This is a genomic window from Gloeocapsopsis sp. IPPAS B-1203, assembly GCF_002749975.1.
In the GTDB taxonomy this organism is placed as follows: Bacteria; Cyanobacteriota; Cyanobacteriia; order Cyanobacteriales; family Chroococcidiopsidaceae; genus Gloeocapsopsis.
In genome coordinates this window covers 1-57,671 of sequence record NZ_PEIG01000016.1, presented here as the reverse complement: position 1 = coordinate 57,671, position 57,671 = coordinate 1, and the positions used below count along the sequence as shown (strand labels likewise).

The following is a 57,671-nucleotide window of genomic DNA, read 5'->3' as shown; positions in this document are numbered from 1 at the left end:
CTGGCTTTATCCTATCAATTGCCTTGCGAAAATTCCTCTCTCGTTGAACAACTTATGGATTGGGTAGGGGGACATCCCTTTCTTATCCAACTTGCTTTTTATCACCTTGCGACTTCTGTTCCTTCAGCGTCAACAGATGAGATTTTCACTTACCAAGTACAGCAATTACTACGAGAAGCAACAACACTAGCAGGAATTTATCAGAATCATTTACGATATATTTGGCTAACTCTTCAAGCAGACAGTTCATTACTATTAACTATCGAGCGATTGATAAACTCTCAAGAGGCAATTGTTGTTGACTCTAGCATTGCCTACAAGCTAGAAAGTTTAGGAATTGTAAGATTGGAAGGCGATTGTGCAACACTGCGTTGTCGTTTATACTACAACTTCTTTAAAAAGAAGAATTTAAGTCTTAAAAGCGTTGATTACTGTAACATACTGACTAAAAGCTGAGCATATTTTTCTTTTAGAATATTAAATTCTTTCTTATAAATACCTTATAACTTTCTTATCTTTCCGATTTAATCTGAAGCAAACTAAAGATATGTCGAACTTGAGTTAAGTAAGTTACTTGAATGAAATGTGAAGTTAGTTTTAGTTAAGCATCTTGCCTAATCCATACTATATCTCATGTTTTTTTTGATTAATTTACATAACTAAAAGAAGATTAAACCTATACGAATGGTGCAATTTTTAACACTGCATTAGACAGACTTCTTAACTTTCCTATAGTAAATGCTGCCATTCTTATATTGCCTTCTTTGGTTGATTAAAGGAGTTCTACTAAATGAATCTGACAAAACGTTGTATAGCTGAATTTATAGGCACTTTTTGGCTTGTACTAGGCGGTTGTGGTAGTGCAGTACTTTCTGCAGCTTACACGGCTGATAGTTCTACAATTGGTGTCAACACAGCTTTTCCACTAGGAATTGGCTTTGTGGGAGTATCGCTTGCATTTGGTTTGACTGTATTGACGATGGCATATGCGATCGGTCATATTTCAGGTTGTCATCTTAATCCAGCGGTTTCGTTTGGATTGTGGGCAAGTAAACGTTTTCCTGGCTCTGAGTTACTTCCATATATTATTGCACAGGTAATTGGAGCTATTGTCGGCGCAGGAGTTGTTTATTTAATTGCTATTGGTAACTCAAACTTTACACTCACAGGTTCTAATCCATTGGCGACAAATGGATTCGGCGTGCATTCGCCAGGTGGCTATAATCTATTTGCAGCTTTCATCACTGAAGTTGTGATGACTTTCATGTTTTTAATGATTATCTTGGGTGCAACTGATAGTCGCGCGCCTAAAGCACTCGCACCTGTAGCAATTGGTTTTGGCTTGACACTCATTCACCTGATTAGCATTCCAGTGACTAATACCTCAGTGAATCCCGCCCGCAGTTTTGGTCCAGCGATCTTTGCTGGTAGAGCACTTTTTGGTCAAGTTTGGTTATTCTGGGTTGCTCCTATTTTAGGTGCATTACTTGCAGGTTGGCTATACCTGAGTATTTTTAGTGAAACAGTTGTCGAAGAACCTCCACGGGTTAGAGAACCAGTTTAGTTATTGATTAGGTGACATCTATACTATAAGCGGCGGAGTGTTTTATCTCTGCCGTTGTTACTTCTAATTAATTCAGTATCGCGATAGATTTGGCTCTACTACTTGAGGAAAACTCTCAAAATTTCTGCGTACCCAGTCCATTCCGACTTCATTGTTTAGCTTGATATACTGTGGGGTGTTGGCATACAGCTTTTCTAAAATGTCAGCATCCTGCTTGACAACAACTTCAGCTAATGGTAAGAAATTCTTCTTGATAAGATGCGCCAAAGGATGATGAATTTTTGCAAACATAAGAACGTAAGTGCGGGTTACGCTTGAAGCTGCGGGAACAAATACGTGACATTCTCTGATACTTGCAATTGGACTTTCTGCGTGAACAATGACTAAACAAGGGAAACAGTTTTCCAAGTGAACTTGAAGGATTTTTGGTAACACCAGAAGTGTGGGCTTTTTGAGAAGATCGCGCGGTTTGGGTTGAGTCCGAGGCATATCAAAGTAAGCGTGAGAGTGATGTCCGTTGTCAAGAAATTGCTTAAACTGTACTTCTTCGATCTCAAATAATGGGCGATGCGTACCGTTTTGATGATTGTAATCGTGCATATTGAGCAGCATACTGAGGAGGTTTGTTTTAACACTAAACTCTCCTGTGTAGCCAATTAATTCAAATTCACCTGCTATCTGATTCAGGACAACTGGAATAGGAATTTTTGGCTCTTGTCCACCGTATGTCCAAATAAAGTTTTCTTGAATAATTAACTCTAGTGGCTGCAGCAAAGGTTTTGTTGGCTTGTTAGCACCTGGTATCACTGTACAGCCTAAGCCATCAAACTCTAAGGCATGAAACGGACAAGCTACTGTACTACTACCATCAGATTTAGCAACACACCATCCTTCTGACAGCATTGCTCCCATATGCGGGCAGGCATTTGGTAAACAACTTACTGCACCTACACTATCTTGCCAGAGAACATAATCGTTGCCATAGAGCGAAACCTTCATTGGCTGATTTGGCTTAAGCATGGAGCGATGTGCTAAAAGCCAGGGTGCGCCTTGCAGCATGGTCATATAGAGCTTGCACTTACTAATTAATTTTTTAATTAGTTTATGACAAAGATATCACTGAGTCAATTGGGATATTCTCAACAGCAACTTACTCTCTTGCTATCATAAACAAGCAAATTACGGATGTGATGCTGTGGCGCAGTCACCTAGAACTAAGCGTGTTACTAAATCTGTTCGTCAGATACGGGATGCTGAAGTAACACAGCAGCAGATTCTTGATGCAGCAGAAGTTGAGTTTGCTAAGCATGGTTTACACGGTGCGCGGTTAAGTGCGATCGCAACTCGTGCCAAGATTACAACGGCAATGATTCACTACTACTTCGATAACAAAGAAGGATTATATAAAGCAGTTTTGCAGCGTCCGATTGATGAAGTTCACTTGATGGTGAATCAACTGGAACTTGATGATTTGTCACCAGAAGATGCTCTCAAAGAGGTAATTCGTACTGCGATCGCCTACGAGGCTAAGAATCTGCACCGCCAAATGCTGTGGTTTCAAGAAGCAAGTCAAAATCAGGGTTTGTATTTCAAGCAAGCTAACGTGTCGAGCTTGCACAAGTATTTACTTAATATTCTCAAACGTGGCATGGTAGAAGGGTGTTTTCGGACACTCGATCCCTTTTTAGCACTGACTCATATCTTAAGTGTTTGTATTTTCTACTTCACAGTGCAAGAAAACTGGAAGCACTTAACGCCGGACATTGATCGCCTCAGTTCAGAAATGGTAGAAAAACATACTCAAGCAGCAATTGAGTTCATTTTAGCAGCAGTGAGAAAAACGCCATAAATTGACAATTGTATAGCTGCAATTTCAATCACCATCATAAGATGAATATATATGCTCCAGCGTTGACATCAATGCCTACTAAAAAAGATAAAGATACTCCACTCACTCAAGAAGCACTGATTAAGGAAGTTTGTCGTCGGATTCGTGTAGCGAGGAGTTATTGGGATGCACACAACAATGCAGCTTGTCGTCACGAACGCGATCGCGCTTTACAACTCTACGACACTCTAACACCAGAGCAAAAAGACCAAATTCCTCAAGTCTTAAGAGTGTGGCTGCGTTACCGTAGTGAAAAATATTTCGGCGCACATAGAACTCCTCCAAAGCATAAATCAAAGCGGAGTCAGAAAAAGTGAATTTTGAAGGCGATCGCTAGTCAATTACAAAATACAAAAATGCTAGGCGAATGAATTCGCTGCTAAACAAATAAGGTCTACTTCTTTGGATTTACTTTAAAAAATCTTATTTTAGTGTACGAAAGTACACTTAGTCTAAATAGCCCCGACTTCAGTCGCAGGGCATCTACGATTCATACATGAGGACTTTATCAATTATGTAATTGTACAGCTGACGATTGTCAAACTTTAGCATATCTTTGAATAGCTATTATTTATATACTTGCTTTGCGCCTTTATGAACAGCCTAATTAAGCAAATAAGTAGTTATTTTATTTTCTTAACTTTATTATCTCTGACAAATCCAGCAAGTGCTAAAACTGTTATTGAAATAGACTATGATACAGCATCATTTAAAAATGAAAAATTAAGGCTTGGAAAGCTAGAAGTTGATGTTAGCTATGAGAAAAAAGAGACTTTTGATGAAATTGATAATTTACACTATCAAATTTCATATGATGGTGTTTCTCAATTAAGCTCTAGTACTTTAACTCAATTTACTGGTGGTGTTTTCCTGAAAGATTTAGATGGTAACGGAACACCTGAAGTTGTTATTAGGACATTTAGTGGAGGCGCTCATTGTTGTACTAATTATACCATTTACACGCAACGAAATAATCAACTCATGAAGTCAGAAACAGGTTTACTTGATAGTCGTGGAGGAATTTTTCAAGATTTAAATGCAGATGGAAAATTTGAATTTGTGAGTGTAGATAACGCTTTTTTGTATGCCTTTAGCTCTTATGCAGCCTCTTTTCCGCCATCTCAAATTTATTTAATGAGAGATGGTAAATTTGAAAACGTGACTCGTAGCTATACTCAGTATCTCAAATCTCATGCTTGGGAGATGTATCAAGCATTTTTACAAAGTAAAAAAGAACAGTATGAAGTTAATGGGATTTTGGCTGGATATGTAGCACAAAAGATCCTTTTAGGAGAATACGAACAAGGCTGGAAGTTCATGCTTGCTAACTACGATCGCACTTCTGATTGGGGCTTGACGATTTATCAAGAGGATCGCGAGATTGGTAAATATCTTGATTTTCCAACAGCTTTAAAAGCATTTTTGATCCAACAGGGCTATTTAAATAAGAACGGTCAACCCCAATAAATTCAAACATTACCTGAAATTTTTGCGTCAGTACAATAGTATAATTGCCATACAAAGAGTTCGCCTATATAGAGTAAACTCAAATTCTATAGCAATGGTCAACATGGTTAAGACACTATAAATGCTTAGAATCGTTGTCTTGTAAAGTTTGCTCAATATAGGAAACCTCCGCACGCAACGCAAACCGTCGCTCTAACTCACTTTGAAGCCTAACCCCTGACCTCTGCTATAGTTTTTGGCTACGAACTTCTATCTGACAGATAAAATAGTCAATAAATCTTGCGATGAAGCTGACTCATGACGCCGCCCTCAGAATTAGATAGTGCAACTATGCCCGATCCAACGACTGACTTGGAAGAAACCAAGCCTGAGATAAACAAGCAGGATTTGGAAAACCACGATGATGAGTTGCCTGATGAAGTAGAGATGTCGCTGTTCGATCACTTAGAAGAGTTACGACAGCGGATTTTTTACTCGTTAATTGCTGTAGTTTTGGGCGTGATTGGCTGCTTTATTGCCGTTAAACCAATTGTGCAGTTGCTTGAAGTTCCGGCGCAAGGAGTTAAGTTTCTGCAGCTAGCGCCAGGAGAATACTTTTTTGTCTCTATCAAAGTAGCGGGGTATAGTGGGTTACTCTTAGCTAGCCCGTTTGTGCTGTATCAGATTATTCAGTTTGTCTTACCAGGGCTAACACGTCGCGAACGCCGTTTAGTCGCACCAATTGTTTTAGGTTCAACAGTGTTGTTTGCTGCTGGATTGGTATTTGCTTATGTTGCCCTGATTCCTGCTGCATTGAAGTTTTTTATTAACTATGGTGCTGATGTTGTAGAACAACTGTGGTCAATTGACCGCTACTTTGAGTTCGTGCTGCTACTGTTGTTTAGTACTGGTTTAGCTTTTCAAATTCCTGTGATTCAACTGTTGCTTGGGGCATTAGGCATTGTTTCTTCTCAGCAGATGCTGTCAGGTTGGCGCTATGTTATTTTAGGCGGAGTCATTTTAGGCGCAGTCTTAACACCCTCAACTGATCCTCTGACACAAAGCTTATTGGCTGGTGCAGTATTAGGGCTTTACTTTGGTGGCATTGGTGCTGTTAAGTTAATTGGAAAATGACAGAAATTACGTACAGCGATTTTGAGAAAGTAGAAATTCGCGTTGGTGAGGTTTTAGAAGTTGTAAATTTTCCAGAAGCTAGAACACCAGCATATAAGCTGTGGATCGATTTTGGTGCTTTAGGAGTTAAAAAATCTAGCGCTCAAATTACTAAATACCAGCATGAAGAATTAATAGGTAAACAAGTTTTAGCTGTCACCAATTTTCCTGCGCGTCAAGTTGCAAATTTTATGTCAGAAGTGTTAGTTTTGGGTGTTGTTTTAGACGATGGGCAAGTGGTACTCATTCAGCCCGATCGCCATGTTCCCCTTGGCAGTAGAATTTTATAACTCTTCCCCCTGACCTCTGACCTCTGACCCCTCCTAGATCAGCCACTCCGAAGCACGTTCACCCAAATCTAAATCGAGGGGAATACTAACGGCTTTACCTAATCGAGGACGTTCGCGAGTTTGAGCAATAAATTGTTGTACTTGCTGCGTTCCGCCTAAAGCATGAAGATAATTGGCGATCGCATCCAAATGTTCTTGATATTCTGCTTCGGTAAGCGGGAAAGACGCTTGTTCTAGGTACTTCCACATCACCTGCAGAAAAACTTTGCTTTGGACACGTCGTAACTGGACATCGTACGATCGCCCCCACTTATTCAACAATAGCTGGCGTAACTCCTTGCCTGTCATTTCGTTACCGATGACCTTTTACATTTCGTTATAAAGTAAAGCTGCGTAACTCAGGTATGATACCAATATAAAGAAATGTAATGATCCTCTGAAAAAGGCTGGAAACACTCTTAAAAGAGGGACTTGAAAGTTGTTGTAAGTCGTGGTAGACCGACTTCAACAGAGGATAAGTGAGGTTCTGGGAGCAAATCTCAGCGTTGTTAACAAAGACACAAGCAAAGCGCAGAAATTATGGCTCAAATGTCTAAATCCATGGACGTACCCGATATGGGGCGTCGTCAATTCATGAACTTGCTCACCTTTGGTACGATTACCGGAACAGCTTTAGGAGCATTGTATCCGGTAGTGAAGTTCTTTATTCCACCTAACAGTGGTGGTGCTGGCGGTGGTGTCAAAGCAAAAGACGCGCTAGGTAACGATATTAGCGTCAGTAACTTCTTAGAAACGCACAATCCAGGCGATCGCGTACTCGCCCAAGGACTCAAAGGCGATCCGACTTATATTGTCGTTGAAAGTAAAGAAGCAATTGGCGATTACGGAATGAACGCGGTGTGTACCCACCTTGGTTGTGTTGTTCCTTGGAATGCCGCAGAAAACAAGTTTAAGTGCCCTTGTCATGGCTCGCAGTACGATGAAACTGGCAAAGTTGTTCGAGGTCCAGCACCACTATCGTTAGCACTCGTCCATGTTAAGCCAGAAGACGATAAAATTTCCATCACGCCTTGGACTGAAACAGATTTTCGTACTGGTGAATCGCCTTGGTGGACTTAAAAAAGTGCTGCGTTCTAGTGACTAGTCACTAAACACTAGCCAATAACCTATACATTTGCACCTTCGTCACAAATAAGTGTTTGGTTACTGATGAAAAAAGCTTTGTTATCAACAGCGATTGTCAAAACGTTAGTTATCGCGATCGCTACTGTCACCTTCTTGCTAGCAAGCGATCTGGTACTTCCCCAGTCAGCTGCTGCTTATCCTTTTTGGGCACAGCAAACCTATCCCGAAACTCCCCGCGAACCTACAGGAAGAATTGTTTGTGCTAACTGTCACTTAGCTGCTAAACCTACAGAAGTAGAGATACCGCAATCTGTACTTCCCGATACTGTATTTGAAGCAGTTGTAAAAATTCCCTACGACACCAACACTCAGCAAGTTCTTAGTGATGGTTCTTTGGGCGGGCTAAATGTAGGCGCAGTATTAATGTTACCGGAAGGCTTTAAGATTGCCCCTCCTGAACGCATTTCGGAGGAGATGAAAGAAAAAGTTGGCGATCTTTACTTCCAACCCTATAGCGAAGATAAAGACAATATTGTCATCGTTGGACCTCTACCAGGCGAACAGTATCAAGAAATCGTTTTTCCAGTACTATCACCCGATCCAAGATCAGACAAAAATATTCACTTTGGCAAATATCCTGTTCATGTAGGTGGTAATCGCGGACGAGGTCAAGTTTACCCGACAGGTGAGAAAAGTAACAACTCAGTTTACAACGCCTCAGCCGCAGGAACAATTGCTAAAATTGCTCAAACTACTGATGAAAACGGAACAACACAGTACCAAGTCACTATTAATGCTGATTCAGGTGAAACAGTCGTTGAGACAATTCCTCTAGGACCAAAACTGATTGTCTCCGAAGGACAAGCAGTAGCAGCTGGCGATGCTTTGACTGATAACCCGAACGTCGGTGGCTTTGGTCAAGACGACGGTGAAATTGTGCTCCAAAGTACCGCAAGAATTCAATGGTTGATGGCATTTTTAGCCGCAATTATGCTATGTCAAGTACTACTAGTACTGAAGAAAAAGCAAGTTGAGAAAGTCCAAGCAGCAGAAATGAATTTCTAAACTTGAGTTTAATTGAATTCTTCTTTGAGGACGGGTTTTAGCCTGTCCTTTTTGTTTATTTCAGTAGTTTGAACTATAACAGAGTCAGGAGTTAGGGTTAAAAGCTTAGTTGGGATATTGGCTCTAAGCTTCTAGAATGTCCTAAGCTTTACTTCCATTACTATAATTCTTAATTCTTTTGTACCCATAAAACTTGATACGAAAAAACCACACAATGTTCGTCAGTAGAGCACTTACTTAAGAACGTTTAACTTTAATTTGGTTACAAACAAGTAGCTTCAGAAAGAGGGAAAAATTTATTGTTAGCTACCATCTCGTGAAATGACATAACACAATTTTTTAATGTAAAAAGTCAGATGCGATCGCAAGTTTCAATAATTTTTTCTCTATTTTAAGTGTGCTTAATGATAACTGCTCAATGTTTTGGGGAACTATAGTCTTGTGAAGGTATCTAAGTAGTCAACAAATGAAATACAAACTATGGGGCAGGCAAGATACCTACCCTTACTCTACTTATTTGATAGCTAAAATTTACATTGCGATCAAAGCAGTTTATTAAAAATGTTAAAAGTAGCGATTGGTCATAGTAGCGATCCTGATTCGCTAGAAGCTGTCAAGGAAGTTATCCAACAGTGTCGGAGTACTCTAGCACAGACACCACAAGCAGGACTTTTATTTGCTGCAATCGACTTCGATCATCATTTAATTCTGCAACAGATTAATGAAGCCTTTCCTAAGATTGAATTGATTGGAGGAACAACAGATGGTGAAATTTCCTCAATTTTAGAATTTCAGCAAGACTCATTGACACTGATGCTTTTTTGTGCAGACAATATAGAATTTCGAGCATCTATTGGGCGCAATGTGTCTCAAAACCCAGAGGCGATCGCTCAACAAGCAGTTGAAACGGCAAAACACCGCCTCACTTTACCTATTCAATTTTGTATTACTGTGCCAGAGAGTTTAACTACCTCCACAGTTTCGATTTTGCAAGGGCTAAAAGCAGCTTTAGGAACAATCCCAATCTTTGGTGGCGCTGCTGCAGATCAATGGCAATACAAACGTACCTATCAATTCTTCAACACAGAGGTTTTGAGTGACGCAGTTCCTGTGCTTCTTGTGGCTGGAAAACTATTCTTTTCCTATGGTGTGGCGGGTGGGTGGCGTCCTATTGGCAAACGCAGTCTGATTACGAAAGTCAACAAAAATATTATTTATGAAATTGATGGTAAGCCCGCTCTAGATTTCTATCACTATTATTTAAACAATTCAGCACCTGATGCTGTTTACCCACTTGCTGTGTTTCCACCTGGTGAAGAGCAATTTTTTTTAAGAGGATCAGTAGGTCACGATTTAGAACAAGGTAGCATTACTGTTTCAGGAGATATCCCTGAGCATTCCGTTGTCCAGATTACAGATGCTTCTATCGATGATGTTATTACTGCTTCACAAACGGCTTCTATAGAAGCATGGGCAAAATATCCAGGGCAAGCACCAGAAGCAGCACTATTTTTCTCGTGTGCTTGGCGACGGCACATTTTAGGTACACGGGCAAATGAAGAATACCAAGCGATCGCTCACTCCTCAAAACAAGTCATAGCAGGGTGCGGTTTTTACACTTATGGAGAGATTGCACCACTGAGCAATACAGGGCAAACTTTTTTCCACAATACGACATTTGTCACTTTATTGATTGGCAGCCAATGATAGCTTATGTCTCCAAAATTTGAGCTTGAGATTAAACAACTAAATAGAGAAATTCGCATTCTTCAAAAGAAGTTAGAACGTTCGGAAATTGATCGCGCTAGATTAGAAGCAACGAATCGTAGCAAGGAATTTCTGCTCAAGCGTGTCATTGGCGATTTGCAAGAATATCAAAGCATTCTTGAAAAAAAGAGTGCTGATTTAGAACAAGCATTTGATGAACTGACTAGGATGAAAGATAAGCTAGTCGAAACTGAGAAAATGGCGGCTTTGGGTAGTTTGGTTGCAGGTGTTGCCCATGAAATTAGTACTCCAGTCGGAACTAGCGTCACCCTTGCCTCAACTTTAATGGATGAAACGCGATCGCTCATGATGACAGTCAAGACAGGACAACTCAAGCGTTCAACTTTAAATAATTACTTAGATATTGCTCAAGAAAGTACTAACTTAATTTTAAATAACCTCAATCGTGCGGGTGAATTGGTGCAAAGCTTCAAACAAGTTGCTGTCGATCAATCCAGCCTAGAGCAACGCACATTTTCTGTTAAGCATTACCTTGAGGAAGTCGTGATGAGTCTCTCGCCTCAATTTAGAAAAAACTTACACACCGTAACAATTGAAGGCAACGATGCGATCGCGATTCACAGCTATCCTGGTGCATTAGCTCAAGTAGTGACTAATTTAATGACAAATTCACTTATTCATGGCTACTCACAACAAGCAAAAGGTCATTTGCGTTTTGATGTGACAAAACATAACGACCAAGTCGTAATTCAGTACCGTGACGACGGTACTGGTATCCCTACACAAATTTTAGAAAAAATCTTTGAACCCTTTTTTACAACTGCCAGAGAGAAAGGAGGAACAGGATTGGGATTGCATATTACTTACAACCTAGTTACTCAAAAATTACAAGGCAGGATTGCTGTTCAAAGCGAGGTAGGAAAGGGCACGCTATTTATAATTGAACTTCCTACTTCGGTGACTTGAGCCTTCAACTTAACAAAAGTAGCCATTGATGTTTCCTATCAACCCTAAATTGCAGAATCAATTTCAACAAGATGTCATTTTCTTGAAGGATGATGAGATCTGCTTTGGCGATGAAACTGAGACAGCGGCGCAGGAACTGCCGATCCCACCAAATAATTGGAATGTCATCATTGTAGACGACGAACCTGATGTGCATCGAGCAACGCAACTAGCACTCAATAACGTTCAGTTTGAGAACAGAAAACTCGCATTTTTGTCTGCGTACTCAGGTAAAGAGGCGAAAGAATTACTAGCGATCGCTCACTCTGATGCTGCGCTAATCTTGCTAGATGTAGTGATGGAAACGAACGATGCTGGATTGCAAGTTGTTCAGTATATTCGTGAAGAACTCAAAAATCAGCATGTCCGAATCATTTTGCGCACGGGACATCCTGGCGAAGCTCCTGAAGAATCTGTTATTTTAAATTACGATATCAATGACTATAAACTCAAAATAGAACTCACTCGTCAAAAACTGTTAACAACAGTAATTGCAGCACTACGATCTTACCGAGACATCAACACAATTCAACAACAGCAACTTGAACTCGCCCACACTCTGGATCGCTTAGAGCAAGTTAAACTCCAGCTAGAAGAGTATACATACACCCTTGAGATGAAAGTTGCCCAGCGAACAGCCGCCTTAGAAGAAGCCAATCGCGAACTACTCCGACTAGCAATTGTAGATAACTTGACACTCGTTGCCAATCGCCGTCGCTTTGATGAGTATTGGCAGCAACAGTGGCAGTTTTTGGCATGCCAACAGCAATCTTTAGCGCTGATTTTAATTGATGTCGATCACTTCAAGCTTTATAACGATTACTATGGACATCAAGCAGGCGATGAATGTTTGTGGAAAATTGCTCAAGCAATTAGTTCTGTCTTAAACCGCCCCACAGACTTAGTTGCTCGGTATGGAGGTGAAGAGTTTGCCGTCATATTGCCTTACACTTCAGTCAAAGGAGCTAAAAAAGTTGCAGAAGCAATCGTAACTGAAATTTACAGCCTCAATATTCCCCACAACCAATCATTAGTGAGCGATTGCGTCACCTTAAGTCTAGGAATTACCTGCACCGTACCACAACTTGATATTTCATGGAAGAGTGCAATTGCATTTGCAGATAAAGCGCTATATCAGGCGAAGCGGGAAGGACGCAATCGATATAGTGTTTATACGCCTTAGCACCGCTGATAGCGCATTCCAGGTAATTGAGACACTAGCCCGACAAGTTCTAGTTGTAGAAGTGCGCTCGAAACTTGACTCGCTGAGAAACCGGTTTGTTGTACAATCAAGTCGAATGGCATAGATTCAGCAGCAATCGCCCTAAAGATTTTCTCCAACTCTGGTGCTAATTCTGGTAGTTGTGTTGCTGAGGGTAGTGCCTGATCAATTTGTGGCATTGAGCCTAGCATTTCTAGTAAAGAATCTTCGCCTAAAATAGCTCCAGCGCCTTTATGTAATAACTCCAAGCAGCCTAGCGATCGCGGATTGTCTAAAGATCCTGGTAAGGCGTAAACATCGCGACAGAATTCATTTGCATAATGTGCAGTAATTAATGCACCTGAACGTGTCGGTGCTTCTAGAACTAGTACTGCACGAGTTAGACCTGCGATAATCCGATTACGGCGGGGAAAATGGGCGCGATCTGGTGGTGTCTTAGCAGGATACTCACTCACAACTAACCCTTGATGGAGAATTTGTTGATAAAGATCGCGATTTCGGGATGGATACACAATATCAACACCAGTACCCAATACTGCAATTGTTCTGCCTCCAGCTGCTAAGCAGCTGTGATGTGCTTCGGTATCAATTCCATCTGCTAAACCGGAAACAACTGTAAACCCATTTCTTGCTAAAGTAGTACTCAGTTTGCGCGTCCACCGCTTACCATATTCTGAAGGATTGCGCGTACCGACGATGCTAATCAGGGATTTTTGCCCAAAATTTTCCTGAAGATCGACATTACCACGATAGTACAATATTGGTGGTGGACTAGGAATTTCTAACAACAATTGAGGATAATCGGTATCAACAGGTGTCCAGAAATTTATGTTTTGTTGTTGGTGTTCGAGTAAAAGCTGTTCTGGGTGAAGATGCGATCGCCCTGCACTGATTGCTGCAATTGTCTGAACTCCGAAACCTTCAACTTGCTGTAACTCTTGTTCTTGCGCATCCCATGCTGTAGCTAAAGTTCCAAAATGCTGTTGCAATCGTTGCAACAAAACTGGACCAATTCCACTAATTTGTGACCAAGCAAGCCAGTAAGCACGTTCAGCTAACAATCTTTATTCCTCAAGGATAGAAGCTTAAAATGAATTAGGTTCAAATTTCCTACTTTCTATCTTTTCCTAGCCTCTATTTCCTTGTCACTATTCTTTTATTTTCTTCATACTGTTTTTAAAAATTGTGGGTTAATATCTGCGATCGCTTCATAAAGTACGGTATATTTTTAAACCTTATATTCATCTACAGGGCTAACTCAAAACTCAGAACTTTTAAAACGCTGTTGTTTTAAATAAACAAAAACTGATTTATCTCCAATATCTGGAGGGATAGGTTGTATTACCTTACGCAAGGCAAATACAACAAACAATGTTGCCCATCCTGCTAGCATTATTTGTTCCAATTGCACAGGTAAAACTTGTAATATATGACCCAATAATAGAATGGGTACTAATGGCGTCAAAACTTTTGTTTCTAAACGATCAAAACAAAAGGCTTCTTTAAAGTAAATGCCCGTCAAAGCAGCGAAAACGAAACCAACACCAAACAAACTCGTTGGATGATTGTAGATTGTGAGTGCTAAAGGTTCAACACTAGAAACTGCAAAAAAGACAGCAGATAATGTGCCAATTGCCCAAAAAATTTGGAGTAATCGATGAAGTGCTGCTAAATAAATATGAATTGTAAACAGGCTTACGCCTAATGCTATGCAAAAACAAGCAAATAAAGGAGTTAGAATTTGTAAATTCACTGCATTGTGATTCAGTAACACTAAAGCACTACCAAGAGCAAAACTCAATGCAGCTACCATTAACCCTGTGCGATAGACAATAACGCCAGTGCGATCGCCCTCATTAATTGTGAATTCACCAAATTGACCTTGGTAAACGATTGATTCAGATACATGTTGAGTCATACGTCATCGACCGTGATGTGTTCAATTCCACCCTAACTCAAAACAAGACTTGAACAGGATCTAAATAATCCAAGTGTAGCTGCGATCGCGCACTACCACCATTAACTGCAATTTCAATCCAACCATGACTACCAACAAGAGCGATCGCACTTCCCTGCAGTTGTTCGCTATACGTCTTACCTCCTGGTATTTCTACTCCTCCGGCGATAACAGCCCACTGCTTACTAAGCATGTCATTGCCAGGAATATTAGTAATTAAATTACCAAAACCATCGATATATTGAATACAACCCTGAATACTTGTGTCCATAATAGTGGAGTTTGGTATTTCCAGCTTTACCAATGATGCAACGTCAATGACGCCTCCCAAGTCATCAAGAGAAACTCCACTAGTAAGATGCGCTGCAACAGGTGCAAAGATATCTCTACCATGAAATGTGGCACTACTTTGTGCAACTCGCCAGTAATCTGAGTTCGTTAATTCTACCGCTTTTAAAGCAGGAGTTTGACTTAATACACCACTAAATATACCATTATCAGGTCCAACTAAAAACCCTGTGGCAAATTCTACTGCGATCGCTCGTCTCGTACTACCCACACCAGGATCGACAACACCAAGATGAACAGTTCCACTAGGAAAGTAAGTATAAGCATTCATTAAGCAAAATCTTGCTGCTGCGATATTTTGAGGAGGAATTTGATGTGTCAGATCAATGACATTTATATGAGGATTGATTTGAGTGATTATTCCCTTCATTACACCCACATATATATCAGTTAATCCAAAGTCAGTTAGCAATGTCAACATACACAGTATTTCTATTCAAGTTACGAGCATTCACTCCAGATTGCTAATTGTTCGCAAATATTAGCTAACAGCTATTTTTCTATGCTGCTGTTAATTACGAATCACTTAGGAACCATATAGCATTTCCAAACATATTATGAAACTTCTTTTTACCTCTTTCTTGAGTGATATCAGCAGCTCATCTTTCAAAAAAAGTGGCATCTTAAATAAGATTATTTTATTTTTATAAAATTTACGTTGCAATTAAGTCTCAGTTTGCGAAACACGATTTGAATTTTGCTGCCGCGACTTGATAAAACTGCGTTGTCGTAAAATAATTCCCAAGTTCAATTGTTTGGTAATCCAATATAAAACAGTAATTATAATAAAAGTGATTGCAATAATAACAAGTGGACGCTTACCTAATAAATCTTCTATTAAACTAGTAGCCACTACATCTAGTTGTGTAACTAAGTCCCAGCTATTAAATCTCTGAAATCGACCTAAGTAAACTCCTACAGCACACAAAGCATGAGTAATTAATTCAGCGCTAGTAATCCATCGAGTTTTTCCTATGCGATGCAAATAGGAACCTAAATTGATTAAAGAGATAACATATGCTTCAAATCCTAGTGACATAAATAACAAGTACAAGGGGAATAAAATTAAAGTAATTAGCCATATAGAATCAACTCTACGAATATATGTAACTAAATGAATAATATCTGTTAAAACATAAGGTGCGTTTGGTAGAAAAGCAAAAAAGACAAGAAACCCTAACCACCAAGATAGAGAACGATTTAAACTTTTACGTCGAAATAAAAGCACGCTTAATCCTAACGGAATAAAAGCTAAAAACAAATTCCAACTCATCCAACGACTATGAGCCTGTAATATGTATAGAAAGCTATTAAAAAACATTTCTATCATTACCATTTCCTCAAATAAAGTTCCTATGTCTGTTTGTTAAGGAACTAGATTACTAGTAAGCGATATTTCTGTTTTAGCTCAGAAATATAGATATTGCCTAATTTTTGTTCTCTAGTATGAGATCAACTAAAGGATTGGTAACTCTACACACAAGATTGTTTACTTTCAGCAAACTTATGATAGATACTGCTGTTTAAATATCTGTGTTAAGTTTTTGTCTTGCAGTTATAGTCAATTAGTAAATCAAGATAGCAAAAAAATTAAGGGACATCATATATGATGTCCCTCACATTACGTTCTATAAGCTATCTTTTAGTGTTTAGCTAGCAGCTAATTTCTGGTTTAGTTAAAGTAATTGAGTTCTGCTTCTAGTTGTCGGATAAGCTTTTCATCACCTTGAGATTTTGCAACTTCTAATCGGTGCTGCAAGCTTCTTTGGATATTAGTGCGGTGGGCTTCCGCTGCTTGTTTTGCGGCTTGTTGCTTTCTGTTCATAATCATTGTTCTCTGTAATTTGCAATTTATATCCTGATATTCTAACAAAGACAGGATTCAGTAACAGCTGCTACAGAATAAATTTATATTTCTTTTAATTAATCTGTCTTAAGAGGTAAATTTAAACTAATACTGCCATAAAAAATGGGGCTTTCGAGTGAATACCCCACAATACACTAAAGATTATGAAAAATTCTGCACAAACTCAAGACACGTTTAATTCTCAAACTTACTGAAGTTTTGTGTAGCTTAGTTTACATTTTGCCTTTTTGCATAACTTCTTGCAGATGTTGACGAATCTCCTGTGCTTGCTCTACATCTGCTTGACGCAGCTTTTGAAATAGCTCAACACAAGGTTGCGATTGCATTTGTTGGGCATCTTGAATGTAAGTGTCGTAAGCTTTGACAGCTTCTGCTTTATTCTGTAACGCTGTCAGTAGATCGTACTCCAGGTTGCTTAACGCTGTGTTATTTCCGTTGTCTGCCATGATCTATGTACACCCTCCTTAGACATTGCTACCTCAAGTTGTACTGACAACTAAATGGCAGTTCATCTATCCAAAAGAGTATCACCTGTACAAAACTATAAGGTTTCAGAAGGGATGAAAGTACTAGCTAGTCGAGATTCAAGGCGCGATGTTTGAGGTCTTGTAGAGAGACAAAATTCAAAATTGCTTCATGCGTTGCAGATAGAATCACAGGAGGGGCAACCCCAGCATCTAGCGCTTCTTTCCAACGCGAGGCGCAAAGACACCAGCGATCGCCTGATTTGAGTCCAGGAAAATTAGACATTGGTCTGGGCGTACTGAGGTCATTACCTCGAGAACGAGTAAATGCTAAAAACTCTGCAGTGACTTGCGCGCAAACAACGTGCGTTCCACTATCTTGCGGACCTGTTTCACACACTCCATTACGATAAAACCCTGTCATAGGAGAGGTACAACAAGTTTCTAACTCTTCGCCTAGTACGTTTCGACTCATCAATATTATATTCCTCTGACTAAGAATTCAAAAACGGTAAAACGACCTCTGCAACTTCTGCTGCGTACTCTTCGTGCAAACCTAAAGTTCCTGGAAGTGTTTGTGTCTGAATTCCAGGAACTGCCGCAACAGCTTCCATTTCAGCAGTCGATGACGGCGGTGCTTGGCTACCAACAATCACCATAATAGGAAGCGACACTTGAAATAGTTGTAAGAAATCAGTACGACTTGTAACAGGATCGAGTCTCCCAGTCACAAATGCTGCTGGTGCAAATCTTGCTCCTGAGTGCTGAGTAATTTGTCGCTTTTGCTGAATAAACTCTGGTGTTAAGCGGGCTTTATCTACATAGACGTGCCTACCGTACATGAAGCGGAGAAATGCCGGAGTTGTGTTGGCTTGGTACAGTGCTTGACCAAGGAGTGGCGATCGCACTAACTCTCGTACCATTCCTGCTACAGGTTTACTTGCTCCCATGACTGTAAAAGGACCCCGCCAGGTTGGTGCAACTAATACAATGCGCGACCAAACATCAGATTGTTGTGCTAATTGCATCACATAACCTGCAGCATGACCCGCAGCAACGACTGCGATGGGATGGGAAAATGTATCTCGGACAAAATCTTGCAGCAACTGATGATAGATGGTAGGTTCGTAATCTAACGGTGGGCGATCAGATTGCCCAAATCCTAACCAATCGAGGGCGACTACCTGATGCTGAGTCGTCAGTTTTTCTGCTAGACCTCGCATTTCTGCCCGTGTAGAGACGGTGCTAAACGCTGGCAAAAGTAACACTGGAGTTCCTTCACCTTTTGTTTCATAAACCACAGTGAAGGTTTGTTCTTGCCATGTCCATTCATATTTTTGCACATTGCCGCCGATATCTTGCCCCGTAGCGGTGGAGCGAGTAGCTGGGGTTTGAGTAAGTGCTGACATAATTTCGCTAACGCTATTCAAAAGTTTTGAATTTTGAGTTTTGAATTTTGAGTTAACTTCGCAGACAAATCAAGAAAGTTGAAATCAGGGATTACTGCAAAAGTTTTGAATCATGAAGAGTTTTCTTAAATCAACACTTCACGACCCTCTCAGACTCAAAACTGAGAACTCATAAAAGGCGCGGACTTCATACTAAAGATTATATACTCCTCAACACGGTGTATGTTGAAAGCTAGGAGCTAGTCGTCAAAACAGTGGACATTGATTCTCTTTTACAACCTTTTCAACGCTTCGGCGTTCACTTGGGATTAGAACGTATTGAGCAATTATTGGCAAATCTAGGTAATCCACAGCAGCGAGTACCGATAATTCATGTTGCTGGAACAAATGGTAAAGGATCGGTGTGTGCTTACTTATCTTCAGTATTGACTCAAGCTGGTTACTGTGTGGGGCGCTACACTTCCCCTCATCTCATCGATTGGACTGAGCGAATTTGTATTAATGAAAAACCTATTACTCAGGAAAAATTAGCAGAATTGTTGTTGCGGGTGCAACAGGCGATCGCCTTACAGCAGGAGACACCGACGCAGTTTGAAGTTTTCACAGCAGCAGCTTGGCTATACTTTGCACAACAGCAGGTCGATGTTGCAGTGGTAGAAGTGGGTTTGGGGGGGCGTTTGGATGCGACTAATGTTTGCGCGACACCACTTGTTAGTATCATTACTTCGATTAGTCGAGAACATTGGCAACAGTTAGGTCCTACTTTGACAGATATTGCGCGGGAAAAGGCAGGAATTTTGAAGCCTGGATGTGCAGCAGTTGTGGGACCTTTGCCACTAGAAGCAAAAGTAGTGGTGCAAAAGAGAATTCAGGAGTTGGGGTGCGTGGACGTGTGGGTGGAGGCTGCGGAGGTACGAACCACACAGACGCAGAGTCAAGAATGTGTAGAGTATGGGGGTGTTCAGTATCTTTTGCCGTTGCTGGGGGAGTTTCAGTTGGTGAATTCGGCGTTGGCGATCGCTACTCTACAAATCTTACAAAAAAAAGGTTGGCAGATATCATCAGAAGCGATCGTGCAGGGTATAGCGAAAACTCAGTGGTTGGGGCGGTTGCAATGGTACACTTGGCAGGGTCGCGAGTTGTTAATTGATGGAGCGCATAATCCAGCTGCGGCTCAAGTTTTACGGCAATTTGTGGATACTTTTGCTGTTGATTCAGTAACTTGGGTAATGGGAATGCTATCGACAAAAGATCATAGGGAAATATTTGAGGCTTTGTTGCGATCGCACGATCGTTTATTTTTAGTTCCTGTTCCCGATCATAGTTCAGCCGATCCAGAACAATTGGCACGACTTGCCCAAAAAATCTGTCCTAACTTATCAGAGTGTTCTACTCATAAAGATGTAGAATCCGCCCTAACATCTGCAATCGCTGCACCGTCTCGTCTTGTTGTGCTGTGTGGTTCGCTTTATCTCGTCGGTCATTTTCTTAGTTTGTAAAAATGTATAGTTTCTTCGATTCACTCGCTCCTCGCTCCGGACTTCGTCCCGCTAAACGCTAACGCTCCTCACCCCTGTTAAAATCCAGTTAATTTTTAGTTAACCTCCCATAGTAAATCTTATGAGTAATGATGTTTTGGATGTTCGGAATCTGCAAATTGAATTTTTGGGTGATGAAAGGCAAGTGAAGGCTGTTGACGGAATTTCGTTTCAGGTACAACGCGGTCAGACACTAGGAATTGTAGGAGAGTCTGGTTCAGGGAAATCTGTTACATCTTTGGCTGTCATGGGGTTGATTCCGTCTCCAGGCGTGATTACAGGTGGCGAAGTTTGGTTTCGCGATCGCAATCACAGTAGTGAACTAATAAATTTATTGGAACTGCCACCCGAACGCATGCAACAATATCGTGGCGGAAAAATTGCGATGATTTTTCAAGAACCGATGAGTTCGCTTAACCCAGTCTATACAATCGGGTTTCAGTTAATAGAAGCACTGCGACAACATCAAAATATTTCCCAAAAAGAAGCAACAAGACAAGCGATCGCGCTTTTACAGGAAGTCAAATTATTGCCAAGTGATGATGAGTTACGTCAGCAGTACACAGATACAATGCAAGGTCATCGTCTTGATCAGCGTCAGCGCGAGTTATTTGTTCAACAGCAAAAGCAGGCAATTCTCGATCGCTATCCTCACGAACTTTCTGGCGGTCAATTACAGCGCGTCATGATCGCGATGGCAATTTCTTGCGATCCTGCACTATTAATTGCAGACGAACCAACAACTGCACTGGATGTCACAGTGCAAGCGACAATTTTAGACTTGCTTAGGGAATTGCGCGATCGCCGTCAAATGTCGATGATGTTTATTACTCACGACTTGGGAATTATTGCTGAAATTGCCGATTCAGTTGCTGTCATGTACCAAGGCAAAATTGTAGAGTATGGTTTAGCTGAGCAAATTTTTACACATCCTCAACATCCATACACCAAAGGTTTGCTCGCGTGTCGTCCAACTTTAGACAGGCGATCGCAGTATCTTCTCACAGTCTCTGATTTTATGAGTGTGGGATTAACACGCGCAGGTGACGTCGAAATTCAAGCCAAAGAACCAACACTACCACCACAAATCAGTTCAGAAACCTTAGCGCAACGCTTGACAAATTTAAAACAACAATCACCACTCCTTCAAGTTCAGAATTTGCAAGTGGGCTTTCCCATTCGTGGCGTCTTTGGTCGAACTAAACGCTACTTTCTTGCTGTGAATGGCGTTTCTTTTGTCGTGTACCCTGGCGAGACATTAGGATTAGTAGGTGAGTCGGGTTGTGGTAAAACAACGCTTGGTCGTACTTTATTGCGGCTTGTTGAGCCAATGGGGGGACAAGTTTTCTTTGAAGAACGGGATGTCACAAACCTAAAAGGACGTCCTTTGCAACAACTCCGGCGGGAGATGCAAATTATTTTTCAAAATCCCTTTAGTTCGCTTGATCCGCGCATGAAAATTGGTGATGCGGTCATGGAACCACTCGTGATTCATGCTGCAAGTCAATCATCTCGTCAACGCCGCGATCGCGCTGCTTATTTATTAGATCGGGTCGGTATTGATCCCAAACAAATGAATCGTTATCCGCACCAATTTTCTGGAGGTCAACGGCAACGCATTTGTATTGCTAGAGCACTCGCACTCAATCCCAAGTTTATTATTTGTGATGAGTCGGTGTCATCATTGGATGTCTCGGTACAAGCACAAGTCTTGAATTTGTTGAAAGAATTGCAAGCTGAGTTTAATCTGACCTATATTTTTATTTCGCACGACTTGAGTGTCGTTAAGTTTATGAGCGATCGCATCTTAGTCATGAATCGCGGACAAATCGTTGAACAAGGTGCTGCTGAAGAAATTTATAGCGATCCGAAAGAAACATATACGCGATCGCTGATTGCTGCAATTCCTACAGGCAGTCGCGACCGAATTCAAACACGTCCTGCGTTAGATCGGGTAATAGGTAATGGGTAATTTGCTTATAAATAGTTTTATCAATCACCAGTTACCTAGGCTAGCAGTAAGACTTATTTTCGCCTACTACTTACAATTAAAGATAAAAAAGAATTTATTTCGACTCGACTAGACTGAGAACACTAGACATAATAGAATCCTGCACGATTAGACATCGTAAAGTCGGCTATACAAGAATTTATCTCGCGTTGGGGAGTGAAAGGCGTGGCTTTTTTAGGTTTTTTTAATCGGTTGTCATTATCAAAAGACATGGGTATTGACCTTGGTACTGCCAATACCCTGGTATATGTATCTGGTAAAGGCATTGTCTTACAAGAGCCTTCTGTGATTGCAATTGACAAAAATGGCAAAATGCCTCCAGCAGTGGGTGAAGAAGCTAAACGCATGATGGGTCGTACACCTGGAAATGTGACTGTAACGCGCCCTTTACGCGATGGTGTCATTGCTGATTTTGATACGGCTGAACTGATGCTTAAGCATTTTATTCAACGCGTACATGAAGGTCGCATTGTCTCCCCGCGCATGGTTATTGGGATTCCTACAGGTGTCACAGGTGTAGAACGACGCGCGCTGATGGATGCAGCTACTCAAGCAGGTGCTAGAGATGTGTTTTTGATTGAAGAACCTATAGCGGCTGCAATTGGTGCTGGAATTCCTGTCACGGAGGCGGTTGGTAACATGATTATCGATATTGGTGGAGGAACAACTGAAGTCGCGGTGTTAAGTCTTTTTGGCACAGTTGTGAGTGAATCAGTACGAGTTGCTGGAGATGAACTCAATGAAGCGATCGTGCAGTACATGAAGAAAATCTACAACTTGGTCATTGGCGAACGTACTGCCGAAGAAATTAAAATTCGGATTGGTTCGGCATATCCTATGCGGAATGACGAAGAAAATGTCATGGAGGTACGCGGGTTGCACTTGCTATCGGGTTTACCACGCACTGTGACAATTAAAGAACCCGAAATTCGCGAAAGTATGTCAGAACCATTGTCCACGATTATTGAAGCAGTGAAGCGAACGCTCGAACGAACACCTCCAGAACTTGCTGCTGATATTGTTGATCGTGGAATAGTTCTCGCCGGTGGTGGTGCTTTACTCAAAGGGATAGATACATTAATTAGCCATGAAACAGGTATTGCTACTCATATTGCAGCTGATCCCTTAAGCTGTGTTGTCTTAGGCACAGGTCGCGTTTTAGAAAAATTTAAACAAATGGAACCTGTATTTAGTGCGCGATCGCGTACGATCTAAGTTAACAGGGGTCGGAGATCAGAGGTTAGGGAAATTCCCTGATATGAAGCTTTGGGAAAATCTAATGGCAATATTGGAGGTGCGGATTTTTCTGTGACCCTAACCCCTGATTCCTAACTCCCGACCTTTTCTTTAGCAAAGTCTACACAGTAGCCACTCTTAAAGGATATAACAGAAAGCGTTTCTTCCTATAGCAATGGTCAATATGGTAAAGACATTAGCGGTTAGTTGCTAGTCACCCTCACTCACCATGTTAATTCAGTAATCAAGCGGATTGGATATAACTTTTACCCCTGACTTCTGAACCGTAGGTCTGCGTAAAGCGCGTCCTCTGACCACTGCTATACAACTGAATCACAAGCTAGAAGCTGACTGCAAAAACTATGTATATCATTCGTCGCTGGTGGGAGCGCTATGCTCTAACACTAGTGCTGGTAAGTTTGTCTTTCGGTACTGCCTGGGCAATTCGCCATACTCAGGGAGCAGTTGTTGTTGAAGTTTATCAAGTATTGACACGTCCATTTCAGTCTAGTTCCAATCAAGACATATACCTATACGATGCCAGAGTGCAAGAACTGGAAACACGCATAGTAGAACTAGAAAATAAAAACCAACAGCTTGAAGAGTTGTTGGGATATGTCAATCAGATTAATAACAATGAAAAAGATTCAACGCAGCAGGCAATTACAGTGCCAGTTATTGGTCGCAGTGCAGATCAGTGGTGGCAACAAGTCACTTTAGGACGCGGCAGTCAAGCAGGAATTCAAGTTGGTGATATTGTAACTGCTCCTGGTGGACTAGTTGGTAGAGTTACCAGTGTCTCTCCTCACACAAGCCGTGTATTGCTAATTAGCGATCCGACAAGTCAATTTGGTGTCACAATTAGCCGTAGCCGCTTTATGGGGTTCTTGCGCGGGCAATCTGCAAATTATGCTGTCATGCAGTTTTTTGATAAAGTTCCTGATGTACGTCCAGGAGATGCGATCGCAACATCGCCTTATAGCCAAATTTTTCCCGCAGGTATACCTGTAGGAATTGTCGAATCAATCGACCTCAAAAAAAGTCCAGCTCCAGAAGCGGTAATTGCCCTTTCTGCACCAATGCCTCATCTAGAATGGGTCGTTGTTTCAACGAAGAAGAAACCAGGAATCGAAAATCAGAGACCAAAGCTATCTGCTGACCTTTGAACTCTGACCTGTGACCCCTCCTCATCTGCCACAAGGAGATATCAAAATCTTGAACCGTATTTCTCTAAGGCATTTGTACAAACGTCAGGCGATCAATTGGCTTGTAACTGTTGGTTCAGTTTTGTTGTGCTTACTGCTATCACCAATGCGCTTACCTGGAATGGAATTAGCGGGGATTGCTCCTAATTGGCTATTAATCTGGGTTGTTGCTTGGAGCATTAAGCGTACAGCTGTTCAGGGAGCGATCGCCGGAGTTATTGTTGGTTTACTGCAAGATGGTATGACAGCACCTGTTCCCTCACATGCTCTGAGTTTGGCTTTAGTAGGAATTGTGACAGCTCGCTTACATAAGCAGCGCTATCTTCAGGAAGACTTTATTTCGGTTGCTTTGATTGTCTTTGTGATGGCAGCATTCACTGAAATAATGATCGCAGCTCAATTTAGCATCTGGAGTGCGGCGATCGCAGGAAAATACACTGCGACAGTCAGTCATTTTGGCAAAATCTGGACATACTACCAGCGTGTTGCCTTAGCTTCTGCGATTGTGAGTAGCCTATGGGCACCAGTGGTATACTACCCCCTAAATCGTTGGTGGACAAAAATGAAAGATTGATTGAGAGCATTGCTGATTTTTTATAATATAAGCCCAGAATCCTGAATACTTTCTCGCCCGATTTAATGAAATTACTGCAAGCACTATTCAAGAGGAAAATAACTTACAGGTGAAATCATTCTCCCAAGCAGATTTACAACCAGAGGGAACTGCTATCACCGATTTCGATCGAGTGATGATGCAGCGGTGTTTGCAACTAGCGCGTCGTGCTTTAGGACGCACTGCACCAAATCCGTTGGTCGGTTCTGTGATTGTTCAAGCAGGAGAAGTTGTTGGTGAAGGATTTCATCCAGGTGCAGGTCAACCTCATGCTGAAGTTTTTGCTCTACGAGATGCAGGCGATCGCGCTTGTGGTGCTACTGTATATGTCAATCTAGAGCCTTGCAATCACTATGGCCGTACTCCCCCATGTTCTGAGGCTTTAATTGCAGCAGGAGTGGCAAAAGTGGTGGTTGGAATGGTCGATCCAAACCCGCTTGTGGCTGGAGGTGGAGTTATGCGGTTACGCAATGCTGGGATAGAAGTTGTTGTCGGTGTGGAAGAAGAAGATTGCCGTCAACTCAATGAAGGTTTTGTGCATCGCATTCTCTATCAACGACCGTTTGGTATTTTAAAGTATGCTATGACGCTGGATGGCAAAATTGCAACAAGTAGCGGTCATAGTGCTTGGATTAGTAACCAAAGTGCCCGAAACTTAGTTCATCAGCTCCGAGCAGCGTGTGATGCGGTAATTGTAGGCGGGAATACAGTACGAAAAGATAATCCTCGGTTAACTAGTCGTCAGGCAGAAGCACATAACCCTTTACGAGTTGTGATGAGCCGCACTCTTGATTTACCGACTGAAGCTTATTTATGGCAAACTACAGAATTTCCCACGTTGGTGTTGACGCAAAAAGGCGCAAATCCCGATTTTCAACAGCTACTATGGCAAAAAAATGTTGAGGTGATAGAATTGCCATCACTCACACCAACTCAGGCAATGGCACACTTGTACGAGCGAGGTTTTTCATCAGTATTGTGGGAATGTGGCGGAACATTGGCTGCACAAGCGATCGCTGAAGGCATGGTACAAAAAATCCTGGCGTTCATTGCGCCTAAAATTGTCGGTGGTAGCAACGCACCATACCTATTGGTGACTTGGGCTTGACAAATATGGCTCAAGCACTTGCTCTCGAACGAGTGCGCTGGCAAACTATAGATTCAGACTGCTTGGTTGAAGGTTATTTACCTCAAGAAAAGTAACTTTTTGATGCAGAAATCTTCCCCTTAATTGCAATAATAGACATTCAATATGCTCGAAATTGTACTTTACAGTTTGTTTGTCGGTAGTTTGGGTTTGCAGGCTGTGACACTTGGTGGCTGGATGCACTGGCAACAATATTTAAGAGCTAATCAAGAGGAGGAGGAGGAAATCTTGACGCAGTACGAAACTAGAGAAAATACAATAGTAGAGCCACTGCCAAATGGTGCTACTAAACAACTTAAAGATCCTCGTCTAGTCGGCTGGGAATTTAAAATTGTCCGTGCTAACCGCAACGTATTCCGCAATTCACAAGTTCTGCAAAAGTTGTGTCAAGAAGAAGCTGAATCAGGCTGGATTTTGTTAGAAAAACTTGACGATCGCCGTGTTAGATTTAAGCGACCAATTGCTTTACGGGAAATTATTAAATCAGAATATCTCAAGCACGAACCTTATCGCAGCCATTACGGTTCTTCATGGCAACCGTGGAATTGGGTTGCTGCGATCGCTGTCTTAGTGGCGATGACTTTACCTGCTTATCTGGGTTATGCCTTAGTTTCTCGCACCTTTGCATCTTCGAGTCAAACGGAACCCACACCCGCTACGTTTCCTCCGCTTGAACCGTCATCTGAGCCTTAAGCTTTTGTCAAGAAGGTTGTCGATTTTCTGCTAAATCGCGAATTAAGTTGAGTCGCGAACGAATATAGTCGCTGAGAACATCGAGTTCATTTTGATTCAGCGACGTTTTCATCTTTGTTTGCTTGAGTAACCATTGGATTAAGTGTGCATCGTCAAGTCTTAACAAAGTGTGTGACTGAGTTGTTTCAACTACAGACCAAAGCTGACGCAGGACTGTGGGAGTCATAAGACCTCTGCTGAAAAATTAAGATTTCCTTTACTTTTAAGAGAATAGCGAATCGATCCGCTATTGCGGAAAAGAACACACAACACGATACAAGAGTTACAAATTACTTAACAAAGCGATGAATAACTTGACACAGTCTCATGCTTTGGTCTTATGGAGTTGCGCTAAAAGTTCATACTTAGGTACAGAAAGTGAGGAAATGGCAGTTAAAGCTGTTTAAGTTTTCCCTATGGCACTTGAAAGAGAAACTCAAAATAACCTACGTAGAGGTATTTTACCAGTTTATGAGTAAAGTCATCCTATAAGCGTACTAGAAGAAGCTACTCTCTGGGAGGCATAGCGACACAAATACTCGAATATTGCCTGGTAATTCTTGTTCTTCATGTCTAACTAATGTTAAATATGTCCATCAGCCATTTTGGCAAAGGTAATTAACATTTTGTGAGTAAACCTAAGAATTTTTGCGATGTTGGTGTTAAGAGCGTACGACGATAAGCATCTACGGCTTTTTAACTTGCTTCAGCTTGTGTAGGATAAGGATGAATCACACTCGATAAACCATTTAAACCAACCTTATTTACAATTGCAGTCGTCACTTTACTAATCATCTCTCCAGCATAATGAGCTAAAATTGTCGCTCCGAGAATTCCATCAGAACTGTTTTATGATGAATTTTGACAAAACCTGATTTTTTCCCATCAGCGATCGCACGATCGACATTACCAATGACAACGAGATCTTAGCGATCGCGCTTGTTGCAGAATAAACCAATTAGGCGGATGAACGGAAGAAATCAACTTGTTGTCATATTCATCCATCGGTGGAATAGTAACTTTTTGAAAGGCTGATGACATGGCTAACTCCTAATTGCTTAAGTGAATAAGTTTTGACCTAAATAGCTAAGTCATAAACTTGCTCTAACCTTACTAGCTCAATTAAAATAGACTTAGTTTTTAGAAGCATGAAAACTGTAAACATCCATACCAGAAGAAATTTTGGCAGCCTTCGAGGGAACTGAGGCGTGAGATTGCTAGATACACAGTGCTGGTTGTGGTGGTTTGCCCAACCAGAACGTTTGAATGAAACTGCGATCGCTCACATTGCTGATGAAACTAATGAATTGTGGTTCTCTGTTGCCAGTATTTGAGAGATAAGCATCAAAGTTGCACTTGGAAAGTTACCCTTACCGGAACCGATAGATAGCTACATCTCAGATTGTATAGTGCAATTGGGAGTGCGACCGCTAGGAATTACAGCACTGGATGCTTTACGAGCAAGTATGTGTTGCCTCTACATCATCGAGATCCTTTCAATAGAATGCTGATCGCACAAACTCAGATAGAAGATATGATGCTTGTGAGTGCCGACTCAACATTTAACCAGTACGATGTTTCTATCCTTTGGGCAGCTAATCCGTAAAAACTTACCTGTCATGAAGCTCAAGCAACTTTTAGTTCAAGTCATGTGCAACTCAACATTTTGACTCATTTAAATTCACTTCAGTTTCCTGGTGTGTAGGCTCCAAAACTTGCTCTTCTAAAGCCCTACGAGCTAATTTAGTTACATACAGCGTGACGGCTACTGTAGCGATAAATCCTAAGATCCGAATCGTCCATTGCACAGCAAGATTATCAGGTTGAGCTTCAGTGCCAATTGTGGCAATATTCCCAGCTAAAGAACCGATATAAACGTACATAATTGTGCCAGGAATCATTCCTACTGAACCGATAAAGTAGTCCTTTAAAGAAACTCCTGTGACGCCATAAGTGTAATTCAACAAATTAAAGGGAAAGATCGGAGAAAGTCGCGTTAAGAGAACAATTTTGAGTCCTTCTCTGCCAACAGCTTGGTCAATCGCCCGAAATTTTTTGTTACCCTCAATTTTATTAGCAACCCATCCCCGTGCTAAATAACGCCCGACGAGAAAAGCCGCTGTCGCTCCTAACGTTGCACCAATAAAAACGTAGAATGAACCTAAAAAGACACCAAAAACAACACCAGCACCAAGCGTAAGAATCGAACCTGGTAAAAAAGCGACAGTTGCAACGATGTAGAGAAGGATAAATGCGATCGCGCCAACTGTACCAAGACTATCAATCCACTCCAAGGCATTTTGCAACCATCCTTGAGGATTAAACGTAACTCCATTGGCGTTTTGTGCCAAAGCTGAATTGGCAGTAACAAGGGCAATGCCAAAGGTAGCCAGTGTCAAGATAGTTAATCGAAATAGCCTATTTAATCTAAGACGACTATTTTTCATGATTTTAGTGGTGGTTAGTTTCATTGTGGATTATTTGCCTCTGAAATACTTTGGTTGAGAGCTTTTTTAGCAAAGTGCATCATGTAAACTGTTATGGTCACTGTAGCCATTACCTCAATAATTCGCATTACCCACTGCATATGACCGCAATTGACGATGTCTACAAAAGTTCTTGTAGATTAAATTGTTTAACTGCGATCGCGCTCGATGGCAACTAAACTCCTGATGAGGATCAGTATGAGCCTGAAATGGTATCAGCGGTTGAATTGAGTCATGTTTTCCCGATTGTGAAGAAGCGATCGCCTAAGCGCTACTAACTTGCAACTTAATTTGGTTTAGGAAAATTGCTTGTAAGGTGAGTGAAGGTTACTTTGCCCATTTCACCAGGCATTTGACCGTGGGTTTGGTTTTGTGCATGATAAGCTGCTGCTAGTAGTTGAAAATCTACTTGAGTTTTCCTCTTTTAATCGCTCAAAACAATTAACAGCGATTCCTTTTTTAGCAACAAGCATCAATAACTTGTTTGTGTAGTTTCCAAGTCATCTGGCGTCTAAAGATTCATAAATGATACGAAGCCAATGTCAAAATGGATTTACTCAAATGTGACGATTGAAATAAAGAGACTAATTCTTAGAAAAGCAGCATGAATGCACAATAACTATTACTGTTGTGTTGGCAATTATTACAGTGTTTCTCATAATTTACTGTTTGAGAAAATTGATACTTGATATCAGTTTAGGAACTGACTTAAACAACTGACGTAGAGATAATTGCGATTGATGGTAATACCAGAAAACAAGTTTTTGAGGTGAAATCCCAAGTAAATATCCAAGAGTCACAATTTGATTAATCAGTGTTGTTTTCAAAACTCCTTGTTTCAACCACCGACGTGCTGAGGTGACTACAGGTACAGGAATAATTGCAATATATCCTCTGCATTTTAACCGACGTATCAGTTCAAAATCTTCCATAATTGGTAACTTTGGAAAGCCACCAAACTGGTGAAAAATTTCGGCTTTGAGAAAAATGGCTTGATCGCCATAAGGCATTTGTAAAAAGTGCGATCGCAAACTTACACCCCGCTCAATTAACCGCAGACTTCTCAAAGGTGCATCAATTTGTAATGCAAACGCACCTGCAATAGGAATTTTTCTACAACTCTGTAATGGATTTAGTGCAGCACGAATCATCATGTCAAAATGAGGAGGTAAACGGGTATCACTATGCAAAAATAACAGAATGTCACCTGTTGCTGCGGTAGCACCCATATTCATTTGACAAGCACGACCTTTAGGGGCTGATAATACTTGAATACCCAACGACTGAACGAACTCAAGCGTACCGTCGATAGAACCACCATCAACAACAATCACTTCTACATTGGTACTTGATTGGGTACTTGTTAGTATTTTTTGAATCATTCCCACCTCATTAAGAACCGGAATGATAATTGAAATTCTTTGAGGTGTTTTTGTTAAAATCACAAGTCTACGATTACTAACTTTCAACTAAAGTACCACCGCAACTAGAACCACATCCAGATGTACAGCCATAGTAATAAAGTGCAGTTTGGCTCTCGTCAATTAAGTTTAGATTTCTAGCTTAAGGCTTGATTTTGCAGATAGGAATCGAAAATAACAAAATTTTGATTGAATTTAACCATATCCTTTTTCAGGTTGGTTTCGGATCGCTATTGAAGCCAAAATGAAGAATTATAGACGCAAAATCTCTCTGAAACGCCTATTCCTTCGTGTCCTAGCCTAGCGCCTTCGCTACGCTAACGGCAACCCCTGCGGGGAATGTGGTTCGTTTTTTCATAATCTTGCGTAAGTCCTGGAATTAAATATGCCCATCAATGTCAGACTCTTCTGCTGTTGCGATTACTGTCGAACCATCACAAAGACTTTTTTATCCTGCTGGGGAAACTGTGATGACAGGAAGTATATCACTGTAATCAGTTTATTGTGGTGGTTGCGGTAAAGAAGACTGTTGACGCGCAGAGTATTTTGTAACCAATTGAGAGATTTCTGGATTATATAATCGCAGATAATTCCAGTAATTACCAAATACCTGTCTAACGTAGCCTCGAGTTTCTTCAAAAGGAATAGCTTCAACAAATTCATCAGGATCTCTGGTATTTAGAGTTCTTAACCATTTAGAAACATTTCCTGGACCGGCGTTGTAACTGGCGATCGCCAACATTGAATTATTGTCATATTGTTCGTGTGTGTGATCTAAATACCACGTACCCAAGCGCATATTGTCTTGGGGATTTTCTTTGTTGTACTCCTTCAAATCAATCTTCTGCGCAATCCATTCTCCTGTAGTCGGCATCACTTGCATTAAACCTACAGCACCCGCAACAGAACGAATTTTTGGCTCAAAACGCGACTCTTGGCGAATGAGTGCTGTCACCAAGAATGGATTGAGTTGACGCTTTTGCGACCAAGTTGTAATTTCCTCAAAGAAGGGAAATGGATAACGTGCTTGCCAATAAGTTAACTCTTGTCGCAGTACTTGATACTCTGTTTGATCTTGAGGCAATTCGCGATCTTCTAAAGTCGAAACCAAATTGATTCCTTTCAAATGTTGACCAATCGCAGTTCGCAGCAATCCATCAGTAAATTGTTCAGATACAGTGGGTTGGCGATCGTTCTGAAATTCCGTGCGCCACAACGCCCAAGCATCAGTATCTTGCCCTAATTGATAGAGTTCTTTTAAGGTATCCGATCCGGCTGGAAGCACAGCACGTTGTGGTGGTGTAATCTCAAAATTGAGTTGGCGGACAGTGTTAAAGTTACCAACTTCTAACCCCAGCATGGTTGCCGATCGCCAAGCATAATACGATTGGGGAAATTGACTTAATACATATTCAAACGCAGCTTTCGCTTCTTGTTGTCTTTCTAATTGCAGCGCCCATTTACCGATCCAAAATCCAGCACGAGGAGCCAAAATATTTTTTGGGTTACTTGCAGGAATCGGTTGCGCCCATTGCCATGCTCCTTGGTAATCTTTATTTGCAGCTTTTTGCAGTGCAATTTTCCAGCGGTACTCAACAGCAGCATCTGAACTACCATATTTTTCTAACAATAGTTGTCGCGTTTGCGCAGCAGATGTTTTATTGCCTAAGTTGTCGAGAATCGTCGCTTTTTGAGCTAAAGCTGCCCCTGCTTGTTGAGGAAATTGCTTGACAATCTGATCGACATATAGTAAAGCTTCTTTTGTATCTTGGGTAATTTGTACCAAATTTAATAAAGCTGTACTACTTTCTGGCGCAGTCGAAAACTCGCGCAGCAGTTGTTGATAAGCAGCGATCGCCTCAGTACGTTTGTTACTCAGTTGAAGACTTCGACCAATGCGATAGACATTCAACGCTGTACGCGGTGCTTGTCGATAAGCTGTTGCTGCTTTCGAGTAAACTTGGTTTTCCCAATAGGCACTGGCGATCGCTTCCCAATCTTGCGGCTGTAATTGTCCTGAGTATTTATTTATGAGTTGATCTAACACTGAAACAACTCCTGGCTGTTCGTAAGCGTGTTTTGCCAGTAGCAGCATTAACTGCGGTTGATTTGGATTTTGTTGCAGTAATGAACGCGTGATTTCAATCGTGCGGGGATGTGAGGGAAATTGCGCGATCGCCCTTTGCCAATATTGCGGTGTTGTTTTTCCCAAGATATACAATGCTTCGACTGTAACCGGATGCGAGGGAAATCGCTGCAGTAATTCTTGATATGTTGCTTGTGCGTTTGCCGTGTTACCGAGAACTTCGTAAGCTTGTGCGCGTTTGTAAATGATCGGTGCGGCTAATACAGAATAACTTTGTTCCAACCCATCGAGTAGTTGCAAGGCACTTTCAGCTTGCTGATTTTGCAGATAGTCACTTGCTAACACATAGCGGGCGCGATCGCGATCTTGAGATGGCGGTAACTGTGCGATCGCATTTAGTTGTACCATTCGTGCTGCAGGTGACAGTGACACTAATGGAAGAACCGACGATTTTGGATGATCTAAACTCATTTGCAGTGCATTGTCTTGTGGCAACTGCAACCAATCACTATTCGCGGCTAATAGTGCTACCCCAACAAGCATGGTACATAATCCTGCACCAGCAGCCAAAGGGACTCGGTTTTTCCAACGCTGCAACATAATTGTTTTCGGAAGTCACGCCTGATTTCCAGAAACTCTAACACTACTCCTTGTTAACTGGCAGCTGCTTTTGAGTTTAATTTTGATTAGGGCAAAAATCTATCTAAGGCAGCTTTTAACTCTGCCATTTCTACTTCGATGTTTCCTTCTTGAGCAGCTCTTGTAATACACTCACTAAGATGTGCGTCTAAAATCATTCTGGCGACTCGATCTAAGGCACCCCGTACTGCAGCGATTTGTACTAGTACCTCTGGACACGGGCGACTTTCCTGCACCATGGTTTTAACACCACGAATGTGTCCTTCAATACGTGACAAGCGATTCACAATGCTTCTGAGTGATTCCTCGCTGTGGACGTGGGGATGCACTGACGAATCCCCAAGGCGATCGCCTACGCTATGATTGTCGTGGCTATGGGAATGTTCCTCCCTGGTGATAGGCAATTTATCTTCTGCTAATCGATGAGAACGATTCATGAGTGATCAACGCACATGAGGATAGATATAGATCCTAGCTTATCGTTGAGCCAATGATAAAAATACCCATTGGAAATTTTATATTTTGAGAAACATTATTGTCGTCAGGAAATGCAACTGAGTTTGGTAATAGGTATTATTAAAAAATGCTATAAATGTACATAAAATTTTACCTATTTTGTTATAATAATATGAAACTTGTAATTGAAATATCTTCTAATCTACTGCATCAATTCAATTTCTCGATTTGCAGTATCTTGAGCTTGTTGCATAGCAACTGCGAGGGTTTGTTCGCCTAACATTGCACTAATAAATTGATTGTTAAAATTATTCAAAATCGTTGGTAAATTTTTACCAGCTTGCCATACAGTTGCATAGTTTGCACCTGCAATAAACGGTGCATATAATGGCTTGCGATCGTAACCAAGTTCTTGCGTAACAGATTTACGAGTTGGTAATGCAACTCCTGTACTTGTCCAAGCTTTCATTCCCTCTTTTCCTGTTAAATAAGCCAGTAATTGCCATGCTTCTTGTTTATGCTGTGATTTCTTATTCATTACATAAGCAACAGTATAAGCCATCGTGCCTTTTCTTCCAGCAATTGTTGGTACCTCTGCTGTTGCATATTCAAGCTCTGGAAACGTGTCATCTAAATAAGGAATCAACCACGGTCCTTCAATAACCATTGCAGCTTTACCTTGACCAAATATTTCGCCTCCTGACGTTGTACCAGCATCAGAAGGTTGAGCAGATGATTGATCTTGTCGATACTGATCGACGATTAATTGTAAACCTTGTAAACTTTCTGGTGAAGCAAATACAGCCTGTTCTGACGTATTAGTTAACTGACCACCAAAAGCTTTAATGACAAAATACTGTCGTGCTAGTTCTGGCGTAATTCCGAAACCATAGCGGTCAATTCCAGCATTGTTATTGCGATCGACAGTTAGTTTTTTAGCATACTCTCTCAATTCTTTCCAAGTTTGCGGTGGTTGTGATAAACCAGCTTCAGCAAAGGCTTGCTTATTGTAAAACAAAACAAGTGTAGAAAAGTCTTTAGGAAAGCCATAAGTTTTGCCATTTTGTTGAAAAGCAGCAAGAAGTGAAGGTTGAAAGTCGGCAATATCAAATTCCGGTTTCACATAACTATCTAATGGTTCTAATACACCAGGTTCAATAAGTCCAGGTGCTTCTAAAGCATCAAGATAAAAAACATCTGCTGCAGTATCGCCAATCAAACGAGTTTTCAATACATCCATATATTCATCAGCGATCGCATCATATTTAACCTTAATCTGAGGATGCAAAGATTCAAACTCATTTAATACTTGTTGTAAAAGCTGTTTCTCTTGTAAATTACTCCATCCACTAAGAGTTACAGTAACAAACTTATTGTTGCTATCTTGCCTTGCAATACACCCAGTAAATATAATGATTCCGCAGATGAAAAGAAAAACAAATGACCAAAACCTTTTAAACATGAAGCAATATTGACCTTAGGATAAATAGTAACTTTCTTGGTTTTTAAAATTCCTGTTACTCTCTTTTTTCCGTGTTTTCTATACTACGGAAACTCTAACGTAGGATTCTACAACGGAGAAAATTTCCGCACGAAAGTGTCCTTTTCTGTAGTTCGTTTTAAAAAAGTCTTAAACTTCCAATACAATGACTATACTAACGTTTTGTCCTCAAAAAATGATGATACAAAAAAATCAAAATGTATTTAAACACTTTTCTCAAATAGCGTTCATCCTAACTCTAATCATTGTATTGACGTTATCATTACTGGGATGTCAACCGATATCAAATACACAAGCAACCAGTATCACTAGAATAACATTTTGGCATGGTGTTAATCCGCCATCCAATCGAGACGTGCTACAAAAATTAGTCGATCAATTTAATCAAGAACATCCAAATATTCAAGTAGAATCACTTTACATTGGACAAGCCGAACAGCAATTACCCAAAATTTTGGCAGCAGTAGTCGGCAATGCACCACCAGATTTATTATGGTTCAACGCCACATTAACAGGTCAACTTGTAGAACTTGATGCGATTCGCCCTCTCGAAGAGTGGCTAACAGCATTACCCGTCAAAAATCAACTCGATCCAGCATTATTTGAATCAATGGAGTATCAAGGACACATTTGGTCAGTTCCTTTTGGGACAAATAATACAGGAGTATTTTATCGTCCTGGTTTATTTCAAGCTGCGGGAATTACAACATTACCCAAAACTTGGGAAGAATTGCGCCAAATTGCGCGTCAGTTAACTCGCGATACCGATGGTGACAAGCGGATCGATCAACACGGGATATTTTTACCTTTAGGTAAAGGCGAATTTGCGGTATTTTTGTGGCTACCGTTTATGTGGAGTGCAGGTGGCGAGTTAGTCGCGGATACTCAACAAGCCGCAGCCGTCGATTTAGCTAATAATCAAGGTGCGATCGCTGCGTTACAATTCTGGCAAAATCTCATCGCTGATGGTTCCGCCGTGTTGTCGTTACCCGAACGCGGTTTTGAAATTGATGATTTTCTGGCTGGTAGAGTCGCAATGCAGCTGACAGGACCTTGGACACTGGGACAACTCACAAGTACTGGTGTCGATTTTGGCGTGTTTCCTCTTCCAGTTGATCAGCGTCGCGCTACTGGAATTGGGGGCGAAAATTTATTTGTATTCAAATCCACACCACAACGCGAACAAGCCGCACTTCAGTTTACCGAATTTGTCTTAAGCGAACAATTTCAAACTCAATGGGCGATTGGTACAGGTTACTTACCCGTGAATCTCAAAGCGCGAGAAAATGAGCAATACAAAGCGTTTGCGACAGAACAGCCAGCGGTGCAAGTCTTTCTAGATCAAGCACAGTATGGGCGATCGCGTCCCATTTTTCCTGGATACAGTCGCGTCTCAGAAAATATTGGTCGGGCGCTAGAAGCTGTGTTACTACGCAAGAGTTCACCTACTGAATCCCTACAAGCCGCCCAGCAGCGATTAAACTTAATTTTTCAGTAATCTTGTTTACAATTTAGCTGCATACAAAGCCGCGCCAATTAATCCAACTTGCGGGTTGAGCACAATATAGACTGGTACATCTTCTAAAATTGAACGCATCCGCCCTTTACTTGTAAAAGCATGAAGAAAGTTGCCTTCTTGAATGAGTGGAAGGATTTTAGGCGCAATTCCACCTGCTACATAAAGCCCATTGTAAGGCAGAAGTTTTAAGGCAAGATTCCCAGCTTCTGCACCGTAGGCTTCAACAAACATTCGTAAAGTTTGTTCGCTGAGGCGATCGCGCCCTTCTAATGCAGCCGTTGAAATCGCCGCCGCCGGATCGACACTTTTTTCACTTCCTGCTTGTTTTTCCCAGGTACTCACGATTTGAGCAATCTCAGGGGATTCTGTAGCATAAGAGCGATCGCGTAAAAACTGATAGATTGCAATAATACCTAAACCTGAAACAACCCTTTCAACCGAAACTCTTTGAATATCATGCTTATCAAGCAGATACTTCAAGAGCAAAAATTCTAACTCAGATCGCGGTGCAAAATCTGCGTGTCCGCCTTCTGAAGCGAATACATCAAACTCTTCTCCTTTTTTGATCAAAAATCCTTGTCCTAACCCAGTCCCTGCGCCAAGGACTGCAACTGGGGCTAATAATTGCGGTTTACCCACTTGCAGGGTATATATATCTTCTTCCTTTAAGCCTAAAACACCATAGCTAACTGCGGCAAAATCATTAATTAACGAAATTGGTGCAATTTTTAATTCTTGTTCTAGACGTTGTGAATCGAGAAACCACGCCAGATTCGTCAGTTTTACAGTATTGTTGACGACGGGACCTGCGATCGCAAAACACGCTTTTTGTGGCGTTGTATCTTTACCAGTTTTCTCTGCTGCAGTAGCGAGAAACTGCCGGACAATTGGTACTAAATCTGTATAATTGCGGCTACTGTAGCGTTCTTCATACAGCGTTTGGATCTCGCCTATTTCTGGCTGCTGCACTAAGCGCAAAATCGTTTTAGTTCCACCAATATCGCCTGCTAATATTAATCTCATAAGATACCCTTCGCTCATTCTCAATAAACAGCAAGGGATTCTAGAGTAGCTCAAAAAAAGGTTTATCTTACCCCCTAGCCCCTCGCTCCTTGCTCCTAGTTAAACCGAATGACTTCTTCAACTTTGCTTAAATGAGATGTATCTCCTGCTAATTCTAGTAACCAGTCTGGATCTTGACGTACAACTTTGACTAGACTGCACAAAGATGCTTTTACTTGATCTTTTGCACTTGCACCAACAAGCCCCACAGCACCACCTAACACAGATGCACCATGTCCTACTAATAGAATATCTTCTGAAAAGAACTCATCAGCAAGAATTGTTGTGGTTTTCCCTGCACGTACTAGCATTTCGGCGTGAGTTTCAGGATATTCTGGGATAATGCGCGAAGTATAACTCAGATCAATTCGCGGATAGAGTTCAGTTAATGCCTCAATTGACAATTTTTCAGGCATTTCTGGAAACCAAGCCGGATTTAACCATTCACTCAAACCCGCTTCTAATTTGATTGGTAAATCTAAAGCTTCAGCGATTTGGTTTGCTGTTTGCACTGTACGCAAGAATGGAGAAGCAAAGATATGGGCAATGTTTTCCGATTTCAAGCGTTGTCCTAATTGATAAGCCTGTACCACTCCATCATCCGAAAGCGGCGGGTCGAAGCGTCTTTCGGCAGTATTAAACCACTCTGGGTTAACAAAGTCAATGCGGTTTCCGTGTCGTGCAATCCAGACAATTTGACTCATGCAATAAAATCTCTCGTATGCTCCAATCGTTACTGTAGCGAAGACAAACGTACTAGGAGTGTTCCTGCTGATAAAATTGGTAAATTACTGCCAGCAAAATCTTAAGTATCACGAGTGATGATAACATCTAGATTCTCTGATGTTGCACAAGCTAGCTGAATTGCATCCTCAAAATCAGGTATCTTCTGGGATGATGTGGCAGTTTCTAAGATACTTCGATCGACGCTACAAACTTGCATCGCTGTCAAAATTCTGAATATTGCTTGTTTTGCGATTTCTCTACTTCTTTGTTTTCTTACTATGTAAAAAATGTCTGTTAAGGTTGTCGCTGTTATATCCCCCTAACTATTGAGTTTCTATTGCTCTAAACAAAGCTTTAGCATCCCTAACAAAGGGTTCTCTTTCTAGAAGTAAATCTAAGATAATATTAGTATCTACTAATACCCGCATTAAAGGTATTTCTCCTTTAATCGTTCTTCTCGCATGGCTGCAACTTTTTCATCAGTTAGTGATGGCTGATCATTTTTGAGAATTCCACGTAGATGTGTCAGTGTCCCTTCGGTAGGTTCTGGGCGCGTTCTTAGCTCATCGCTCAAAGATCGAATCATTGCTTCTACTAATAATAGGCGATCGCTCACTGATAGTTGATCAGCTTCTTTACGTAGTTTTTCCCAAGACATTGACATATTTTTTACTCCTTTGAAGTGACTAATGACTAGATAATTACCAATTACCCACAGTATTTTAGTTATTCAACTGAGAATTAGTTCAATCATTGAGGCAATTTACTATTTATAAACACGTAATAACTGATTTCCACCTTTTTGAAATTCGTATGCAACTTGCTTAATTTCTGTTGTGTAACCCTGGTTTTGGAGATGAGTCATTACTGGTTCTAACCAAGGAGATATATCATTTGAGAAGTTAACAAGTAGGGGGAAAATGCGAACTTCTTTGGCTACTCGGCACAGTTCTAGAACTGATTGGAGATGAAACTCTAATGAAAATTGCTCAGAATAAGTAAATAACAAATGCGCGCATAAAGCTAAATCAAATTCTCCTGAATCAAAGGGTAAATTTGGTAACTCAGCCGTAATGTATCGCCCTGCTGCAACTCCTGTAGGGAAGTCCTCAAGAAACTGACGCATCGCCGCCATTCTAATTTTCCCTAATTGTTCTGGCGATTCAATATCTTGCCATACTAGATGATCGCGAGTTTCCTGAACGCCCTTAAGAATCACCGGATAAGTTTCTTGAATACGTTGAGCAATTTCCGCATGAGTAAAGTGATAAATTGGGTCACAAGAAACAACCTTGTAACCCCTTTTTGTCATCTCTACATTAAAACTTGCAGGACCACCAGCACAATCAAGAATTCTTAATTTAAAATCATCAAGAGTCAAACCAAACATCTTGATATATTCTGGTAAAGATCGTCCCCAAGGAACAACATTCTCTAATTGAAAACTCACACTTCCTCTACGTCTTTTTAGTTCAAACTTATACTGAAGTCATCACCTGTGGCAAAACTTGATTTAGCTTACCGCTACGATAGCCCTCCAAGTCCAATGTGACATACACAAAGCCAAACTCCTGAAACGCTCCTACTAGCGTCTGTAAATCGGTTGTTAAGACAAATTCCTTAATCTTCTCTGGCGGTAACTCAATACGCGCCGTATCACCCTCAGAACGAACGCGGAGATTTTGCAAACCTAATCTTCGCAAATACATTTCCGCCCTACCTACGCGTTGCAACTTAGCTACAGTAATTTCTTCGCCGTAAGGAAAACGCGAACTTAAACAGGGTTGTGCAGGTTTATCCCACCACGGTAAACCTAACTGTTGCGACATTTGACGAACTTCAGCTTTAGTCACGCCAACTTCAGCTAGAGGCGATCGCACGCCACGTTCTTTTGCAGCTTGAATTCCTGGGCGATAATCGCGCAAGTCATCAGCATTCACACCATCCACAATATAGGGATATCCCATTTGTTGTGCTAGCGGTTTGAGCGTGTCGTGTAATTCACTTTTGCAGAAGTAGCAGCGGTTTACTGGGTTGGCTGTGTAGTTAGGATTATCCATTTCATGCGTTTGGATAATCTGATGCGCAATACCAATTTGTACAGCTTGGATTTTGGCATCTTCCAACTCTTCAGGTAACAGCGATGGCGATACCGCTGTCATTGCCAAAGCGCGATCGCCTAAAACATCAAAAGCAATCTTAGCAACTAAGGTACTATCAACTCCCCCAGAGTAGGCAATTAAAGCCTGTTCCATGTCTTGAAATAATGCTTGTAGTTGCGCTAGTTTTGTCTCCAGCATTTTTGTTTATCACTCACAATTTGTCCTTAGATCCATTGTAGAGAGAGTGGCTAGTGACTAGTTATGAGTTATGAGTGCTGAGTTATGAGTTATGAGTTGAAGAGAGTAGTTGAGACAATTCTTTTAATAATTGCCTCCAGCACCTTTCTTCGCTTTCCAAAACTCAAAACTTTTTAGGATTCAAAACTCAAAACTTATAACTTCGCGAAGCGGTAAGTGGAGTGTGAAGCAACTACCGCGCCCTAATTCTGACTGTACGGTGATATTGCCACCGTGAAGTTGTGCAAGCTTACGTGATAAAGCTAAGCCTAAACCCGTACCTTCATACTTACGATCTAAGCCGCTATCTAACTGCTGAAAAGGTTGAAATAATTTGGCTAAATCTTCTTGGGAAATACCAATACCTGTATCAACTACAGCAAACTGAATTTCTGTTGATGTTTGGGCGATATCTAAAGTTACCGTTCCGAAGTCAGTAAATTTAATTGCGTTTGCTAAAAGATTAACTAAAATTTGCTTTAAACGGCGTTTATCAGCAATACAGCTAGTAACATCTGGTGCAATTTGTAATTTGAGTTGTAATCCCTGTGATTGAGCGCGTTCTTGCAACATTGATATACAGGCATCGGCAACTTCTGCTACAAAAAATTGTTCTAATTGTAGTTCTTCTTTTGCTGTTTCAATTTTAGTTAAATCTAACAAGTCATTAATAAGTTCTAATAAGTGCTTTCCTGAAGCAGAAATTAGTTCTAAATATTGCATTTGTTTATCATTTAATGTACCAAAAACTTGTTCTATAAGTACACTGGAAAAACCTAATATTCCAGTAAGTGGCGTACGTAATTCATGACTCATATTACTTAAAAACTCAGTTTTTGCACGATTAGCCGCTTCTGAAAGTTGTTTTTCGTGTTCTAGTTCTTGGGTACGTTGCTGTACAATTTCTTCTAAAGATTCATAACTGCGGGCATTATAAAGTGCGATCGCAGCTTGTTCAGCAATGCGCTGTAACAAGTTAATTTCTTCAGACGTAAAAGTACGATATGTAGTTGTTGTCTGTATTGATAAACCACCAAATAGCTGATCGCGTACAAAAATCGGTACACTTAGTACAGAAAGAGTTTGAGCTTGTTCAATTTGCTGTAAACGTGCTGGTGTTGATAGCTCCTGAGCATAATTAGGAGCATGAAAGAAATGGCGGCAAAAAAAATCAGAATCGGGATCGAGTAAGTCAGGCCAATCGGCAATTGGTGCGGTAAAATTTCGCATAGAGACAACTTCTTCATGCATCCGCCATTCATTGAGCACTTGAATTTGCCTATTCGTAAAAGCAAAAATGACAACGCGATCAACTGCGAAGTATTCTCCTGTAAGTTGGACAATTTGACATAAAACACCTTGCGGATCGAGACTAGAGTTAAGAGTACGACTAATTTGATTGAGCGATCGCTCTTGTAGTGCTTGTCGTTCAATGCGCTCAGAAAGTCGGGCTTGTTGCATGGCGATCGCAACGATACTAGCTACTTGCTCAGCAACTTCTTTTAGCTTGGTAGGAAAATTACCCAAAGAAGCTTTCGCTAAATTAAGCGAACCAATCAGTTCTCCTTGAGCAATTAAGGGAATGTTTATGTATGCACGCACATGATTTCCTAGTAATAATTCTGCTGCTGTTGGCATTTCTGACGCTAGCGTTTCCTGGACAACATTCATCTCGCCACGTTGTAAATTTTCAAGCTTGCCAAATGCTGCAAGAGGTAAACAGATCTCTGGTACAAGAGTTTCGCTGTTAGTGCGGATAGCCAGCAGGGTAAACTCATTTTTTTCAAAATCAAACATTGCTAGACTGATCCGCGTACAAGGTATAATCTGAGCAATCTGTGCAACTGCAGCTGCTGCAATATCACTTAACGAGCGCGTTGCTAAAATCACTTGGTCAAGTTCGTGTAAAATTTTTAGGCGTTGAGCAGAATAATTGAGTTCTGTTTCTGCTTGCATCCGTTGTGTGGCAAAGCCTCCTAACAAAATACCAGTCAATGAAATTGCCATCATGCCAAATTGCAAAGCAAAAATATTGGAATTACCCTGCTTTGCTTGAATAAAAATAGCGACACCAATATTGATAAACAATACTGCTGCTGCTGCTCTCTCAAAACCATGCCGAATTGCAATCCAGATTAATGGCATGAACACAAAATAACTGTAATCTAGGCTTTGTCCACGTTGCGCTCCGTAAGCTGCCCAAATTGCAACAGACAGCATAGCTATTTCTAACAGCAACTGGGGACGTTGTTTCGGTGTCAAAGGTATTAAAGGAGGCTCTACCGCTGGTGCTTCTTGCTCTTTGTAAGTCCAAATCCAAGGTAACTGACGCAGCAAGATTACAAGAAACGGTGTGAGCATTGCAATTCCTGTCGCTGCTCCCGCCCAGGAGTGCAATGTGTATGTTAACCAACCTGATAAAGGGATTGCTCCCAGCACAACAATGTTTAATGTTTGCAATGCACCAACGACTAGAGGTGTTACTATTGTCATGACGACAATAAACCACATCACATCGCGCAAGGTGCGTAAGCGCGGGTTGATTTTAATTATTCGCAGCAATAAAGCACAGCCACCACCATAACCAAATGTTGTGACTAAGTTGAAAAGTAATAGCGTATTAAAGCCTAAATCGTGACTCGTAATTAGGTATTCATGTACGAGTGTATTTAAAAATAATGCAGGAAGATAACGTAGTCCAAATACTAAAAGCAGTGTGACATCTAACCCTACAGGTGGATACCAAACAAAAATTTCTGGTGCAGTCGCAAAGAATAATGCAATTTCATCGCATGCTGCCCAAATTATCAGATATGCTTGAAGCATCCCTAAATAACGCAGTGGTTGGGGAATGCGTTGCTGCAATCGTAGGAGTGCCCTAGAAATCTTTGAACTAAGGGTGCTTGTTGTCGTCATAAATCTCTGTGTACTCCCTGAGCTTTGGTCGCTAGCTCGATTAATTGATCTGCGGGGAGTGAGGCAAGATTACGGTAAAGCAACTACCACTTCCAAGCTGCGACTGTACTGTGATATCACCACCGTGCAGTCGTGCAAGTTTGCGCGATAAAGCTAAACCTAAGCCAGTACCTTCGTATTTGCGGTCAAGTCCGCTATCTAGCTGCTGAAATGGTTGAAATAAAGTTTCTTGATCGGGAGGAGAAATGCCAATACCAGTATCAATAACAGAAAATAAAATTGCCGCTTCAGTCTGCTCAACTTTTAAGGTTATTGAACCAACTTCTGTAAATTTAAAAGCATTAGAAAGCAAGTTGACTAAAATCTGTTTTAACCGTCTTTGGTCGGCAACGCAAGTACTGATGTCAGGGGCGATCGCAAACTTCAGTTGTAGTTCTGGTAATTGGTTTTCTGTAAATAAAGCTAAACAGTCTTGACATGCTTTTAGTACTTCAATTTTTTCTAAAGCTAGTTCTTCTTTCCCTGCTTCAATTTTTGTTAAATCTAAAAGATCGTTAATTAATTCTAATAAGTGTTTACCACAGGTATGGATACCGGCAATGTATTGTTTTTGCTTAGCATTTAAACTACCAAAAATCTCTTCTATTAAAATACTTGAAAAACCTAAAATGCCAGTTAAAGGAGTTCGTAACTCATGACTCATATTACTTAGAAATTCACTTTTTGCCCGATTTGCTGCATCAGAAAGCAGTTTTTCTGCCTCTAACTCTTGAGTTCGTTTTTTGACCAGTTCTTCAAGCAGTTCATAACTTTGAGCATTGTACAAGGCGATCGCTGCCATATCAGCAATTCTTTGAAGTAAACTAATCTCTTCTTCAGAGAACTCCTGCTCCCGTGTCATAGCATGTAGTGCTAAACCACCAAAAAACTCACCTCTAATAAAAATTGGCACGCTTAACACTGTTAGCTGTGGAACACTCTTGACGATATCTACTTCTTTTGACGTTGCACGAATTTTCTCCATGTGTGGAGCATAAAAAACTTTATAAGGAGAAAAATCAATAGCTGCGCTCCACTCAGTCAAAGGGGTAATATACCCTAATAAAGAACAAATTTCTGCTGAAGAACGCCATTCTCGCGTAATTTCAATTTGCTCATTTTCTAAAGCATAAATCATGACTCGGTCAACCGCAAAACATTCACCTGTGAGCCGCACAATTTCTTGTAAGATGTATTCAGGATCGAGACTAGAATTTATTGAACGAGAAATTTGATTGAGTGTTTTTTCCCATTGAGTTTGTTGCTGTAGTTGACGAAACAATTGTGCTTGATGAATAGCGATCGCACACTGATTACTAATAGCTTGCATTAGAGAAATTTCATCAGAATTCCATACGCGATCGCGATCGCATTGGTGAAGCACAATTCCTCCTAAAAGTGTTTGTTGATATAATAAAGGAGCAATTAAAACAGAATTTATATTCCAAGCTTTAATCAGATCTCGCAATGCTAATGGAATATTAGAATCATTACAACTTATAGTTATAATTTCTCCTCTTTGAAATGCTTCTTGATAGTGAGGATAAATAAAACATTTAACACCTATGCAATCTTCTCGATTCAACGTTGCGGCACTAACATGATTAACCCACATTTCTTTTTGAACATCAGGCTGAGAAATGAAGCATCGACTAGGATTTAAAGCATCATGTAGCGCGTCTACAGTAGATTTAAGAACCTCATCGAGTATCAAAGTTTCGCGCATTGCTTGCACAATGCGGTTGATAATTGCTTGCTGCTGTGCCTGTTGTTGAATGCAAACGATTGATGCTTTTTGCTGACGACGTAAGGCAAATTCTGCTAGCGATCGCTGAAGTACCATTGGTAAGCGAAACAACCGTTCTTTCAAGACATAATCAGTCATTCCTGCTTTGATGCATTCAACCGCAGCTTCTTCTCCCAAACTACCCGTAACTAAAATTAACGGAATTTCTTGTGCTGATTGCTGCAATAACTGTAATACTTGATATGCCGTGAATTGTGGTAAGCGATAATCTGCTAGTACAGCATCATATTGCTTCGTTTGTAATAATTGCTCGCAGTGTATTAAGTTATCAACTGCATCGTAAACAAACTGGATCTCTGCTGTTTCTAGAGCGATTACCATTAACTCGACATCTGCTAACACATCCTCTACAATCAGCAGTTTTAGACTTAGTTCTCCTTTTTGCTTTTGCACAGGCTGAGATTGAGCGCAATTAAAAACGTTGATCATGCCTCTAAAATTCAGGTGGTAGCAGTGGCTTTTTGAGTAAAACCCAACACAAGCCAATTTGACGAACTATACTGATAAATTTTTCAAATCCAAGAGGTTTGGTAACACACTGATTAACTCCTAGAGCGTAACAAGCATTTAAGTCTTTGTCATCTTGAGAAGACGCTAAGACAACTACGGCAATATCACGAGTGCGAGGATGAGCGCGAATTGCTTGTAAAACTTGAATCCCACTAATTTTTGGTAGCTTGAGATCTAATAAGATCAGATCGGGTAATGGGCGATTTGGCAAACTACCTTCTGTGCCTAACAAGTATTGTAGTGCTTGTTCGCCGTCATCTAAAATATCAATTTGATTCACAAAATGGTAGCTTTCTAAAGCTAGTTGAAAAAGCTCAACATTCAAAGGTTCATCTTCTACAAGAAGAATCCGAGATGGCTCAACTTCCACAATAATCTAGTCCTCAACCACTTGCCCGAGTTTAAAATAAAAAGTAGTTCCTTGATTCGGTTGACTATCAACCCAAATTGTGCCTCCGTGTCGATGAATAATGCGCTGTACGATTGCTAAACCAATCCCTGTTCCTGTAAACTCCCTTTGTGAATGTAGGCGTTGAAAAGCATTAAAGAGCTGATCGGCATATTCCATTTGAAACCCAACACCGTTATCTTTAACAAACAAAGTACGATCTGATAAAGAACCAATTTGGATAATTGCTGGCTGTGCATCACGACTGAATTTAACAGCGTTATCAATTAAATTAATCAAGATCTGTTGAATCAATGTTGGATCTCCTCTCACTGTAGGCAAGCGATCCACCTGAAACTCTATAGCACGGCTGGGGGAATCCTCAACTTGGCTCATTACTAAAGAAATTGCAGTTTCTACTAACGTATAAAGCTCGACAGGTTGCTCTACTAATTGCTTTCTACCTACGCGAGAAAGTGTCAGTAAGCCATCAATTAACATCGTCATGCGTTCGCTACTACTTTGGATAGCTTCGATATAACGATTAACTTTGACATCAGCGGTGCGATCGCGTTCTAGTTGCTGTGCTAGCGCCTCTGCAAAACCAGTAATGTGCCGTAAAGGAGCGCGTAAGTCATGGGAGACTGAATAGCAAAATGATTCAAGTTCTTGGTTCGTTGCTGCTAGCTGCGCAGTTCGTTCTTGCACTTGTTGCTCTAACGTAACATTCATCTGGCTGAGTGCAGTTTCAGCTTGCTTGCGCTCAGTAATGTCCAAGATACTACCGACAACACGCACTGCGTTGCCATTTGGATTGCGGACAATCAACCCTTTTTCCCAGACATAAATGTACTGACAATCTCGATTGCGGATGCGATATTCCAAAGAGAAATCAGTACAAGCACTTTTCAGAACTTGTGCAATGTAGTTGCGAGCATACTTTTGCTCGTCAGGATGAATGCGTTCAAACCACCAATCGTCAGTAGAATCAGCTTCTGTTGTCCTGTAGCCAAGAACATCAAATAGCCCTTGTGTTCTAGTAATTGTCTTTTTAGTCAGATCCCAGTCGTAGATGATCGCGTTAACGGCTGCTGTCGCAAGTTGAAAGCGCTCATTTGCTTGTTTAAGTTCTTGCTCAACTTGATTGCGTTGTGCAATCTGGCTGGATAGCGATCTTGTCATGCTATTGAACGTATTAGCAAGCTGTTGCATTTCCTGGGGAATATGTTCTAAGGTCATACGGGCTGTGAAATCTCCACCTGCCAAGCGATTAATCGCATATGTGAACCGTCTAATCCAATGCAGAATAAACACATTACTCCCAATCCACAAAATTGCGATCGCACCAGCAGTAATCATGGCTAGCCCCAGTAGATTGCGTTGTAAATTCCGCTCAGCAATGGCAAACGGAGCCTTTTCAGAAAGCCCAATACCCATATAAGCGTTAACTTGCGGTAAGTCACTCAAGCTACTAAAGGCATACAAACGAGGAATTCCATCGACATCAACAACCTCCACCACACCGTTACCTTGTGCCAAAATTTTTTGAATGATTGGCAAGTTAGGTGCTTTGCCTACCCATTCAGTTTTGGGATAGTGCGCAAGGACGATACCTTTGAAGTCAACAATAATTAAAGAAGTACTAGGTGGTAGTTTAATTTGAGCAATGAATTGGTTGAGCCACGCTAAATCCAAGGAGGCAAAAACAACTGATTCTACTTGTCGATCTGTCGTATTAATGACAGGATAGCCAAAAACAATGACTGGCTTACGAGTCATGCGACCAATTTGATAATCACTCACAGATAACTGCTGTTTTTGGATAGCATTTCGCATCCAAGAGCGATCTGCAAGGTTAACGTTTTGGCTGGGAGTAGAACTGCACGACACGTTACCACTACGTTGTACAACTCCCAAAGATGCATAACGCGGGTACTGTTGTTGTAAACTTTTCAATAGAGAGCTACAAATCCTATGACTACTTTGAATTTGAGGTAGCTGTGCTAAAATTGCGAGCAACTGCTGGGTGTCGGTAATGACTTGTTCATGATGAGTACTGACAACCCGTGTTAACAATACGGCCTGCTCCCGTATGTAAGCCTTGCGTAACTGCAGTTCTTTCGTGTAAGCATAAAACGTGAGTCCTAACCCTGGTAAAACAGCAAGGAGGACAAGACAGTTAAGGCGGGTACGAAGACTATTAAAATGACGTGACATGGAATATTTAGTCTAGGTAGGAGATTAGTCCCCACACTAGCGTTCGGCTTTCTCCACAAAATATCAGTGATTTGGATCACTGTACTTGTTCACTAAGCTTGCCAAAGCCTGCAGATCAATCGGTTTAGAAATATAATCAATTGCTCCTGCGGCTAGACAAGTTTCGCGATCGCCTTTCATTGCCATTGCGGTTTGAGCAATTACGGGAATTTGACAATACTCCTCATTGGCTTGTAGCTGTTGGATTAAGGTTAGTCCATCGACGTCAGGTAAATGAACATCCATCAAAATAACTGTTGGTTTCTTTTTTGGCAGTGCTTCCCACATCTGTGCAGCGCTATTTACCCAAATAACTTGGTGTCCTAACTTCCGCAAGTACGTCGTCATCAACTTAGCGTTGTGAAAGTTATCTTCTACCAACATCACAGTAGCAACTTTGGATGCGGGAATTTGAGGAGCAGTTGTTTGTATAGAGACTTGCGACTTGCCTTCTGAAGAATTGCGATCGCCTTTTTGTACCTCGGCTGCAGTGTTAGCAACTGCTGCTGTTAAAGGAAGAACAATTGTAAATTTTGAACCGCGATTTACTCTTGATTGGACTTCTACACAACCACCATGAAGTTGTGCGAGTTTCTGCGTCAAAGCTAATCCTAAACCTGTTCCTTCTTGACGCCCAGCAACGACGTTAGAAATTTGAACGTAAGGCTGAAATAGTTGCGACTGCTTCTCTTGGGCAATTCCTGTACCTGTATCCCATACTGTAAAGTGGATAAATACACCTTTTTGTTGAACCTGTAAGCCGACTGCACCTTTGTTGGTAAACTTGAGGGCATTGGAAAGCAGATTAAACAGCATCTGTTTTAAACGCAACGAATCTGCCACCAAGGTAGTAGCGTTAGGATCAATATCTAGTTGCAGTTGTAGATTTTTGTCACTGGCTTTTTCTTTGACTAAACCAATTGCACTACGGCAAAGCTCAGGAATATTGACAGTTTCTTTGGCAATTTCTAGCTGATTTGCCTCAATTTTGGATAAATCTAAAATATCATTGATTAATGCTAAAAGGTGTTGACCGCTAGTCAGAATAATGTTGAGATACTCTTGATGTCTATGATTTTCTGGATTGTATCCTTGTGCTTTTAAAAGATGTGTAAAACCAAGAATTGAACTGAGAGGAGTACGAATTTCATGACTTGTATTCGCTAAAAATTCGCTTTTTAACTTGTTAGTCCGCGACAGATCGCGATTTTGAATTTTTAATTGCTGATAGTTAACGGTTAGTGCTTGTAATTGCTGCAGTTGTACAATAACTTGCATAGTTGCATTCAGCGATCGCTCAATCAATTGCGGCTGAAGTTGTCTTTTTAACTTTTCTGTAAATGTTGCATTCATTGGTAACGCTGCTGTGGCGATCGTCAACCAAGCAACAACTCCTTGCTCATTTTGTAACACCCATGCAGATTTGGGCTTTTGATTCTGAAGTTTTTGTAAATCTTGAAGTGAGATGACTTGTTCTAGTTGCCAAAATTTGTGTTTGCTTGATACTCCTGTTGATTGCTGCAATTGTGTTGTCGCATCTGTGGATAAGGCAGTATAGCAAATTTGATAGTCTAGTTCAGTCAGTACCGCAACGCCAGTGTTATGAGTAACAGCAAGTGGCGATAAGCCCTGAGGAAGTGCGATCGCGACTTTGTTTGTTTTGAAAGAAACGCTAAGTTGACGTACAAGTGTTTGAAAAACTTCAGATTCCAACTCTTGTAAAGATTGTTGACTATTCCTAGCACGAGCTAAGCAGCTATTAATTAGACTTTGTAACTCGTTTAAACTACGTTCTAGCCACAAATCAGCAAGCAACTGCTGAAATTGCAGCACCTCCGAACTAGCAACCTTTTGCTCAATAGGTGTTGCGTCCACTTGTATCCCTTCTAGTAGTACTAAACTGCTGCATATAAAGCTTTAAGCCATTCAAAAAAGCTCAATTAGTGGGTACGCATCAGGTTGAAACACCATCATGATTTAACTCAAGTTGTCAGCAAAGCAAACCCTTCATAATTATGTATTCCCCAAATTTTCCCAATTGAATCATCTGAATGCTTTTTTTTTTACTTACTTAAGCTTCAGTGACTTGAGTGGAGAAGGAAATTTTCTATTTTATTGTTATCTATGTTCCACAAGAAAGTTGTGATATGAAACCAGATGAGATGAGTCGGCTGACCAAATTACATATTGAGACGCGGGGTAGGCATCTTGTCTGCCTCCATGTGAGTCATGATACAACCATAGATTATTGTTGCCTCCTTAAGTACAATTCATACTCGACTCGCAAATTAATCAAATGGACGTACAACAAGCCCAACTTATCGTCAATGGAATTGCAGTAGGTAGCATCATTGCTTTAGCTGCAGTAGGATTAACACTAACCTATGGAATACTGCGTTTGGCAAATTTTGCTCACGGAGATTTTATGACGCTGGGAGCTTATCTCACGCTCGTTGTTAACACCGTAGGAGTGAATATTTGGCTTTCTATCTTCATAGGAGCAATTGGTACTATAGCCGCGATGCTACTAGCAGAAAAGCTACTTTGGTCGCGAATGCGTACTTATCGTGCGACTTCTACAACACTGATTATTCTCTCAATTGGACTTGCACTTTTCGTGCGCTATGGCATTGTCTTTGTTTGGGGTGGTAGCAATCAAGCTTACAATCTGCCTATTTCTCCTGCAAGAGATATTTTTGGTCTTAAAGTTCCTCAAAATCAAATTATTGTGCTTGGTTTAGCAGTGCTAGTCATTTTGGCATTGCACTACTTATTGCAGAATACAAAAGTTGGTAAAGCAATGCGTGCGGTTGCTGATGACATCGATCTTGCCCGAGTTTCTGGTATCAATGTTGACCAAGTTGTAGTTTGGACTTGGGTGATTGCTGGCAGTTTAACGGCATTAGGCGGTAGTATGTATGGCTTGATTACCGCAGTACGCCCTAACATGGGCTGGTTTCTTATTTTACCAATGTTTGCTTCTGTAATTTTAGGGGGAATTGGTAATCCATACGGTGCGATCGCTGCTGCTTTTATTATTGGTATTTCCCAAGAAGTCAGCACGCCTTTTCTCGGTTCCCAGTACAAACAAGGAGTAGCACTTTTAATTATGATTCTGGTGCTACTGATTCGTCCCAAAGGTTTATTTAAAGGAACCATCTGAATGTATGAGGTTAGGGGTTAAGCGCTAGCGGAAAGATAGTTATCCCTCTAACACCTAACAACGCTAGTTTACGGTAATGACACTCACTTGAGATCAAACTAGCTCCCTAATCCTCAAAATTTAAGTAGACTAAGGATTAATGACGCGGAAATAAATTGCAGCGATTAAGAAGTTGCCCGCTAGTAAGATAAGGGAAATGATAGTCCGATATGGATAGGGAGGATTACCTGTCTTAATCGTGGCATCTTTGGTAGCTTGAGCAGTCATAAGATTCAACTCCTAATGTTGTAACTTACTAAGAAATACCAAACATTGGTTTCTTTGAGTACATTTCTCTAGAAATATTTTTATAGGGGTGAGGGGTGTTAGCGCAGCGGGACGAAGTCCGGGGTGAGTGGCTAGTGAAAGAGTAGGAGTGTTGTAGAGCAGGCGAGTAGGCGAGTTGTAGAGATTGAGAGATTTAATTGCTGTTTTTCCATAACTACCCTCATACCCGCTACCCGCCTACCTAACTACCCTCTGTACCTGCATGATATGAACTGCGTACTAAAGGACCAGAACGAACGTGTGTAAACCCAATTTCACGAGCGATCGCACCTAAATGCTCAAATTCTTCAGGTGTCCAGTATTTTTGCACTGGGAGGTGTTCTAGAGAAGGGCGCAGATATTGACCAATGGTCAGGCGATCGCACTCTACTGCGCGCAAGTCTGTCATGGTTTCTATCACTTCAACTTCAGTTTCGCCGTGTCCTAGCATTATTCCGGATTTTGTAGGAATACTCGCATCAATTTCTTTAACAATTTGGAGAACTTGCAGCGATCGCTCATACTTGGCGCCACGGCGTACAGGTCCTTGTAAGCGACGGACTGTCTCGATATTGTGGTTATAACACGTCGGTTTTGCCTTGACGACTGTAGCAATGCGATCGCGTTGTCCTGCTTCTTGGGAATGGCCGCCCCAAAAATCTGCTGTTAGCACCTCAATTTGTGTCTCAGGGTTATCTTCACGAATCGCTTCCATCGTTTTGACAAACCAACTTGCACCTTGATCGGGTAAATCATCACGCGCTACTGAAGTAAGCACTACATAACGCAATCCTAATAACTGTACAGCTTCTGCTACCTTGCGCGGTTCGTCTGGATCTAGTGCCATTGGTGCATGACCTTTATCTACTTGACAAAAAGCACAGGCTCTAGTGCAAACTGGTCCCATCAAGAGAAAAGATGCCGTTTTCTGAGCATAACACTCACCACGATTAGGACAGCGACCTTCTTCGCAAATAGTATGAATTTGACGTTGCTTGATAATTTTTTGAACTGTGGATATTTCACTCGCTTTTCCGATCGAACGGCGTACCCATGTTGGTACTGTAAGTTCAAGATTGCGTTTAGAAGCAGGCTTAGTCATAAGCTAAAATTTAGCAACTTAGTTTAAGTAATCTCCTACACAACTAGGTTATCTCCGAAATGTTGCTTGCGACCTACACCTACACTCGACTAATACTGCATTTTTCAGTAGACAAATTTGCAGATTTCAATCAAGTGTACTCATGACTACCGTAGTTTTACTTAAATCCTCAATTTACTGAAAATAGCCTTAGTGTAGTTATCAGTAAAATTTCTCTTGGACTGAGATCGGTAGCAGCGTTAATTTTATTCTATAAGGTCATCGTTATAAATTATAGGAGAAATGTCATCCTGGCAACTTCTATATTCCAAGGTTAGCACTGTTAAGCACAAGCAACAAATAGGGACAAGTACACAAATTATTAATCTACTTTCTTAGTATTAGCAAAAAACGCTGATAGTATTTATCATTCATTGTTTGGATACCGTGTAATTGTAATTACATGGAAAATTTATTATGCATTAATTTTATTTTAAGGGAGTCGTCGTTGTGGCAAGTAATAAAATACTCGTTATTGATGATAGCCGAGTTATCAGAGCACGAGTTAAAGAAATGTTACCTCCTGGCAATTTTGAGATTTTAGAAGCTAGGGATGGTGTTGAAGGAATAAAACTCATATCTCAAGAATCTCTCAGCTTAATCATGCTAGATTTTCTTTTACCAAAACTGAGTGGATGGGAAGTTTTTCAACAAATTCAACAAAATAATACTTGGCAAAAAATCCCTCTTGTTTTAATGTCTGGACGTAAGGAAGAAGTCATAGAGAAAATTCAGGAACCTTTTGAATATTTTGAGTTTGTCTCTAAGCCTTTTGAACAAAAAGAATTAATTGCAGCAATTAAGTCAGCAATGTACAAAGCAAAGCTGCCACGTAAATCAGTTACTAGCAATACTACTGTTATACAAGCTTCCATAGAAGATACAAAGACAAGTGAGCTGGAAATTCTAACTGAAAAAGTTACAAAAATGCAAGCAGAAATTAATCAGTTAAAAAAACAAATGGCACAACTAGTCTCCTGGCTACATCAGCGTGCTAGCTAGCCTTAAGTGTTTATTCTGAGTTTTTACTTAATTGTCTGCTCAATAGCTACAGTTTTTGCTGTAGCTTCTAACTTAAGTGCTTAAATCAAATGGCTCAAACTTTACTTAGTTGTAGGTCACTACATTTGGTCATGCCAATTTATCAATTGTTTTGGCATCATTTTTGTACAGAGATAACGTATCGTATTACTGCGCATACAACCTATTTGGGAAAAGCCAGACTCTAGAGAATTTATGCAGAATCGCCGCGCTATCAATCTCGACCAAGCAACACGAAGCATTGATTTATCTCACACAATGTTCGCCGAACAGTCGCTAAATAGTGTAAGCTTGCAGGAATCCAACCCACTCACATCCGTTTTCATTGTAAGAATTGCAGACTCCCTGCGACTCCCTAAACGAAGTGTGATGAACCCACACTCTTAAGTTCGATTTTATCTCTAGAATTGGGTAACGGGGCGAATCCAGGATTTAGGATGAGAGAGCCGATTTATACATATGGAGTTGTGTTAATAATAATTCACTGCATTCTATCAATAGTACGATACTGAATTGCTTCAGCAACATGATGAACTTGCAAATTCTCATCGCCAGCCAAGTCAGCGATCGTACGAGCAACTTTGAGGATGCGATCGCTTGCTCGTGCGGATAAGCCTAATTTTCTAATTGCTCCTTCAAGTAAAGTAGATGTAGTTGCATCTAACTGACACCAAGTTTTCAGATGGCTACTTTGCATAGCAGCATTACAACGAATTTCTGAATCGAAGCGTTGTAGTGCGCGGTTCCGTGCAGCTTGTACTCTTTGTCTCACACTATCTGAATTTTCTCCAGTAGACTGCTGCGTAATTTCTTCTGGTTTCAAGCGATTTACAGCAACTTGTAAATCAATGCGATCCATCAATGGACCCGAAAGTTTTGCCCAATACTGCTCTCTTTGTCGTGGCGAACAGGTACATGGTTGAATTGAGTCGCCATAATAACCACACGGACAAGGATTTGTACTCGCAACTAGAGTAAACTGTGCTGGAAAAACGACAGATTGCCTCGTCCGCGATACAGTCACATAGCCATCTTCAAGCGGCTGGCGCAAGAATTCTAAGACATCACGTTTAAATTCTGTTAGTTCATCTAAGAACAGGACACCATGATGCGCTAGTGAAATTTCTCCAGGGCGGGGAAAGCTACCACCACCGACAAGTGAGGGACCAGAAGCCGAATGATGTGGACTCCGAAAAGGGCGATCGTTTACCAAAGAACCATGATTTTTTAGTAATCCAGCGACTGAGTAAATTTGTGTTGCTTCCAAAGCTTCAGCAAAACTCAAAGGTGGTAAAATCCCTGATAAACGGCGAGCTAGCATTGTTTTTCCACTACCTGGAGGTCCTACAAAAATTAAGTTGTGTCCTCCTGCGGCGGCAATTTCTAATGCCCTGCGTGCATGAGCTTGACCTTTGACGTCTTTTAAATCCCCACTGTACGAGCGCGTCTTACTCAACTGCTGTATATTGCTCTGCACTGGTTGATATCGCTCTGGATTATTTAGAAAATGAGAAACTTCAGATAAATGCTTAAAACCATATACTGCCAAATTTTTGATTAGTGCAGCTTCTTGAGCATTATCGGCAGGAACAACCAAACCTGCAATGCCTAATTTATGTGCAGCAGCCGCAATAGGTAATACTCCAGCAATAGGGCGTAGCGAACCATCAAGCGAAACTTCACCTAGAAATAGATAATCTCCTAATAGTTGAGCGCTAATCTGCTCTGACGCCGCTAAAATACCAACACTAATTGGTAAATCAAAACTTGGTCCTTCTTTGCGCACATCAGCAGGTGTTAAGTTAATCACAATTTTACGCATGGGAAAAGCATATCCAGCATTCTTGAGCGCTGTTTTCACTCTTTCGCGTGATTCTTGTACTGCTGTGTCAGGTAGTCCTACAACAACAATTCCTGGTAATCCACCAGCTACATCGATTTCTACACCCACCTTCAAAGCATCAATACCGACAATTGATGCACTCCAAACCCGCGCTAACATTAGTACTATTTATTCCAGAACAATAACCCTTTAAATCTCTAGCAGAATTAAACGTAGATCAGTATGAGTGAAATCACAGAAACTATTTTCAGCAGAATTATCCGGCGAGAAATCCCCGCTGATATCGTTTATGAAGACGACCTAGCACTTGCTTTTAAGGATGTTAATCCGCAAGCCCCAGTACACATCCTTGTTATTCCTAAAGAACCGATCGCAAAATTAGCCGATGCTGAATCAAAAGATCATGCATTGATGGGACATCTGCTACTAACAGCAAAGCGTGTCGCACAGCAAGCGGGGCTAGAAAATGGTTATCGTGTAGTCATCAACACTGGACCCGATGGCGGTCAAACGGTGTATCATTTACACCTCCATATTTTAGGTGGAAGGCATATGAATTGGCCTCCTGGCTGATGTAGTCAACACAACTAGTTATTAACCAGACTCCACAGTTTTTTATTCGGGGCTAACAACCCCTAGTTACGAACTCACCAAATATCTCTACTAACTCGCTTTGCAATCAGCTAACCCTAAAAGAAAAATAAATATTTTTCATAAGGAAAGCTTATATTTAAAAGATTTACAAATCTCAATGAAGCATTTAAGCTAATAAATAAGGAAATATTCCTACCCTTTTTGGGTTTAGATAACGACAAAAAGCAATCATAGATATGACAACAACTCTACAAAGACGCGAAAGCGCATCATTGTGGGAGCGGTTTTGCAACTGGGTAACATCAACAGATAATCGGCTATACGTAGGCTGGTTTGGAGTATTGATGATCCCAACCCTCTTAGCAGCAACAACCTGCTTCATCATCGCATTTATAGCAG

The 57,671-nt window shown here is 40.9% G+C and carries 54 protein-coding genes and 4 pseudogenes (1 of these 58 running past the window's edge); 25 read left to right on the top strand and 33 right to left on the bottom strand.

Features of this window, described 5'->3' with window-relative positions:
- Positions 1–456, top strand: partial view of an AAA-like domain-containing protein gene (locus CSQ79_RS22510; RefSeq protein ID WP_289501445.1) — the final stretch only. Its footprint begins 1,044 nt before the window's first position; the window shows 456 of its 1,500 coding nt (coding positions 1,045–1,500); its start codon lies off the left edge, out of view; it ends in the stop codon at positions 454–456.
- Positions 457–790: 334 nt separating this feature from the next.
- Positions 791–1,564, top strand: a complete 774-nt coding sequence (gene aqpZ, locus CSQ79_RS22505) for an aquaporin Z (protein ID WP_099703360.1) — start codon at positions 791–793, stop codon at positions 1,562–1,564.
- 72 nt (positions 1,565–1,636) lie between these two features.
- On the opposite strand, the gene CSQ79_RS22500 is transcribed toward aqpZ, so the two are convergent.
- Complete coding sequence (locus CSQ79_RS22500) at positions 1,637–2,623, bottom strand: Rieske 2Fe-2S domain-containing protein (RefSeq protein WP_099703359.1); 987 nt, start codon at positions 2,621–2,623, stop codon at positions 1,637–1,639.
- Positions 2,624–2,759: 136 nt separating this feature from the next.
- Between CSQ79_RS22500 and CSQ79_RS22495 the strand changes: the two genes are divergently transcribed.
- The 5 genes from CSQ79_RS22495 (at position 2,760) to CSQ79_RS22475 (ending at position 6,361) form a co-directional block, all read left to right on the top strand.
- Entirely contained in the window at positions 2,760–3,413 is a 654-nt protein-coding gene (locus tag CSQ79_RS22495; RefSeq protein WP_099703358.1) for a TetR/AcrR family transcriptional regulator, read from the top strand.
- Between the two features lie 41 nt (positions 3,414–3,454).
- Positions 3,455–3,769 (top strand): Precorrin-3B methylase, encoded by a 315-nt coding sequence (locus CSQ79_RS22490; protein ID WP_502693958.1) that lies wholly within the window; start codon positions 3,455–3,457, stop codon positions 3,767–3,769.
- Positions 3,770–4,046: 277 nt separating this feature from the next.
- Entirely contained in the window at positions 4,047–4,919 is an 873-nt protein-coding gene (locus tag CSQ79_RS22485; protein ID WP_099703357.1) for a hypothetical protein, read from the top strand.
- Positions 4,920–5,216: 297 nt separating this feature from the next.
- The gene (gene tatC, locus CSQ79_RS22480) at positions 5,217–6,032 is read left to right on the top strand and encodes a twin-arginine translocase subunit TatC (RefSeq protein ID WP_099703356.1); all 816 of its coding nucleotides are present in this window, start codon (positions 5,217–5,219) and stop codon (positions 6,030–6,032) included.
- Positions 6,029–6,361 carry a tRNA-binding protein gene (locus tag CSQ79_RS22475; RefSeq protein WP_099703355.1) on the top strand — a complete coding sequence of 111 codons (333 nt, stop codon included), beginning with the start codon at positions 6,029–6,031 and terminating at the stop codon, positions 6,359–6,361. The genes tatC and CSQ79_RS22475 overlap by 4 nt, the downstream gene beginning before the upstream one ends.
- 33 nt (positions 6,362–6,394) lie before the next feature.
- On the opposite strand, the gene CSQ79_RS22470 is transcribed toward CSQ79_RS22475, so the two are convergent.
- Positions 6,395–6,709, bottom strand: a complete 315-nt coding sequence (locus tag CSQ79_RS22470; protein WP_099703354.1) for a DUF3067 family protein — start codon at positions 6,707–6,709, stop codon at positions 6,395–6,397.
- A gap of 231 nt (positions 6,710–6,940) precedes the next feature.
- Here CSQ79_RS22470 and petC point away from each other — a divergent pair, with 231 nt between their 5' ends.
- From petC to CSQ79_RS22445, 5 genes are all read left to right on the top strand, one after another.
- A complete protein-coding gene (petC, locus tag CSQ79_RS22465) occupies positions 6,941–7,480 on the top strand; it encodes a cytochrome b6-f complex iron-sulfur subunit (RefSeq protein WP_099703353.1) in 540 nt (179 codons plus the stop codon).
- A gap of 90 nt (positions 7,481–7,570) precedes the next feature.
- A complete protein-coding gene (petA, locus tag CSQ79_RS22460; protein WP_099703352.1) occupies positions 7,571–8,551 on the top strand; it encodes a cytochrome f in 981 nt (326 codons plus the stop codon).
- 561 nt (positions 8,552–9,112) lie between these two features.
- Positions 9,113–10,258 (top strand): FIST signal transduction protein, encoded by a 1,146-nt coding sequence (locus CSQ79_RS22455; protein WP_099703351.1) that lies wholly within the window; start codon positions 9,113–9,115, stop codon positions 10,256–10,258.
- 6 nt (positions 10,259–10,264) lie between these two features.
- A complete protein-coding gene (locus tag CSQ79_RS22450) occupies positions 10,265–11,245 on the top strand; it encodes a sensor histidine kinase (RefSeq protein WP_099703350.1) in 981 nt (326 codons plus the stop codon).
- A gap of 28 nt (positions 11,246–11,273) precedes the next feature.
- Positions 11,274–12,467, top strand: a complete 1,194-nt coding sequence (locus tag CSQ79_RS22445) for a GGDEF domain-containing response regulator (RefSeq protein WP_099703349.1) — start codon at positions 11,274–11,276, stop codon at positions 12,465–12,467.
- On the opposite strand, the gene dprA is transcribed toward CSQ79_RS22445, so the two are convergent.
- From dprA to CSQ79_RS22410, 8 genes are all read right to left on the bottom strand, one after another.
- Positions 12,464–13,567 (bottom strand): DNA-processing protein DprA, encoded by a 1,104-nt coding sequence (gene dprA, locus CSQ79_RS22440; protein WP_099703348.1) that lies wholly within the window; start codon positions 13,565–13,567, stop codon positions 12,464–12,466. The two genes, CSQ79_RS22445 and dprA, sit on opposite strands and share 4 nt — an antisense overlap.
- Positions 13,568–13,764: 197 nt before the next feature.
- Complete coding sequence (locus CSQ79_RS22435) at positions 13,765–14,424, bottom strand: DUF2301 domain-containing membrane protein (RefSeq protein ID WP_099703347.1); 660 nt, start codon at positions 14,422–14,424, stop codon at positions 13,765–13,767.
- A 37-nt stretch (positions 14,425–14,461) separates the two neighbouring features.
- Entirely contained in the window at positions 14,462–15,232 is a 771-nt protein-coding gene (locus CSQ79_RS22430; RefSeq protein WP_099703346.1) for an SAM hydrolase/SAM-dependent halogenase family protein, read from the bottom strand.
- A 243-nt stretch (positions 15,233–15,475) separates the two neighbouring features.
- Positions 15,476–16,141: a DUF1361 domain-containing protein gene (locus CSQ79_RS22425; protein WP_289501443.1), complete on the bottom strand. Its 666-nt coding sequence runs from the start codon at positions 16,139–16,141 to the stop codon at positions 15,476–15,478.
- Between the two features lie 342 nt (positions 16,142–16,483).
- Positions 16,484–16,636 (bottom strand): arginine synthesis PII-interacting regulator PirA, encoded by a 153-nt coding sequence (gene pirA, locus CSQ79_RS28375; protein ID WP_289501442.1) that lies wholly within the window; start codon positions 16,634–16,636, stop codon positions 16,484–16,486.
- A gap of 254 nt (positions 16,637–16,890) precedes the next feature.
- On the bottom strand, positions 16,891–17,124 hold the full coding sequence (locus CSQ79_RS22420; protein WP_099703344.1) for a hypothetical protein: 234 nt from the start codon (positions 17,122–17,124) through the stop codon (positions 16,891–16,893).
- Positions 17,125–17,251: 127 nt separating this feature from the next.
- Positions 17,252–17,617, bottom strand: a complete 366-nt coding sequence (locus tag CSQ79_RS22415) for a DUF2237 family protein (protein ID WP_502693957.1) — start codon at positions 17,615–17,617, stop codon at positions 17,252–17,254.
- Between the two features lie 19 nt (positions 17,618–17,636).
- Positions 17,637–18,551 (bottom strand): alpha/beta fold hydrolase, encoded by a 915-nt coding sequence (locus CSQ79_RS22410; protein ID WP_099703342.1) that lies wholly within the window; start codon positions 18,549–18,551, stop codon positions 17,637–17,639.
- Positions 18,552–18,805: 254 nt separating this feature from the next.
- On the opposite strand from CSQ79_RS22410, the gene CSQ79_RS22405 reads away from it, so the two are divergent.
- The 7 genes and pseudogenes from CSQ79_RS22405 (at position 18,806) to CSQ79_RS22375 (ending at position 26,994) form a co-directional block, all read left to right on the top strand.
- Positions 18,806–20,050 (top strand): bifunctional folylpolyglutamate synthase/dihydrofolate synthase, encoded by a 1,245-nt coding sequence (locus CSQ79_RS22405; protein WP_099703341.1) that lies wholly within the window; start codon positions 18,806–18,808, stop codon positions 20,048–20,050.
- A 121-nt stretch (positions 20,051–20,171) separates the two neighbouring features.
- Complete coding sequence (locus tag CSQ79_RS22400; protein ID WP_099703340.1) at positions 20,172–22,061, top strand: ABC transporter ATP-binding protein; 1,890 nt, start codon at positions 20,172–20,174, stop codon at positions 22,059–22,061.
- 249 nt (positions 22,062–22,310) lie between these two features.
- Positions 22,311–23,315 carry a rod shape-determining protein gene (locus CSQ79_RS22395; protein WP_099703339.1) on the top strand — a complete coding sequence of 335 codons (1,005 nt, stop codon included), beginning with the start codon at positions 22,311–22,313 and terminating at the stop codon, positions 23,313–23,315.
- Positions 23,316–23,698: 383 nt separating this feature from the next.
- The gene (mreC, locus tag CSQ79_RS22390; protein WP_099703338.1) at positions 23,699–24,502 is read left to right on the top strand and encodes a rod shape-determining protein MreC; all 804 of its coding nucleotides are present in this window, start codon (positions 23,699–23,701) and stop codon (positions 24,500–24,502) included.
- A gap of 49 nt (positions 24,503–24,551) precedes the next feature.
- The gene (gene mreD, locus CSQ79_RS22385) at positions 24,552–25,115 is read left to right on the top strand and encodes a rod shape-determining protein MreD (protein ID WP_099703429.1); all 564 of its coding nucleotides are present in this window, start codon (positions 24,552–24,554) and stop codon (positions 25,113–25,115) included.
- Positions 25,116–25,290: 175 nt separating this feature from the next.
- Positions 25,291–26,357 (top strand): annotated as a pseudogene (gene ribD, locus CSQ79_RS22380) (bifunctional diaminohydroxyphosphoribosylaminopyrimidine deaminase/5-amino-6-(5-phosphoribosylamino)uracil reductase RibD).
- 49 nt (positions 26,358–26,406) lie between these two features.
- Entirely contained in the window at positions 26,407–26,994 is a 588-nt protein-coding gene (locus tag CSQ79_RS22375) for a hypothetical protein (protein ID WP_099703337.1), read from the top strand.
- 7 nt (positions 26,995–27,001) lie between these two features.
- On the opposite strand, the gene CSQ79_RS22370 is transcribed toward CSQ79_RS22375, so the two are convergent.
- The 3 genes and pseudogenes from CSQ79_RS22370 to CSQ79_RS28365 all read right to left on the bottom strand — a co-directional run bounded on the left by CSQ79_RS22370 (position 27,002) and on the right by CSQ79_RS28365 (position 28,074).
- Positions 27,002–27,220: a hypothetical protein gene (locus tag CSQ79_RS22370; protein WP_099703336.1), complete on the bottom strand. Its 219-nt coding sequence runs from the start codon at positions 27,218–27,220 to the stop codon at positions 27,002–27,004.
- Between the two features lie 431 nt (positions 27,221–27,651).
- Positions 27,652–27,941 (bottom strand): annotated as a pseudogene (locus tag CSQ79_RS28700) (oxidoreductase dimerization domain-containing protein); the annotation flags it as partial.
- The gene (locus CSQ79_RS28365; RefSeq protein ID WP_289501440.1) at positions 27,940–28,074 is read right to left on the bottom strand and encodes a hypothetical protein; all 135 of its coding nucleotides are present in this window, start codon (positions 28,072–28,074) and stop codon (positions 27,940–27,942) included. The gene CSQ79_RS28365 and the pseudogene CSQ79_RS28700, both read right to left, overlap by 2 nt.
- Positions 28,075–28,241: 167 nt before the next feature.
- Between CSQ79_RS28365 and CSQ79_RS29040 the strand changes: the two are divergent.
- Positions 28,242–28,639 (top strand): annotated as a pseudogene (locus CSQ79_RS29040) (type II toxin-antitoxin system VapC family toxin).
- Positions 28,640–28,691: 52 nt separating this feature from the next.
- Here the strand turns inward: CSQ79_RS29040 and CSQ79_RS22355 are convergent.
- The 5 genes from CSQ79_RS22355 to CSQ79_RS22335 form a co-directional block, all read right to left on the bottom strand.
- Positions 28,692–29,480 (bottom strand): TVP38/TMEM64 family protein, encoded by a 789-nt coding sequence (locus CSQ79_RS22355; RefSeq protein ID WP_289501437.1) that lies wholly within the window; start codon positions 29,478–29,480, stop codon positions 28,692–28,694.
- 701 nt (positions 29,481–30,181) lie between these two features.
- Positions 30,182–30,964 carry a TIGR04283 family arsenosugar biosynthesis glycosyltransferase gene (locus CSQ79_RS22350; protein WP_289501436.1) on the bottom strand — a complete coding sequence of 261 codons (783 nt, stop codon included), beginning with the start codon at positions 30,962–30,964 and terminating at the stop codon, positions 30,182–30,184.
- Positions 30,965–31,439: 475 nt separating this feature from the next.
- Positions 31,440–33,626 (bottom strand): lytic transglycosylase domain-containing protein, encoded by a 2,187-nt coding sequence (locus CSQ79_RS22345; protein ID WP_099703334.1) that lies wholly within the window; start codon positions 33,624–33,626, stop codon positions 31,440–31,442.
- 86 nt (positions 33,627–33,712) lie between these two features.
- Positions 33,713–34,102, bottom strand: coding sequence for a metal-sensing transcriptional repressor (locus tag CSQ79_RS22340; protein ID WP_099703333.1), 390 nt, complete (start codon positions 34,100–34,102; stop codon positions 33,713–33,715).
- A 221-nt stretch (positions 34,103–34,323) separates the two neighbouring features.
- Positions 34,324–35,583, bottom strand: a complete 1,260-nt coding sequence (locus CSQ79_RS22335) for an ABC transporter substrate-binding protein (RefSeq protein ID WP_099703332.1) — start codon at positions 35,581–35,583, stop codon at positions 34,324–34,326.
- Between the two features lie 217 nt (positions 35,584–35,800).
- Between CSQ79_RS22335 and CSQ79_RS22330 the strand changes: the two genes are divergently transcribed.
- Positions 35,801–37,120: an ABC transporter substrate-binding protein gene (locus tag CSQ79_RS22330; protein ID WP_099703331.1), complete on the top strand. Its 1,320-nt coding sequence runs from the start codon at positions 35,801–35,803 to the stop codon at positions 37,118–37,120.
- A gap of 6 nt (positions 37,121–37,126) precedes the next feature.
- Here the strand turns inward: CSQ79_RS22330 and CSQ79_RS22325 are convergent, their stop codons facing one another.
- From CSQ79_RS22325 to hrmK, 12 genes are all read right to left on the bottom strand, one after another.
- Positions 37,127–38,164: a glucokinase gene (locus CSQ79_RS22325; RefSeq protein ID WP_099703427.1), complete on the bottom strand. Its 1,038-nt coding sequence runs from the start codon at positions 38,162–38,164 to the stop codon at positions 37,127–37,129.
- A gap of 95 nt (positions 38,165–38,259) precedes the next feature.
- Positions 38,260–38,907: a histidine phosphatase family protein gene (locus tag CSQ79_RS22320; protein WP_099703330.1), complete on the bottom strand. Its 648-nt coding sequence runs from the start codon at positions 38,905–38,907 to the stop codon at positions 38,260–38,262.
- A gap of 101 nt (positions 38,908–39,008) precedes the next feature.
- Entirely contained in the window at positions 39,009–39,182 is a 174-nt protein-coding gene (locus CSQ79_RS28350) for a PIN domain-containing protein (RefSeq protein ID WP_354000926.1), read from the bottom strand.
- 70 nt (positions 39,183–39,252) lie between these two features.
- Positions 39,253–39,357: a PIN domain-containing protein gene (locus CSQ79_RS28695; protein ID WP_354000925.1), complete on the bottom strand. Its 105-nt coding sequence runs from the start codon at positions 39,355–39,357 to the stop codon at positions 39,253–39,255.
- On the bottom strand, positions 39,357–39,593 hold the full coding sequence (locus CSQ79_RS22310) for a hypothetical protein (protein WP_289501433.1): 237 nt from the start codon (positions 39,591–39,593) through the stop codon (positions 39,357–39,359). Before CSQ79_RS22310 ends, CSQ79_RS28695 begins: the two co-directional genes overlap by 1 nt.
- Positions 39,594–39,695: 102 nt before the next feature.
- Complete coding sequence (locus CSQ79_RS22305) at positions 39,696–40,379, bottom strand: class I SAM-dependent methyltransferase (protein ID WP_099703328.1); 684 nt, start codon at positions 40,377–40,379, stop codon at positions 39,696–39,698.
- A gap of 28 nt (positions 40,380–40,407) precedes the next feature.
- Positions 40,408–41,229: an ATP-dependent sacrificial sulfur transferase LarE gene (larE, locus tag CSQ79_RS22300; RefSeq protein ID WP_099703327.1), complete on the bottom strand. Its 822-nt coding sequence runs from the start codon at positions 41,227–41,229 to the stop codon at positions 40,408–40,410.
- 180 nt (positions 41,230–41,409) lie between these two features.
- Positions 41,410–44,184 carry an ATP-binding protein gene (locus CSQ79_RS22295; RefSeq protein ID WP_099703326.1) on the bottom strand — a complete coding sequence of 925 codons (2,775 nt, stop codon included), beginning with the start codon at positions 44,182–44,184 and terminating at the stop codon, positions 41,410–41,412.
- Positions 44,185–44,224: 40 nt separating this feature from the next.
- Entirely contained in the window at positions 44,225–46,459 is a 2,235-nt protein-coding gene (locus CSQ79_RS22290) for a GAF domain-containing protein (RefSeq protein WP_099703325.1), read from the bottom strand.
- Between the two features lie 4 nt (positions 46,460–46,463).
- Positions 46,464–46,910, bottom strand: coding sequence for a response regulator (locus CSQ79_RS22285; protein ID WP_099703324.1), 447 nt, complete (start codon positions 46,908–46,910; stop codon positions 46,464–46,466).
- Positions 46,911–46,916: 6 nt separating this feature from the next.
- Complete coding sequence (locus tag CSQ79_RS22280) at positions 46,917–49,145, bottom strand: ATP-binding protein (RefSeq protein WP_099703323.1); 2,229 nt, start codon at positions 49,143–49,145, stop codon at positions 46,917–46,919.
- A 63-nt stretch (positions 49,146–49,208) separates the two neighbouring features.
- Entirely contained in the window at positions 49,209–51,059 is a 1,851-nt protein-coding gene (gene hrmK, locus CSQ79_RS22275) for a hybrid histidine kinase/response regulator HrmK (RefSeq protein ID WP_289501432.1), read from the bottom strand.
- Between the two features lie 421 nt (positions 51,060–51,480).
- On the opposite strand from hrmK, the gene CSQ79_RS22270 reads away from it, so the two are divergent.
- Positions 51,481–52,347, top strand: a complete 867-nt coding sequence (locus CSQ79_RS22270; RefSeq protein ID WP_099703321.1) for a branched-chain amino acid ABC transporter permease — start codon at positions 51,481–51,483, stop codon at positions 52,345–52,347.
- Between the two features lie 129 nt (positions 52,348–52,476).
- Here CSQ79_RS22270 and CSQ79_RS22265 read toward each other — a convergent pair whose 3' ends face one another.
- Both CSQ79_RS22265 and lipA read right to left on the bottom strand, forming a co-directional pair.
- Positions 52,477–52,614 (bottom strand): photosystem I protein PsaX, encoded by a 138-nt coding sequence (locus CSQ79_RS22265; RefSeq protein ID WP_099703320.1) that lies wholly within the window; start codon positions 52,612–52,614, stop codon positions 52,477–52,479.
- 241 nt (positions 52,615–52,855) lie between these two features.
- On the bottom strand, positions 52,856–53,755 hold the full coding sequence (lipA, locus tag CSQ79_RS22260; protein ID WP_099703319.1) for a lipoyl synthase: 900 nt from the start codon (positions 53,753–53,755) through the stop codon (positions 52,856–52,858).
- Between the two features lie 489 nt (positions 53,756–54,244).
- Between lipA and CSQ79_RS22255 the strand changes: the two genes are divergently transcribed.
- A complete protein-coding gene (locus tag CSQ79_RS22255; RefSeq protein WP_099703318.1) occupies positions 54,245–54,796 on the top strand; it encodes a response regulator in 552 nt (183 codons plus the stop codon).
- Between the two features lie 520 nt (positions 54,797–55,316).
- Here the strand turns inward: CSQ79_RS22255 and CSQ79_RS22250 are convergent.
- Complete coding sequence (locus CSQ79_RS22250; RefSeq protein ID WP_099703317.1) at positions 55,317–56,837, bottom strand: YifB family Mg chelatase-like AAA ATPase; 1,521 nt, start codon at positions 56,835–56,837, stop codon at positions 55,317–55,319.
- Between the two features lie 63 nt (positions 56,838–56,900).
- Here CSQ79_RS22250 and CSQ79_RS22245 point away from each other — a divergent pair, with 63 nt between their 5' ends.
- Entirely contained in the window at positions 56,901–57,251 is a 351-nt protein-coding gene (locus CSQ79_RS22245; RefSeq protein WP_099703316.1) for a histidine triad nucleotide-binding protein, read from the top strand.
- A gap of 257 nt (positions 57,252–57,508) precedes the next feature.
- Positions 57,509–57,671 (top strand): annotated as a pseudogene (locus tag CSQ79_RS22240) (photosystem II q(b) protein); the annotation flags it as partial.

What these genes read in the sequence shown, in the direction of transcription:
- aqpZ (WP_099703360.1), top strand. Translation starts at nt 791, where the DNA reads ATGAATCTGACAAAACGTTGTATAGCTGAATTTATAGGCACTTTTTGG.
- CSQ79_RS22500 (WP_099703359.1), bottom strand. Translation starts at nt 2,623, where the DNA reads ATGCTGCAAGGCGCACCCTGGCTTTTAGCACATCGCTCCATGCTTAAG.
- CSQ79_RS22490 (WP_502693958.1), top strand. Translation starts at nt 3,455, where the DNA reads ATGAATATATATGCTCCAGCGTTGACATCAATGCCTACTAAAAAAGAT.
- CSQ79_RS22485 (WP_099703357.1), top strand. Translation starts at nt 4,047, where the DNA reads ATGAACAGCCTAATTAAGCAAATAAGTAGTTATTTTATTTTCTTAACT.
- tatC (WP_099703356.1), top strand. Translation starts at nt 5,217, where the DNA reads ATGACGCCGCCCTCAGAATTAGATAGTGCAACTATGCCCGATCCAACG.
- CSQ79_RS22475 (WP_099703355.1), top strand. Translation starts at nt 6,029, where the DNA reads ATGACAGAAATTACGTACAGCGATTTTGAGAAAGTAGAAATTCGCGTT.
- CSQ79_RS22470 (WP_099703354.1), bottom strand. Translation starts at nt 6,709, where the DNA reads ATGACAGGCAAGGAGTTACGCCAGCTATTGTTGAATAAGTGGGGGCGA.
- petC (WP_099703353.1), top strand. Translation starts at nt 6,941, where the DNA reads ATGGCTCAAATGTCTAAATCCATGGACGTACCCGATATGGGGCGTCGT.
- petA (WP_099703352.1), top strand. Translation starts at nt 7,571, where the DNA reads ATGAAAAAAGCTTTGTTATCAACAGCGATTGTCAAAACGTTAGTTATC.
- CSQ79_RS22455 (WP_099703351.1), top strand. Translation starts at nt 9,113, where the DNA reads ATGTTAAAAGTAGCGATTGGTCATAGTAGCGATCCTGATTCGCTAGAA.
- CSQ79_RS22450 (WP_099703350.1), top strand. Translation starts at nt 10,265, where the DNA reads ATGTCTCCAAAATTTGAGCTTGAGATTAAACAACTAAATAGAGAAATT.
- CSQ79_RS22445 (WP_099703349.1), top strand. Translation starts at nt 11,274, where the DNA reads ATGTTTCCTATCAACCCTAAATTGCAGAATCAATTTCAACAAGATGTC.
- CSQ79_RS22435 (WP_099703347.1), bottom strand. Translation starts at nt 14,424, where the DNA reads ATGACTCAACATGTATCTGAATCAATCGTTTACCAAGGTCAATTTGGT.
- CSQ79_RS22430 (WP_099703346.1), bottom strand. Translation starts at nt 15,232, where the DNA reads ATGTTGACATTGCTAACTGACTTTGGATTAACTGATATATATGTGGGT.
- CSQ79_RS22425 (WP_289501443.1), bottom strand. Translation starts at nt 16,141, where the DNA reads ATGATAGAAATGTTTTTTAATAGCTTTCTATACATATTACAGGCTCAT.
- pirA (WP_289501442.1), bottom strand. Translation starts at nt 16,636, where the DNA reads ATGAACAGAAAGCAACAAGCCGCAAAACAAGCAGCGGAAGCCCACCGC.
- CSQ79_RS22420 (WP_099703344.1), bottom strand. Translation starts at nt 17,124, where the DNA reads ATGGCAGACAACGGAAATAACACAGCGTTAAGCAACCTGGAGTACGAT.
- CSQ79_RS22415 (WP_502693957.1), bottom strand. Translation starts at nt 17,617, where the DNA reads ATGAGTCGAAACGTACTAGGCGAAGAGTTAGAAACTTGTTGTACCTCT.
- CSQ79_RS22410 (WP_099703342.1), bottom strand. Translation starts at nt 18,551, where the DNA reads ATGTCAGCACTTACTCAAACCCCAGCTACTCGCTCCACCGCTACGGGG.
- CSQ79_RS22400 (WP_099703340.1), top strand. Translation starts at nt 20,172, where the DNA reads ATGAGTAATGATGTTTTGGATGTTCGGAATCTGCAAATTGAATTTTTG.
- CSQ79_RS22395 (WP_099703339.1), top strand. Translation starts at nt 22,311, where the DNA reads ATGGGTATTGACCTTGGTACTGCCAATACCCTGGTATATGTATCTGGT.
- mreC (WP_099703338.1), top strand. Translation starts at nt 23,699, where the DNA reads ATGTATATCATTCGTCGCTGGTGGGAGCGCTATGCTCTAACACTAGTG.
- CSQ79_RS22375 (WP_099703337.1), top strand. Translation starts at nt 26,407, where the DNA reads ATGCTCGAAATTGTACTTTACAGTTTGTTTGTCGGTAGTTTGGGTTTG.
- CSQ79_RS22370 (WP_099703336.1), bottom strand. Translation starts at nt 27,220, where the DNA reads ATGACTCCCACAGTCCTGCGTCAGCTTTGGTCTGTAGTTGAAACAACT.
- CSQ79_RS28365 (WP_289501440.1), bottom strand. Translation starts at nt 28,074, where the DNA reads ATGTCATCAGCCTTTCAAAAAGTTACTATTCCACCGATGGATGAATAT.
- CSQ79_RS22355 (WP_289501437.1), bottom strand. Translation starts at nt 29,480, where the DNA reads ATGAAAAATAGTCGTCTTAGATTAAATAGGCTATTTCGATTAACTATC.
- CSQ79_RS22345 (WP_099703334.1), bottom strand. Translation starts at nt 33,626, where the DNA reads ATGTTGCAGCGTTGGAAAAACCGAGTCCCTTTGGCTGCTGGTGCAGGA.
- CSQ79_RS22340 (WP_099703333.1), bottom strand. Translation starts at nt 34,102, where the DNA reads ATGAATCGTTCTCATCGATTAGCAGAAGATAAATTGCCTATCACCAGG.
- CSQ79_RS22335 (WP_099703332.1), bottom strand. Translation starts at nt 35,583, where the DNA reads ATGTTTAAAAGGTTTTGGTCATTTGTTTTTCTTTTCATCTGCGGAATC.
- CSQ79_RS22330 (WP_099703331.1), top strand. Translation starts at nt 35,801, where the DNA reads ATGATACAAAAAAATCAAAATGTATTTAAACACTTTTCTCAAATAGCG.
- CSQ79_RS22325 (WP_099703427.1), bottom strand. Translation starts at nt 38,164, where the DNA reads ATGAGATTAATATTAGCAGGCGATATTGGTGGAACTAAAACGATTTTG.
- CSQ79_RS22320 (WP_099703330.1), bottom strand. Translation starts at nt 38,907, where the DNA reads ATGAGTCAAATTGTCTGGATTGCACGACACGGAAACCGCATTGACTTT.
- CSQ79_RS28695 (WP_354000925.1), bottom strand. Translation starts at nt 39,357, where the DNA reads ATGCGGGTATTAGTAGATACTAATATTATCTTAGATTTACTTCTAGAA.
- CSQ79_RS22310 (WP_289501433.1), bottom strand. Translation starts at nt 39,593, where the DNA reads ATGTCAATGTCTTGGGAAAAACTACGTAAAGAAGCTGATCAACTATCA.
- larE (WP_099703327.1), bottom strand. Translation starts at nt 41,229, where the DNA reads ATGCTGGAGACAAAACTAGCGCAACTACAAGCATTATTTCAAGACATG.
- CSQ79_RS22295 (WP_099703326.1), bottom strand. Translation starts at nt 44,184, where the DNA reads ATGACGACAACAAGCACCCTTAGTTCAAAGATTTCTAGGGCACTCCTA.
- CSQ79_RS22290 (WP_099703325.1), bottom strand. Translation starts at nt 46,459, where the DNA reads ATGATCAACGTTTTTAATTGCGCTCAATCTCAGCCTGTGCAAAAGCAA.
- CSQ79_RS22280 (WP_099703323.1), bottom strand. Translation starts at nt 49,145, where the DNA reads ATGTCACGTCATTTTAATAGTCTTCGTACCCGCCTTAACTGTCTTGTC.
- CSQ79_RS22270 (WP_099703321.1), top strand. Translation starts at nt 51,481, where the DNA reads ATGGACGTACAACAAGCCCAACTTATCGTCAATGGAATTGCAGTAGGT.
- CSQ79_RS22265 (WP_099703320.1), bottom strand. Translation starts at nt 52,614, where the DNA reads ATGACTGCTCAAGCTACCAAAGATGCCACGATTAAGACAGGTAATCCT.
- lipA (WP_099703319.1), bottom strand. Translation starts at nt 53,755, where the DNA reads ATGACTAAGCCTGCTTCTAAACGCAATCTTGAACTTACAGTACCAACA.
- CSQ79_RS22250 (WP_099703317.1), bottom strand. Translation starts at nt 56,837, where the DNA reads ATGTTAGCGCGGGTTTGGAGTGCATCAATTGTCGGTATTGATGCTTTG.
- CSQ79_RS22245 (WP_099703316.1), top strand. Translation starts at nt 56,901, where the DNA reads ATGAGTGAAATCACAGAAACTATTTTCAGCAGAATTATCCGGCGAGAA.